Origin of the sequence: Bombella mellum, from assembly GCF_014048465.1 — a bacterium.
In the GTDB taxonomy this organism is placed as follows: Bacteria; Pseudomonadota; Alphaproteobacteria; order Acetobacterales; family Acetobacteraceae; genus Bombella; species Bombella mellum.
This window is the reverse complement of record NZ_PDLY01000002.1, coordinates 173,015-228,722: the sequence shown is the minus strand read 5'-3', so window position 1 is coordinate 228,722 and position 55,708 is coordinate 173,015. Positions and strand designations below refer to the sequence as shown.

Here is a 55,708-nt window from a genome sequence, read left to right as displayed (position 1 = left end):
GCTGGCCCTGTCCCTGCTGGCCACGCTGTATCCCTCATGGCGTGCGGCGAAGACCGACCCGGTGGAGGCCCTTCGTCATGAGTGACACGAAACAGACCACGGTTCTGACGCTTGAGAAGCTTGGGCGGTCCTTCCGTTCCGGGGATGAAGAACTGCACATTCTTCGGGAGGCTGATCTTTCCCTGAAAAGTGGTGAGCTGGTTGCCCTCGTGGCCCCGAGCGGCACGGGCAAGTCCACGCTGCTGCATCTGGCTGGCCTTCTGGAACGCCCCGACAGGGGAGAGGTTCTCATCGGGGGCAGGGCCACGTCCAGACTGGGCGAGGCGGGGCGGACGGCTTTGCGGCGGGATGAAATTGGTTTCGTGTATCAGTTTCATCATCTGCTGCGGGAATTCACGGCTGTGGAGAATGTCATGCTGCCCCAGCTTGCGGCAGGCGTGAAACCTGCCGAGGCCCGGAAGCGGGCGGAAGACTTGCTGGTCCGTTTTGGACTGTCCCATCGGCTGGAGGCCCTGCCGGGACGCATGTCCGGTGGGGAGCAGCAGCGGACGGCCATCGCCCGTGCGCTGGCGAACCGGCCCAGCCTGCTTCTGGCCGATGAGCCGACGGGCAATCTGGATACGAAAACCGCCGATCTCGTCTTCGCCGAGCTGATGCGTGTGGTGCGGGAAGAGGGCGTGGCAGCCTTGATCGCCACCCATAATGAGGCTCTGGCGGCGGCGATGGACCGTACCGTCACACTGGATGAAGGGCGGATCGTTCCTTTTCAGGGGTAGGGCGTTTTCTGTTCCGCCCCGGTGCGGGAGCGTGGTAAATGGGCGGCATGTCCTATGCCAGCTTTGTCCATCTCCGTAATCATTCCGCCTATTCCCTCAGCCAGGGGGCGATTCGCGTTTCCGAACTTGTAGAGCTGGCCAAAAAGAACGTCATGCCCGCCGTCGCCCTGACGGACAGCGGCAACATGTTTGGCGGGCTGGAATTTTCCCAGAGCTGCCGCAAGGCCGGTGTGCAGCCCATCATCGGGTGTCAGCTGGCCCTGCCGTCGGCTTCGGGCAGGCCCGGTGTCCCGGCGGAACCGCTGGTCGTTCTGGCCCGGACGGAAGAAGGACTGGAAAATCTTCAGTATCTTTCCACGCAGGGCTTTCTGAACGGGGATTCGGCAGACCCGTCCATGCCGCTGGATGTGCTGTGCAGCCGTGCCGGTGGGCTGTTCCTGCTGACGGGTGGCAACCGGGGGCCGATCAACCGGCTTCTGCTGGGGGAGCAGAGGGCTGCGGCGAAGCAGATGCTCGAGCGTCTCAGGGAGGCCTTTGGGGGGTATGTGGCCGTCGAGATCAACCGGCTGGATGAAGCCGGTGAGGAGATCACGGAGCCGCAGCTGATCGCTCTGGCTGATGAGATGGACCTCCCGCTTGTGGCGACCAATGAATGTTTCTTCCCCCGACCGGAACTGCATGAGGCGCACGATGCGCTGCTCTGCATTGCCCAGGGGCGTACCATGGCGGAGGAAGACCGCTGGCGTGTTTCCCGTCAGGCCTGGTTCAAGACGCCGGACGAGATGCGGAAGCTGTTCCATGATCTGCCGGAGGCCTGCGACAACACGCTGGTGATCGCCCGTCACTGTGCCGTGGCCGTGAATACCCGCAGGCCGCTTCTGCCTGTCTGCCCGAAAGTCCGTGAAGGCAGCACGGAAGAGGAGACCCTGCGGGCCATGGCGCAGGAGGGGCTGGAGAAACGCCTGGCCGTCATGAAGGACGGGGAGGCCTGCCGGGCCGAGTATGAAGAGCGGCTCGCCACGGAGCTCAACATCATCGCCGACATGGGCTTCCCCGGTTACTTCCTCATCGTGGCGGACTTCATCCAGTGGGCCAAGGCGCATGACATTCCGGTGGGTCCGGGGCGTGGGTCCGGTGCTGGATCACTGGTAGCCTATGCGCTGACCATCACGGATATTGATCCCATTCCGTTCGGGCTGCTTTTCGAGCGGTTCTTGAATCCCGAACGTGTATCCATGCCGGACTTTGATATCGATTTCTGTCAGGACCGGCGGGATGAGGTCATCCGCTATGTGCGGAATGAATATGGCCACGAACGTGTGGCGCAGATCATCACCTTCGGGAAGCTCCAGGCCAAGGCGGCCGTGCGGGATGTGGGGCGTGTGCTGGGTCTGCCTTACGGCATGGTCAACCGTGTGGCGGAGCTGATTCCCAACAATCCGGCCAAGCCGACACCACTGGCGCAGGCCATCGAGGAAGAACCCCGGCTCCAGGAGATGCGGGACACGGATGAGATGATCCGCCGCCTGCTGGAGATCGCCCTTCAGCTGGAGGGGCTGTACCGTCATGCCTCGACCCATGCGGCCGGTGTGGTGATCGGTGACCGTGATCTCGTGGAGCTTGTGCCTCTCTACCGCGATCCACGAAGCGAGATGCTGGTCACCCAGTACAACATGAAGTTTGTGGAGCAGGCCGGGCTGGTCAAGTTCGACTTTCTGGGGCTGACGACCCTGACCATCCTCAAGAGGGGGGTGGATTTCCTGCGGGAGCAGGGGGTGGAGGTGGACCTTTCCCACATTCCGTTGGATGACAAGAAAACCTTCGAGATGATGGCCCGGGGAGACACGGCGGGCGTGTTCCAGTTCGAAGGGGCGGGCATGAGGGACATGCTCAAGCAGATGGCCGCCAGCCGTCTGGAAGACCTGATTGCCGGCGTGTCGCTCTACCGGCCTGGCCCGATGGAAAACATTCCGGAATATTGCCGTCGCAAGCATGGGGCCCCGTGGGAGCCGCCTCATGAGGAAATCCGTCCGATCCTGGAAGAGACCTATGGCATCATGGTCTATCAGGAACAGGTGATGCAGATCGCCCAGAAGATGGCCGGTTACAGCCTTGGCGGTGCCGACCTGCTGCGCCGGGCCATGGGCAAGAAGATCGCCTCGGAGATGGAGAAACAGCGGGCCATCTTCTGCGAAGGGGCCACGAAACGGGGCATTACGGCGGAGAAGGCAGAAGAGGTGTTCGACCTCATGGCAAAATTCGCCAATTACGGTTTCAACAAGTCCCATGCTGCTGCCTATGCCTTCGTGTCCTACCAGACGGCCTGGATGAAGGCGAACCACCCGGTGGCCTTTCTGGCGGGCTGCATGTCTCTGGCACGGGAAAAGACGGAAAAACTGGCCGCCCTCTGTCAGGAAGCCAGACGGATGGAGATTCCTGTCCTGCCGGTGGATATCAATAAATCCCAGGCCGATTTTTCCATCGAGAAAATGGAGGATGGACGGCTGGGCATCCGCTACGCTCTGGCAGCGGTCAAGCGGGTCGGCTTCGTGGCGATGGAAGGGCTGGTGCGGTACCGTGGCACGAAGCCGTTCTGTGACCTCACCGATTTTGCCGAACGGTGCGATTCCCGGCACATCAACAAGATACAGATGGAGAGTCTGGCCAAGGCCGGGGCGTTTGACAGTCTGGAGCCAGACCGTCACACCGTGTTTGCCAGTGCGGAGATCATCCTGCGTCGGGCGCAGTCCCGGGCGCAGGAGAAGGAGGTGGGTCAGGCCGGTCTGTTCGGTGGGGGTGTCGACAGCAGCCTGCGGGAGGTCCTGCGGCTGAAGAAGGTCCGTCCCTGGCCGGATTTTGAGCGTCTGTCCCATGAGGCCGGGGTGATCGGTTTCCACATGAGTGCCCATCCGCTGGATGCCTACAGGCATGTCCTGCGGCGGCTGGGCGTGACGCCTGCCATCCAGCTGGAAAGCAGGGCGCATCAGGGCCTGATGCGTGTCTCCATTGCTGGCTGCGTGGTGGACAGGAAGGAACGCCCCACCAGAACGGGCAAGAAGATGGCCTGGGTTACCCTGACGGACGCCAGCGGGGGCTGTGAGGTCACGCTGTTTGCCGAGACGTTGCAGGCCTGCCGGGACCTTCTGGTGGCCGGGCAGGCGGTTCTGGTGCAGGCGGAGCTGAAGCTGGATGGCGATGCCCTGCGCATCACGGCCAACAGCGTGCAGGACCTTGAGACTGCCGCCGCCCATGAAAAAAGTGAGCTGCGGATATGGATTGACCAGGAAGCCGCCCTGGACCCGCTGCATGAGATGCTGGAAGGCGTCCGGGGTGGGCGGGGCCGTGTCGTGCTGCTGCCCACGCTTGAGGAAACGCAGGATATTGAAATAAGGCTGCCCGGCCAGTATCGGGTCACGCCTCGTCTGGCAGAGCAGATGAACACGCTGGAAGGCATCAGGAAACTGGAGCAGGCATGAAAAAACCCCGCCAGAGGCGGGGTTTCTCCAGAAAGATGTCTGTGGTGTGGGTCAGAACGGGGCAGGAACCTTGACGCCGTTCACCTTGATTGTGCCGTTGTCCACGACGATACGCCAGCCCGTGTGGTGGTCAGGTTCCCGCTCTCCCATGAAGCGGGCGATGAGCAGGGCTGCGGTGATCTTGGCCGGGGCCACCTTGCTGACCTGATCGATCATCTCGCCGATCTGTCCGATGGACAGATGTACGTCCGCTTTCAGGTTCTTGGTGCCTTCGCCTGCCGTGACGGTCCCCTTGCCGTCAACATCGCTGCCATTGATGACGGTATGGAACCTGTTGATGGTCAGGTGGTAGGGCGGTCTGGCTGCCGGCGTGAAGCTGACATCGCCGGAAAGGGCAGGCGGCAGCAGGATGGCCCCGTCGGAATGGAGACCAGAGGCATCAAACAGGACGTGGATGGTGGGTGTCGTGGTGAGTACGTTCACATGGGCTGCGCTGGCCGTGGAGACCCGGTCCGGCCGGGTCATGGTGATTCCCTTCCAGTTCAGTTCTGGCAGGGCGTTTTTCACTTCCTCCACCTCGGGCAGGGGCTGGGTGGAACACACGTCAGTCATGCCACGGTGATAGGCTGTCAGGGCCGCATAGGCGACGGCCGCATTGAGGCGGGTCAGGGCTGCTTCATCCAGCTTCCGGCCATGATCCGTGACGGTGCTGCTCGCCACGGTGATGCGGTGCTGCGTGCCTGTCAGCTCCGCATGCATTCCTTTGATGAGCACGCCTTGTTTCGACCTTGAGACCTCACCCGGTGAATAGGTGAAGCAGTCCGCCGAGAGATGGGGCAGCGTATCGGCAGAAGCGGAGGGCAGGACCCTGCCGTGGCCCAGGGCCAGCAGGGCAAGGCCGCCGACAGCGGCCAGAGTGCGGAAAAGACGGGCAGAATGATGTGACATAGTGTTCCGGAGAGTGGCGGAGTCTGGGGCGTCTGGCAATGGGGGAGGGGAAATTATCCCCTCCGTCCTCTTCTGGCGGAGCGTGGCGCAAACAGGGCCGTCAGCTGGGCCACCATCGTGTCGCCGAGGTCCTCGGCGGAGCTGATGGTCACGCTGTTGGCGTAATAGCGGGTGACATCATGCCCGATGCCGATGGCGAGCAGTTCCCCGGACGGATCATTTTCCAGCTGATGGATGACACGGTGCAGGTGCAGGTCCAGATATTCCGGGCCGTTGGCGGAAGAGGTACTGTCATCCACCGGTGCCCCGTCGGAAATCACCATGAGGATGCGGCGATGTTCCGGGCGGTGTTTCAGACGTTTCCAGGCCCAGAGAAGGGCCTCGCCGTCGATGTTCTCCTTCAGCAGGCCCTCCCGCAGCATGAGGCCGACGTTGCGGCGTGCCCGTCGCCACGGCGTGTCGGCCGACTTGTAGATGATGTGGCGCAGGTCATTCAGCCGTCCAGGCTCCTTGGGGCGGCCTGCCTCGCTCCATTTCACCCGGCTCTGCCCGCCTTTCCAGGCTCTCGTGGTGAAGCCGAGAACCTCGACCTTGATGCCGCAGCGTTCCAGCGTGCGGGCGAGGATATCGCCACAGATGGCCGCCGTGGTGATGGGGCGGCCCCGCATGGACCCTGAGTTGTCGATCAGCAGGGTGACGGTCGTGTCCCGGAAGTCGATCTTGCCTTCCTGCTTGTAGGAGAGTGGCAGGGAGGGGTTGCTGATGATGCGGGGCAGGCGTGCGGCATCGAGGATGCCGTCCTCCTGATCGAAGTGCCAGCGACGCTGCTGCTGGGCCAGAAGTTTCCGTTGCAGCCGGTGCGCCAGACGGGAGACGAAGCCCTGGGTCTGCTGGAGCTGCTCATCCAGCTTCTCACGCAGCAGGTCCAGTTCCGTCGGGTCGCAGAGGTCGCTGGCGTGGACCTCCTCGTCAAATTCCTGCGTGTAGGCCTGATAACCGTCGAGCTTCCTCATGGAGCATTCCCGCTCCTCCTCAGGCTGGGCGGAAGGCCCGGCGGGCTGCTCGTAGCCGTTCTCGCCTTCGGTCAAGATGGCCTCCATCTCGTCGGAGGAGAGACCTTCCGCACTGGCGGAATCGTCCGAATCATCATCGCTCAGGGCGGCTTCGGTATCATCTGTCGTGCCGTCCTCTTCTTCCTGACCCTGCGGGTCGGGTGCGGAGGATTCGCCATCCGTACGGTCTTCCTGGTTCTGGCCACGGGATTTTGAAGGGTCCGGCTCATCCGTTCTCTCGTCGGTCTCCTTCATTGTGAAGACCTTCACGAAATTCCGGGAGGCCTGGCTGAACAGTGTCTGGTCATCCTGCACGTCAACCAGTCTGGCCAGGGCCTCACGGGCTTTGGGGCTGAGGGACTGCCGCCACTGTTCCAGGGCCGGGCCCGTCATGCTTTCCGGCAGCTTCCGGCCGGAGAGGGCCTCCCGTGTCAGGAGTTCCAGTGCGAGGGGCGTGGGCATGTCGTCCCGCTCGATCATTTTCGCACTGTTGAGGGCATGGAGCCGCCGCCCCAGATAGTCTTCCAGATTGGCCTGCACCCCGGCCATGTGGCGGGCACCATAGACCTCGCAGCGGGCCTGCTCCATGCCATCGGTGATGGTCTGGGTCTGTGCATCGGGAATGGTGATACGCTTTGCCGGGTCATGGTGCCGCTGGTGCAGGGCCACGGCATCGGTGGCCCCCCGGATGTAGGTCTTGTCCTCGGGAGTGAGAGCCGCACGCTCCAGAGAGGCCAGAGCGGGTGTCATGGGAACATCCTGATGACCACTCAGAGCGCGCTGCGTGGCGAAGATCGCCTTGCGGAAGAGTTCGTGCGGATCGGACATGAGATTCAACCCAGCGGCGAGGCGTTGAAGCAACGCTGATAATATTCGGCCACGATGCTCCGCTCCGCTTCATCACACTTGTTGAGGAAGCTCAGGCGGAAGGCGAAGGGAACATCCTTGAAGATCGTGATGTTCTCGGCCCAGGAGAGGACCGTGCGGGGGGAGATGACGGTGGAGATGTCCCCGTTCATGAAGCCCGCACGGCTCAGGTCGGCAAGCTCCACCATCTGGCCGATGAGGGTTTCATCCAGCGCATCACCCATCTTGGCCCTGATGATGCGGATTTCCTGCTCCTTGGGCAGGTAGTTCAGGGAGGTGACGATGTTCCAGCGGTCCATCTGTCCCTGGTTGATCTGCTGGGTGCCGTGATACAGCCCCGTCGTGTCCCCCAGCCCGACCGTGTTGGCCGTGGCGAACAGGCGGAAGGACGGATGCGGATGGATGACACGGTTCTGGTCCAGCAGGGTCAGGGCTCCGTTGGCCTCCAGCACGCGCTGGATGACGAACATGACATCAGGACGTCCGGCATCATATTCGTCAAAGATCAGGCTGCATGGATTCTGGAGACACCAGGGCAGCAGACCCTCACGGAATTCCGTGACCTGCTTGCCGTCTTCCAGCGTGATGGCGTCCTTGCCGATGAGGTCGATGCGGGAGATGTGACTGTCGAGATTGATGCGGACGCAGGGCCAGTTCAGCCGTGCGGCGATCTGGTCGATATGGGAGGATTTCCCGGTACCGTGGAAACCCTGCACCAGCACGCGGCGGTTATGCATGAAACCGGCCAGGATGGCCCGGGTCGTGTCCCGGTCGAACTGGTAGGCGGGGTCGATCTCGGGGACATGGTCCGTCTTCTGCGACCAGACGGGGACCTCGAGGTCTAGGTCCAGCCCGAACAGGTCCCGGGCGGGTTTCAGGCTGTCAGGAGTCTGGGGCAGTGTCTCGGAGAGGGACTGTGCGGAAGGAAGAGCCATGACATGATTCCTGTCACTAGAAGGGTGGTATGGATGACCAGAGAAATGTCCATCTTATTAAGGACTCTGTGGGTACGATTACACAATCCGGTGAAGATGGAAAGATGCAGGAGAGGGAGGGCAGCTATCCAGCCTCGGCCGTTTCCTGCTCCGTGCTGTTGGCGAAATGGTTCCGCAGTGTGGCATAGGCTGTTCCAATCACCTTGAAACGTTCTTCCGCCCGTGGATCATCCTGGTTGGCGTCCGGATGGTAACGCCGGGCCAGGACCCGGTAACGGGTCTTGATGACCTCGATGGTGGTCGGCCATTCAAGGTCAAGCTGTGCCAGCGGTTCACGCAGGGCGGCGGGGGCGTGCCGACGTGTCTCGGCCTCCCGGGAAGGGCGTGTCCTGTGTCCTTTCAGGATGTCCAGCGGATCATGCAGGTCATCCAGCGTGAAGGAGGCCCTGGCGGAATCGTGCCCCGGCGTGCCCATCTTCCATGAGGGACGCTGCCATGACGTGTCTTCCCGCAGGTGCTGTTCGATCTGCCCCGGCGTCATGCCCCGGTAATAGTCCCAGCTGGCATTGTACTGGCGGACATGTTCCAGACAGAACCAGTAGTAGCTGCGCAGGTTGTCCCGTCCCCGGGGGGCACGGTATCCTGCTGGCTGGTCGCAGTCCGGGTGATCGCAGCATTGTGCGGGAGCATCCGGGTCTGGTGCGAAGGCTTTATGTCTGGATGGTTTGCGTTGCATAATGGACGATATGGGAGGAGGTCTGGCATGGATGCAAGCGTCCTTTCTCCCGAAGAAGAAAGATTCCTGTTATGGAAATGACAGACAGGACCTGTCACTCCGTGGCGAGCATGAAAGAGAGCCGATGAAGAGAGCTGACCGTATGAAAGCAGTGCTGGAAGAGGCTCTGGCCCCGTCCGTGCTGGAAATTCGGGATGACAGTGCACGTCATCGCCACCATGCGGCGATGCGCACCGCATCGCAGGAGAGCCGGGGGCCGGATCAGGCGGGCGAGACTCATTATCACCTGCATGTGATCAGTCGCCGGTTCGACGGAATGAAGACCCTGGAGCGGCACCGGCTTGTCCATGAGCTTCTGGCGGAAGAATTCAGGACGGGGCTTCATGCCCTTTCCCTTTCCCTGAAGGGGGAGGCGCAGGCATGAGACACGGTTCCCTGCGGTTCTCTTTCAGGCGGCTGGCTGGTGGGCTCATGCTTCTGGCTGGCGTGGCCTGTGGCCCGGCAGGCCTGCTCGGTCTGTCAGGGTGTGCCACCTCCGGATATGATCATCTCGTCACGGCTGACCGTCATGACATCCATCGGGTGGAAAGCTACCTCAACGGGCTGACGTCCCTCCAGGCTTCCTTCGTGCAGGATGGTCCGGCCCAGCAGCAGGGTGACGGACGGTTCACCTATGTACCGGGGCGTTTCGAGATGGTGTATGAGGTTCCTCATGCCATGCGGGCCGTCGCCAGGGACGGCCGTCTCGTCCTGCGCAGTGCCGACAGTGGAGCCGTGACGCATCTCTCCCTCCGACGGAACCCGCTGGGCCTTCTGCTCCGTCATCCCATCGGTTTTGACAGGGACGTGCAGGTCACGAAAGTCTCACGAGGTGCCGAATCGCTCCAGATATCGGTGGCCGAGGCGGACAATCCGTCCCAGGGCCTGCTCACGCTCCAGTTTTCTGACGTGCATGGCAGGCTGACCCTCGTGGGCATACAGGGTGTGGATGCCCGTCATCATCATTTCGGTCTTTCCCTGTTTGACGTGCAGGAGAACCAGCCCGTTTCCGAGAGCAGTTTCATTCTGCCAGAGTGAGCCTCAGGGGCCGGTCATGCCATGTCAGGAAGACTGGCTGACCGGCCCGAAGAGGGATGTCCAGCTTCCGAGCAGGGCGGCATCGGCCTCCTGCATCCCCAGGGACGGGTTGAAGCGTTGCAGGCTGGTCACGCCGTAGTCACGGATTCCACAGGGAATGATTCCCTCAAAATCGCTGAGGTCTGGGGACACGTTCAGCGAGATGCCGTGCCAGCTGACCCAGCGTGTGACACGGATGCCCAGGGCGGCGATCTTGGCTTCCAGACCGCTCTGTCCATCGAAGCACCAGACGCCGATGCGGCCTTCCCGGGTGAAGGCGTCTATGTTCATCTCCTGGAGGCTCATGATGAGCCAGCGTTCGAGCATCTGCACGAAGGCCCTGACGTCCCGTGCCGGGAGAGGACCATGTGGCCGTGTGAGGTCCAGCATGACGTAGGCGATGCGCTGGCCGGGGCCGTGGTAGGTCCACTGTCCGCCCCGTCCTGCCTCGAAGGTCGGATAGCCGTGCGGGTTGATGAGGTCTTCCGGTCTGGCGGAGGTGCCGGCCGTATAGAGGGGGGGATGTTCCGTCAGCCAGATGCGCTGGGGGGCCTTCTGCTGATGGATGGCGTCCACCTGCTGGCGCATGAAGTCCAGGGCATCGGGATAGGGGCAGGGGATACCGTCAGCCTGCCAGATAATTTCTTCATAAAACTGTGTCATGACCATTGCCCTCTCTGTTTCGATGGGCTATAGGCCATTTCACCGAAGCGGTCACGCCTCAGCGATGGGGAAATGGAGACTGCTTTTGTCACGGAGCGGCCGTGGCGGAATGGTAGACGCGCAAGCTTGAGGTGCTTGTGGGGGATAACCCCGTGGAAGTTCGAGTCTTCTCGGCCGCACCATACTCCCTTCAGAGCAGTATGGCAGAGACATGGTAGGTGCCATGTTACATTGATTTCATGAAAAATTCAGCTGCTGGGTGTGTGCTCCCCGGGATCAGGGTGGTATTTATATTACATCTTCCTTTATATAAGGTCCTGCTTAATGAGGTGGTCGAACAGAGCTGGTCGGCCCATCTGGATTGAGAAGAACTCTGTCAGTAATGCAGGGCAGGGTACGGACTTAGAGAGAGTTGAGATGATCAAGCCATTGAAGAAAGCCGTTTTGCCTGTTGCTGGTCTGGGGACACGCTTCCTGCCGGCGACGAAGGCCATGCCGAAAGAAATGCTGCCGGTGGTGGACAAGCCGCTGATCCAGTATGCCATTGATGAGGCTCGTGCGGCAGGGATTGAAGAATTCTGTCTTGTCACCGCCCGTGGCAAGGACAATCTCATTGACTATTTCGACATCGCCTATGAGCTTGAAAGCACCCTGAAGGAACGTCAGAAGACGTCCGCCATCAAGGCACTGGAGAGCAGCAGTGTGGAGGCGGGGTCTCTCGTGGCCGTCCGTCAGCAGACGCCACTTGGTCTTGGCCATGCCATCTGGTGTGCTCGCAATTTCATAGGTGATGATCCTTTCGCCATTCTTCTCCCGGATGACATTGTTCATGGTGGGCGCAGCTGCGTGGCCCAGCTGGCAGATGTGTACCACCAGACAGGGGGGAACGTGGTGGCCGTTGATGAGATCCCTCATGAATGGACGGACCGTTACGGTGTTCTGGACATCGGCGAAGATGATGGGCGCAGGGTTGAGGTCAAGGGACTGGTGGAAAAGCCCGCTCCGGCTGATGCTCCTTCCAATCTGGCCATCATTGGGCGTTACGTGCTGACGGCCGATGTTCTCAAGCCTCTTTCTGCCTTGAAGACCGGCGTGGGTGGCGAGGTCCAGCTGACGGATGCCATGGCCGAGATGATCGGCAAGGTGCCGTTCCATGGGCTGCGTTATGAGGGCACACGCTTCGACTGCGGAAGCAAGCTGGGCTTCCTGGAGGCGCAGGTTGCTCTGGCTCTGGAACGTGAAGACTTGGCCGACGACGTGCGTGCCTTCCTGAAGAAATACGCCTGAGACGGAGAAACATCATGACGGGATTCAGACATCGTTTTGAACCGACGAGCCTGCGTGAGTATGACATCCGTGGTATAGTGGGAAAAACCCTCCACCCCGAGGATGCCTATGCGCTGGGCCGGGTTTTTGCCAGCATGATCCGTCGTGACGGGGGCAGTGTGGTGACGGTCGGTTATGATGGCCGTCTTTCCTCACCGGAGCTGGAAGAGGCCCTCGTCCGTGGTGCCGTCGATTCTGGCGTGACGGTGCGCCGTGTCGGGCGTGGTCCGACGCCCATGCTGTATTATGCGGCTGTCACGGGTCAGTCCGACGGAGCCATCATGGTGACGGGCAGTCACAACCCGCCCGACCATAATGGCTTCAAGATGATGCTGAAGGGCAAGCCCTTCTTCGGCGAACAGATCCGTGAGATCGGGCGTCTGGCGGAAGCCGGTGATGTCGTTCCCAAGGCGGAAGGGAAGGTCGAGACGCTCGATCCTTCAGAGGCCTATATTGAACGCCTGCTCCAGGATTACGACGGCGAGCGGCCGCTCCGGGTCGTGTGGGACAACGGGAACTCCGCTGCGGGTGAGGTTCTGGCCCGTCTGGTGAAGAAGCTGCCGGGGGAACATACCGTACTGTATCCCGACATTGACGGCCGTTTCCCCAACCATCATCCCGACCCGACCGTCGAGGCGAACCTTCAGGACCTGATCAGGACGGTCAGGGAAAAGAAGGCGGATATCGGTGTGGCTTTTGATGGCGATGCCGACCGTGTCGGTGTCGTGGACGGCAAGGGTGAAATTCTCTGGGGTGACCAGATTCTGGTCCTGCTGGCCCGTGACGTGCTGAAAACACATCCTGGAGCAACCATCATCGCGGACGTGAAAGCCAGTCAGGTCTTGTTTGACGAGGTGGGCAAGGCCGGTGGCAAGCCCCTGATGTGGCGGACGGGGCATTCCCTGATCAAGAGCAAGATGGCAGAGACCTCGTCCCCGCTGGCCGGTGAGATGTCAGGCCATATTTTCTTTGCCGACAGGTGGTATGGCTTCGACGATGCGCTTTACGGTGCCATCCGCATTCTGGGGATCGTGGCCCGTCTGCCGGGCAGTCTAGCGGAGATGAGGGAGGCCCTGCCCCGGACAGTCAACACGCCGGAACTGCGCTTCCCCTGTGATGATGTACGCAAGTTTGACGTCATCAGGGAGGTGGCCGAACGTCTGGAGACGGAGGGGGCCGATGTCTCCTCCGTCGACGGGGTGCGGGTGAACACGGCTGATGGTTGGTGGCTCCTGCGGGCCTCCAACACACAGGCCGTTCTGGTCGGACGTATCGAGGCGCAGTCTCCTGAAGGGCTGGCTCGCCTGAAGGAGGCGTTCGTGTCCCAGCTGGAGGCCTCCGGCCTTCAGGCTCCCGATTTTGAGGCCGCAGCGGCCGGGCACTGATCCCACCCCAAGGGGTGACATGGTATGCGACACTCGGGCGGAATGTGCTGGACTGGCTCATTCCGCCCAGCTGTCTCTCCTGTGGTGAGGAAGTGGCTCCTGATGGCGGTCACGTCTGTGCGGCCTGCTTTGCGGGTTTCCGTTTCATCCATGTCCCTTTCTGTGATGCCTGTGCCCTGCCCATAACGCAGGATGAGATGGCTGAGCGTGGTGCGCTCTGTGCCGACTGTGAGAGGCGTCCTCCCCTGTGGCGCAGGGGGCGGGCGGCTTTTCTATATGGAGGGTCAGCCCGCCGGCTCATCATGGGGCTGAAATATGGTGACCGGACCGAACATGCCTCGGCACTCGCCCGGTTCATGGCCCAGGCGGGAGATGACCTTCTGGATCAGGAAGCTCTTCTGGTGCCGGTGCCCGTCCATCGCTGGCGGTTGTGGAACCGGGGCTACAATCAGGCGGCTTTGATGGCGAAGGCCCTGTCCCGCCAGAGGGGGCTTGCCTGCCAGCCTGATCTTTTGCGGCGGCGGTTCAGGACGGCCTCCCTTGCGGGGCTCTCCCGTCAGGGGCGGCAGAAGCAGATGGCAGAGGCCATCATGGTCCGGGACAGGTATCGTGATGGTCTCAGGGGACGTCACGTCATTCTGGTGGATGATATTCTGACGACGGGTGCCACGGCAGAGGCCTGTGCAAAAGCATTGCTTGAGCATGGATGCGTTTCGGTGGATATTCTTGTGGCGGCCCGGGTGACACTGTCCTGACATCCGGCCATCAGAGAGGAGGATTTATGCCGAAGGTCGAAATCTACACACAGCCGGGATGCCCATACTGCGTCCGGGCCATCACGCTGCTTCAGTCCAAGGATGTGCCTTTTGAGGAAATCAATGCTCCCCGTGGCTCGGCGGAACGGGCAGCCGCACAGGAGCGTTCAGGCGGTGGCACGACCGTGCCTCAGATTTTCATTGATGGTAAGGCCGTGGGAGGGTGCAGTGAACTCATGCAGCTGGAAAAAAACGGGCAGCTTGATGAGCTTCTGGGCCGCCGGTAAAGGGCTGTCCGTCGCTGTTCTGACCGGCCTGTGGGTGGTGCTGGCTGCGCCACAGGCCCATGCCTCGGTGACGGCCTCTCCCGAAGGGATGTGGCTCGTGCAGGAGAAGGACGGCATTTTCAGCATTGCACCATGTCCTTCGGACTCAGGCCGTCTCTGTGGCAGGCTGGTTGGCATGGACTATACTGATGCCGAGCCGGAGAAGGATGTCTGGGGCCGTTCTGAATGCGGGCTGGAAATCATCAGCGACATGAAACGCCGTCGGAACGGGCGTTGGCATGGCAGGATTCTGGATCCTCGGGGAGGACGCACCTATCAGGCCTCCATGTGGCTGGCTGATGCCGATACCCTGAAACTGCGGGGCTATCTCGGCCTGACGATCTTCGGGGAAACGCAGACATGGAAGCGTGTCACAAGCCCCGCCATCGGCGAGCGATGCCGCATGAAGAAAAGTGGCTAGTGTTCTTGTCATTTCGTTTGTAATGGTGAATTGCTCTTATGGGCGGCGGCATTCTTTGTTAACGTCGGTCCGATTTTCCCGTCGTGGGTAAAGCTGAAGGAGAGTAGTACATCATGTCACAGAGTCTTTCCCGGCGTCAGTTTGCGCTGGGGCTTGCCGGTCTGGGAGCAGCTACGGCCCTGTCGCCATTGCGGTCTGCCCGGGCACAGAAAGAGCCGCTGCCACGCATTCTGTGCTTTGTCGGCGGGTACACGGAGCACGGCCCTCCGGGTGTGACTGGTTACGGGAAGGGAATTGCCGTTTTCGAGATGGACCGTGACACTGGGTTCCTGACGCCCGTCACGACGTTCATGGACATTCCCAGCCCGTCCTTCATCACGCTGAGCCGTAACCGGAAGTTCCTTTACGCCCTGAGCGAGATCAACGACTATGACAAGGCGGGCAGCGGGTCCGTCACGGCGTTCTCGGTCGATACCCGCAACGGAACGCTGGCCAAGCTGAACACCGTCAGTTCCGGCGGGGCGGTTCCGGCCCATCTGAGCGTTCATCCGTCAGGGAAATATCTGCTCGTCGCCAACTACATGGGGGGCAGCGTTGCCGTCCTGCCCATCCATGCGGATGGTTCGCTTGGCAAGGCCACGGATGTCGTCCGCAATTCGGGGCCGAAGCAGCCTGAGCGTGCTGCCGACAATCCGGAAGGCAACTTTGCCGTCTCCGACCATTCCGGTGCCCACCCGCACATGATCGCCACGGACCCCAGCGGGACGTTCGTTCTGGCTGATGATGCCGGTCTGGATCGTGTCTATGTCTGGAAGCTGGATCTGAGCACGGGCAAGCTCATCCCGGCGCAGAAGCCGTTCTACGAGATGGAGCCCGGGTCTGCTCCCCGTCATTTCGTGTTCGATCATACGGGGCGTGTCCTGTACAATCTCTGTGAGCAGAACTCCAAGGTCGTGGTGTCCAAGTTTGATCCGCAGACCGGAGCCATCACGCAGATCCAGTCGGTCAGCACCGTGACGTCGCATTTCCGTGGCTCCACGCTGGCGGCGGAAATCCTGATCGCTGAGAGCGGACGGTTCGTCTATGTCTCCAACCGTCTGGGTGATTCCCTTGCCGTCTTCTCCGTCGGGATTGATGGCACGCTGACGCTGGAAGATGAGGTCTGGATGCATGCCGACTATGGTCGTGCCATGATGTTCGACCCGACCGGGAGCTTCCTGTTCTGTGCGAACCAGAGGTCCGATTCTGTCACGGCCTTCCGTGTGGACCGTGAGACGGGCAAGCCCGTCTTCACGAACCACTTCACGGCGGTTGGCAGCCCGACGACATTTGCCTTCATGGTGGCGGACAGCTGATATGGCCGGGCATCTCCCTTCATGAGATGAAAGAGAGGCGTCCTTTCGGGGACGCCTTTTCTTTTGGTGAGATCACGGCTTCTGGAAGAGGGCGATGTAGTTGATGCTGGTATCGTGGCTTTCCCGCCAGTGTGGCGGATGGTAGGAGAGACCTTTCAGGTCCAGCAGTCTCAGGCCTGCCTGCCGGGCCATGTCGTCAAGTTCCGTCGGACGGATGAATTTCTTCCAGTCATGGGTGCCGACGGGCAGAAGCCGCATCACATATTCCGCCCCCAGCTTGGCCACGAGGAAGGACCGCAGGCTGCGGTCCATGGTGGAGACGGTCACATGTCCGCCCGGTTTTGCCAGTCCTGCAAGAAGCGACATGAACATGTGCGGGTCCCGCACATGTTCGATCACTTCCAGTGCGGAAACGACATCAAACTGCCGTCCTTCCTCAAGAAGGCTTTCGGCCGTTCCGCACAGATAGGAGAGTGGAGCGGCCTGGGGAGGGAGGGGATGCAGGTTCATGTGGTCCCGGGCAGCCTGTATGCCGTCTCTGCTGGCATCGACCCCGAGGGTGCTGAAGCCGAGGGTGGCGAAACGCTCGCTGGCCAGTCCCGCACCACAACCGATGTCCAGCAGGGTTGGCCGGTCGGTACCCTGAAACAGCGAGGCGGGCAGGCGTCTGACGATCCATGAGGTCCGGAGCGGATTCATGGCATGGAGGGGGGCCATCGGTCCTTTGGGGTCCCACCAGTTCCTGGCAAGATTTCCGAACTGGCTGATCTCGTCATCCACGACGGAGGATGCCGGTCCGCCCGGTCCGCTGGATGATGGTGATGAAATGGACATTCTGACATTCCTCCCGGCTTTCATGGTGCTTTTCTGCCATGTTGCGGCTAGACGTGAAAGGGCAGGAGAGTTATGTGGGACGGATATTTATGTAACGCTACCCTAGTTGTTGGAGCTTTCTCCCAGATGCCCATGTTAGACCGTTCGGATGATACAGCACGATCTGCTGATGATGTTTTTTCAGATCGGGCGGTCTCCCGTACGGTTGTGATGAAATTTGGGGGGACATCCGTCAAGGATCTGGACCGTATCCGCATCGTGGCCGAAAAGGTCCGGAAGGAGCGGGCCAGAGGGCAGCGTGTGGCCGTGGTCGTGTCGGCCATGTCCGGCGTCACGAACCAGATGGTGGATTACTGCCGCAATCTGGACGCCCAGGCTGATCCTGCCGAATATGATGCGGTCGTGGCATCCGGCGAGCAGGTGACGAGCGGTCTGCTGGCCATTGCGCTGGGTGCTCTGGGAGTGCCTGCCCGGTCTTTCCAGGGGTGGCAGATCCCGCTGCGGACGGATGAGTCGCATGGCTGTGCCGCCATCGAGAGTGTCGACGGTCAGGCCCTGCTGGCGTGCATGGACCGGGGCATCGTCCCCGTGATCGCCGGCTTCCAGGGTGTGGACGCACGGGGGCGGATCGCCACGCTGGGGCGTGGTGGGTCTGATACGTCCGCCGTGGCACTGGCTGCCGCCATCAGGGCGGACCAGTGTGACATCTATACGGACGTGGACGGCATCTATACGACCGATCCCCGCATCGTGAAGCAGGCCCGCCGCCTTGAGCGTATTACATATGAAGAAATGCTGGAGCTGGCATCCGTCGGTGCCAAGGTTCTCCAGACCCGCAGCGTGGGACTTGCCATGAGGGAGAAGGTGCATGTGCGTGTCCTGTCCTCCTTCGTGGAAACGGATGACAGCAGCGGGACTATCGTAGTTGATGAGGACGAAAGTGTGGAAAAGAAGCTGGTGACAGGGATTGCATACTCCATGGATGATGCGAAGATCACCATCCGGCAGGTCCCTGACGAGCCGGGGATTGCTGCGAGAATATTTGAACCGCTTTCCGCTGCCGGACTGAATGTGGACATGATCGTCCAGAGCATCGGCGCAGACCGCAGCACGAACATGACCTTCACCGTGGGTAAGGGCGATGAAGGCCGGGCCTGCCAGATTCTGGAGGGCATGCGTTCCGAGGTCGGGTATGGCGATCTGAACACCTCTCAAAATGTTGCCAAGATCAGCGTGGTGGGCGTTGGCATGCGTTCCAATACGGGCGTGGCGACGACCATGTTCCGTACGCTGGCTGAGAAGGGAATCAACATTCAGGTCATTTCAACCAGTGAGATCAAGATTTCCGTTTTGATTGATGCAGAATATATGGAGCTGGCCATGCGTGCCCTGCACACGGCTTATGGGCTGGATGCATCTGAAGGGGCACAGGCATGAGTGAAGCAATGAACGCACGTAAGGTACTTGACCAGCTCTGGAAACCGGGCTGTGATTTTCTGGGCAGCCGTTACGCCATCCTTGGCGGGGCGATGTCCTGGGTGAGTGAGCGCAATCTGGTTTCGGCCATTTCCAATGCAGGTGGCTTTGGTGTGATCGCCTGCGGGGCGATGGAGCCGGAACGTCTCGAGGAGGAAATCGTTGCCACGCAGGCCCTGACGGACAGGCCTTTCGGTGTCAATCTCATCACCATGCACCCCAAGCTGGATGCGCTGGTGGATGTGTGTCTGGCCCACGATGTCACGCATGTCGTGCTGGCCGGTGGCGTACCGACTGGAGCCACGATCCGTCGGGTCCGTGATGGCGGTGCCCGAGTCATGGGGTTTGCGCCCGCCCTTGCACTGGGCAGGCGGCTCGTGAAGCTGGGCATCGAGGCTCTGGTGATCGAGGGATCCGAGGCTGGCGGGCATGTTGGTCCGGTCTCCCTGAACGTGCTGGCACAGGAAATCCTGCCCAACATCGCGGAAGTGCCCGTCTTCGTGGCCGGTGGGCTGGGACGTGGCGATGCCGTCCTGTCCTATCTGGAGCAGGGGGCTGCGGGTGGCCAGCTCGGGACGATGTTTGCCGCCTCCAAGGAGAGCATAGCCCACGAGCGTTTCAAGGAAGCCTTCCGTCGTGGCAATGCCCGTGATGCCGTGATGTCCGTGCAGCTTGACGAGCGTTTCCCCGTCATTCCGGTGCGTGGCCTTTCCAATGCTGCCACACGTCACTTCATGACCCATCAGGCGGACGTGATCGAGCGGTTCCGTAAGGGGCAGATCGAGCGTGAGGCTGCCCAGCTTGAGATCGAACACTTCTGGGCCGGTGCCCTGCGGCGTGCCGTCATCGAGGGGGATGTGGAGAACGGCTCCATGATGGCGGGGCAGTCCGTCGGCATGGTGAAGGAGATCCGCTCCGTGGAGGAAATCATTACCACTCTGGTGGATCAGGCGGTCGAGGCTCTGCAGAAGCGTGAGCGGCGCATCTGGTCCGAGCGTGCGTAAAACTGGCAGGGTCTGAACTGACGGCCTGCGTGCAGACCGGGGGTCTGGGCTATGAGTGAGAGGGGTGTCGTGATGGAAGATAAAACAGGGCAAGGTATGGCCGGTCAGCCATCTGCCACTCTTGGTGCCCGCCTGATGGCCCGGCGTAAGGAGCTGGGCTGGAATCTGGCTGATGTCGAGGCGCATCTCAAGGTGCGTCTCGCCATCCTCCAGGCCATTGAGGAAGGCGACTATTCCAGACTGCCTGACAAGGTCTACGTTCTCGGGTTCGTCAAGAACTATGCCCGTCTCCTGGGCTTCGAGGGCGAGGAGATCATGCGGCAGGCTGACCGGGAGCTGTCCTCCTTCATGCCGAAGCGACAGACGGTCCAGCTTGACCTTCCCGGTCCGCAGGAGGGCCGCTCGGCGGGACTCTGGATTCTGCTTGGTGTCGGGCTGGTTGTCATCATTGGGGCCTATGTAGGGTGGTATCATTTCTCCTCGCATGGTCAGCTTGCGTCTTCCATCCTGCCGTCCCATCTGGCAGGAAATGCCGAGACCTCTTCGGATGGGTCCACGTCCTCTGATGCCCGTCAGGCCGGAACGTCCGAGGGGCAGGGGGCTGAGACTCAGAAGACGGCGTCTGCCCAGCCTTCCGGTGGGCAGGACATGTCTGTCCGACAGGATGACGGACAGAAGGACACGCCTGATCTTCAGCCTGCACCCGAGGTCGTTTCCCCTTCCGCCACGGCCGTGCCGTCCGGTACTGATGTGACGGGGAGTGATGGACATCCTGTCGAGCCTCCGGCTGCTGACATGACCCAGCCTGTCCAGATGACGGCTCCCATGCATCCTGCTGAAACAGCAAAAGCTCCTGAGACCCAGACGGCTCCGGCCACCGTCACGAATCAGAAGGCCGAGGACAGCGTGAGCATTCTGGCTCGTGAGGACAGCTGGCTGCAGGTGACGGACGCCGCCGGAAAAGTCCAGCTTGTCCGGGTTCTCAAAAAGGGTGAGGTATGGCAGGGGACGCCTGGCGAGACATACCGTGTCACCAGCGGTAATGCCGGGGGTGTTGTTTTTCAGGCGGGTAATGTTGTAAGCGCACCATTAGGGCTGCGTGGCCGGGTCGTACGCAATGTGACGGTTGATGCAGCATCCGTGGAGCAGGGCCATTATGGGTATGGTGCCCTGACCACCGAGGCGGCACCCGCATCGGGACCGACCGGCAGGAACAGCCAGTAAAAAAATCCTGTGACCGTCCGGTCGGGTGACGGTCACGTCTATCATGGGTCAGAACAGTCAGGACCCGGAGAGGTTATTGATGAGCAGTTTACGTCCCTATCAGCATATTGAACGCCGTAAATCACGGAAGATCTATGTTGGTAATGTTGCCGTTGGTGGCGATGCGCCGGTCTCGGTGCAGACCATGACCAACACGCTGACAACGGATATTGAAGGTACGATTGCTCAGATCCGTAAGGCCGAGATGGCTGGCGTGGATATCGTCCGCGTATCCTGCCCCGACGAGGCCAGCACGAAGGCCCTGAAGACCATTGTGGAGGAAGTCAATGCGCCGATCGTGGCGGACATTCACTTCCACTACAAACGGGCCATCGAGGCGGCTGCGGCTGGTGCGGCCTGCCTGCGCATCAATCCGGGCAATATCGGCAGTGCCGACCGTGTGCGTGAGGTCGTCAAGGCTGCCCGGGATCATGGCTGTTCCATCCGTATCGGTGTGAATGCCGGGTCTCTTGAGCGGCACCTGCTGGAGAAATATGGCGAGCCCAAGCCAGAAGCTCTGGTAGAGAGTGCGCTGGAACATGCAAAGATTCTGGAAGATCATGACTTCCATGAATTCAAGATCAGCGTGAAAGCCTCCGACGTTTTCATGGCCGTGACGGCCTACAAGCAGCTGGCGGAATGCTGTGACCACCCGCTGCATATCGGCATCACGGAAGCCGGGTCAAAGCGGGCCGGGACGGTGAAGTCCGCCCTCGGGCTGGGCAATCTTCTCTGGGCCGGGGTGGGTGACACGATGCGCGTGTCCCTTTCTGCTCCTCCCGAGGAGGAGGTTCTGGTGGGCTGGGACATTCTCAAGTCCCTGGGGCTGCGCCACCGTGGGGTGAAGATCATTTCCTGTCCGTCCTGTGCCCGTCAGGGATTCAACGTGGTGGACACGGTCCAGACGCTGGAAGACCGCCTCCAGCATATCAAGACGCCGCTGACACTTTCCATCATAGGCTGCGTGGTCAATGGTCCTGGCGAAGCCTTGATGACGGATATTGGCGTGACGGGTGGTGGTTCCGGCCGTCACATGGTCTATGCGGCTGGCAAGCAGGATCACACCATGCCGGCTGAGAACATGATCGAGCATATCGTGGAGCTGGTGGAAGCACGGGTGGCCGCCATTGAGGCCGGGACAGCCGAGAAGGCTGCACACTGATGGCCCGTTTCCAGCCCCCCCGGGGAACGAAGGACCTTCTGGGTGAGGACATGCGCCGCCACCAGAAGGTTGTCGGTACGGGCCGGACCGTCTTCCGCCGTTACGGGTTCAGCCAGTGGGCGACGCCCATCTTTGAGGACACGCATGTTTTTGCCCGGTCTCTGGGTGAAAGTTCGGATGTCGTTTCCAAGGAGATGTACACGTTCGAGGACCGGGGGGGAGAAAGTCTGACCCTCAGGCCGGAGGGGACGGCCGGTGTTGCCCGTGCGCTGGTTTCCAACGCCCTGACGCAGGCCCTGCCGCAGAAGATTTTCTATACCGGACCGATGTTCCGTTACGAGCGGCCACAGAAGGGACGCTTCCGTCAGTTCCATCAGATCGGTGCGGAGCTGATCGGTGCGGAAAGTGCCTTCCGTGATGCCGAGATCATCGCCATGGCCCGGGATTTTCTTGTGTCCCTCGGGCTGGGTGAGGATCTGACGCTTGAGCTGAACACGCTGGGGGACAAGGACAGTCGCATGGCCTGGCGTGAGGCTCTCGTGGCCTATTTCCGTCAGCATGAGGATCGTCTTTCGGAAGACAGCCGGTCACGCCTTGAGATCAACCCGCTGCGGATTCTGGACAGCAAGTCCGAGCAGGACAGGGCACTGCTGGCTGATGCGCCCGCCTTTGATGACTATCTCAATGAAGAGTCCCGTACCTTCTGGGAAGAACTGAAGGCGGCCCTGCAAGCTTTTGGCGTTTCCTTCGTGGAGAATCCCCGTATCGTCCGAGGGCTGGATTATTACAGCCATACCGTGTTCGAGTTTGTCACGGACAAGCTGGGGGCGCAGGGGACCGTCCTGGCCGGGGGCCGTTATGAGGGTCTCGTGGAAGAAATGGGTGGCCCTGCCGTTCCGTGCATCGGCTGGGCTGCCGGGATCGAGCGTCTTGCGGCCCTGATCGAGGCACCTGCCGTCGAGGTCAGTGATGTGGCCATCCTGCCGATGGGAGAGGCGGCCCTGCTAAAGGTGGCCTCGCTGTCCCGGACGCTGCGGGATGGTGGCCTGTCCGTTTCCATCGAGATACGGGGCAACATGAAGAAGCGCATGGACCGTGTCGTGCAGTCTGGTGCGTCTCATGTGCTGTTCCTCGGAGACGACGATCTGGCACGGGACGTCGTGCAGCTGCGCTGTCTGGCCTCCCGGGAGCAGGAAGAGGTGCCTGTGGCGGATGTCATGTCTGCGCTGGAGCGTGCCCGGACCTCATGAGTGCTGCGATCGAGCATAAGCTGGAGCAGATCATTGCCCGCTTTGAGGAGATGCAGGCCCTGATGGCTACCGGAGAGATGGCGGGGGAGGAGTTCGCCCGCCTTTCACGGGATTATGCCGCCATGGAGAAACCCGTGGAGGCCATCCGGGCGTGGCAGGAAGCACAGAAGCGACAGAAAGACGCCCGGACCCTGTTGCAGGACCCGGAAATGAAGGAACTGGCCCGGCTGGAGCTGGAAGAGGTCGAAGCCGAGATGCCAGCACTGGAGCAGGCCATGCAGCTGGCCCTCCTGCCACGGGATGACGCTGATGAGCGCAGTGCCATCCTGGAGGTCCGTCCTGCGGCAGGTGGCGACGAGGCGGCCCTTTTCGCCGCCGAACTGTTTGAGGCCTACCGTCGTTTTGCAGAGGCGAATGGCTGGCGGTTCGAGGTCATGTCCCTGACGGAGAGCGAGCTTTCCGGTATCCGGGAGGGGATGGCGACCATCACCGGGCGGGGCGTGTTTGCCCGTTTCAAATATGAATCTGGAGTGCATCGTGTCCAGCGTGTTCCTGCCACGGAGAGCCAGGGGCGCATCCATACGTCCACGGTGACGGTGGCGGTGCTGCCCGAGGCGGAGGAGGTTGATGTTCAGGTCAATGAAGAGGACCTGAGGATTGACGTGTTCCGGGCTTCCGGTGCCGGTGGGCAGCATGTCAACAAGACGGAAAGTGCCGTCCGCATCACCCATCTGCCGACCGGTGTTGTCGTTGCCATGCAGGAGGAGAAAAGCCAGCATCGCAACAAGGCCAAGGCCATGCAGATCCTGCGTGCCCGTCTCTATGAGGCGGAACGTCAGAAGGCCCATGAAAGTCGGGCGGCGGACCGAAAGTCACAGGTCGGGACGGGAGACCGTTCCGAACGGATACGGACCTACAATTTCCCTCAGGGCCGTGTGACGGATCATCGCATCAATCTGACCCTGTACAAGATCGCCCAGGTGATGGGAGGCGATTTTGACGAGATCGTCAGTGCGCTGACGCATCACGAACAGATGGCCCTGCTGGCGGAGGAAATGGGCCGCCCCTGATGGGCGTCCCTGTCAGGGAGGGGGAGGCCGTCAGCTGTTGGAGGCGAGGCAGCGGGACGAGGCTCCGTTGTGATGATCGCTGGCGGCAGGATCATTTTCGTCCATCAGAAAGAAATCCTTGAAGTCGTCACTGCCAATGGCTTCGTAATAACGGCCGTCCGGGTTGTGGAGGACACCTTCTCCACTCACGCTGCGGGTCTCGGCCTGTCCGTCCTTCATGACGGTGATGGTCCCGCATATGGTGTAGGGGAGGTCGGTCCGTCCCAGCGGTATGGGGATGATGGCGGTATCATCCGCATGAGCTAGATCAAGATGGAATGTTGCGGCCAGCTGGCCATTGATATAGAGGCGGGAGGATTCTGACACCTCACTGGAGGCACGGCCATCATGGATGGTGAAACTTCCGCCTGTCGGACCATCCGGCATGGGCCTCGCAGTTTCACTTTTCGCAGCAGGGACGAGCAGGAAGCTGAGACTGAGTGGAACGAAGAGAGAGCGCATGAAACGGGATGTGGTCATGTCTGGGTTTTCCCGGAAGGATGAAAAGCGGCAGATCAGGAATAGCGTCTATGCGTAAAATAAACCTTTTGAAACAGGCAGGGGAGAGGCTTTTTCAGGCCGGTATAGAGGAAGCCGCCTCTGAAGCCCTTCTTCTGCTCTGTTGGGCCAGCAACTGTACCCGGATCGAACTGATGCAGCGTGATGAAATTCCAGATGATGTTGTGGAAAAATTCCAGCAGGCCATCCAGCGGCGCAGTGCAAGGGAACCAGTGGCTTTCATCACCGGGGAGCAGGGTTTCTGGACGCTGGACCTTCATGTTTCCCCGGAAACGCTGATTCCAAGGAGTGACAGCGAGACACTGCTGGAGGCCCTGCTGCATCATCGGCCTGACCGTCAGCAGGTCAAGTCCATGCTGGACCTCGGGACGGGGACAGGCTGTCTTCTGCTGGCGGCTCTCACGGAATATCCTGAGGCATGGGGACTGGGCGTGGACGTGGCTCCAGGTGCGGCGGCTCTGGCCCGCCGCAATGCCCGCCGCAACGGGCTGAGTGAACGGGCGGCCTTCATTGCCGGAGACTGGGCGGCGGCGGTCAAGGGACGTTTTGATGTCGTCCTTTCCAACCCGCCTTATATCGAACATGCGGAGATGGCTTCCCTGATGCCGGATGTCGTGAAGTATGAACCGCACAGGGCTCTGGATGGCGGCGATGACGGGCTGATGGCCTATCGGATTCTGTGCCGGAGCCTGCCGCACCTGCTGTCGGAACAGGGCTGCGCCGTGCTGGAGCTGGGAATGGGACAGGCTCAGGCTGTCATGGCTCTGGCTGAAGCTGAGGGTCTGAAGGTGCTGGAGTGCCGGAAAGACCTGGGTGGGGTGGAGCGTGCGCTGGTTCTGGCCTTTTCTTAGGAAAGCGGTTGGCTTATGGAATGAGGCCTGATAGATTGCCGGAAAGACAGTACAGGGGATGGGCAGCGTACGGTGATATGCTGCCGGTCGGGCACGGTTTCCTCTGGGAGTGATGTTTCTTCGGACAATACGGGAAGAAACGGCAGGTTGGCTGCCGGAAGTGCCATTATGACAAGATTGCGGGTTTGAAAATATGAAACGAATGAGGAACCGTCATCATCGTTCAGGCGGCGGCGGTGGAGGAGCATCCCGTGGCAATAATGGCCAGATTCCTCTGAACCGGAACCATGTTTTTGAGAGCAACGGGCCGGATCTGCGTATCCGTGGCACGGCCCAGCAGCTGTTTGAGAAATATCTCCAGCTGGGCCGTGATGCGACCGGAACGGGAGACCGGGTGCAGGCGGAGGCCTATTTCCAGCATGCCGAGCATTATTTCCGTATGCTCAATGCCATGAATCAGGCGGCGCAGGCTGCCCAGCAGGAGCGGGCCGAACGGCAGCGCAACTACGAGCAGGCCCGCCAGGAACGCCGTGATGCACGGGACCGTGCGGAACAGGATGAAGACGAGACGCCGCCGCCTGCACCGGCCAGCGAACGTCGCCCTTCGGAGCGTCGGAAGCGGGTTGAAAAGCGTGACGAGGAAGCCGATCAGGACGACGAGGACTGAGACCGCTTCCCCCGTAGGGCGGACAGGAGACAGGCTGATGGCTCTCGGGCCCAGCCTGTTTTTTTGTATCTACGGTTTTCTGGAGACAGGCGGAAAACATCCACATAGGACAGAAGGGGGGGACTTCATTCCATCTGAGCAGAAGAAACGGATTTCTGGGAAGATATCGTGGAGGAAGATGGTAGCGGCGGACGGATTTGAACCGCCGACCAAGGGATTATGATTCCCCTGCTCTACCGCTGAGCTACGCCGCCATCATGTCCTCTGAAGGCTCATGCCTTCCGATGGGTGTGCTTTTATGGCAGCCGGGTGAGGAAGTCAACAGGCATCGGGTCCATCTTCATGTTTTTTTGTTATTTTCTATTCCATTCCTGCAAGGAGGCTGTCATTTTTCGCTGACACATTTTCAAACTTCCAGTCGGGAGCTGTCCTTTTTGTCTCAGCATTTCACCAACATCCTGTTTGCTTTCAGCAGTGCGCTGTCCTGGCTGCCTCCTGCGGTCGTGTCAGTCCTCATGCTTGTCATTGTCGGGCTGGCCGCCTTCTACGCAGGTCATGGGGCAAGTGCGCTCATCCTACGTATTCCCGGGACACGCAGCGGGGCGATGATCCGGAACACGGTCAGTGCGATGCGGCGGCCCATGCAGGTGATGGTCACCCTGCTGGCCCTGCTGGCCGCCCTGCCAGCGGCCACCGGCTTTTCCTACGAGCAGGAACAGGACCTGAGGCTGTTCTTCGTCTTTCTGCTGATCCTGATTCTCGGCTTTTCGATCATCACCATGTTCCGCCTGATGTCCGAGGCCTATCTGAACCGTCTGGCACGGCTGGATTATGCGGATGACATCATGGCCCGTGCCCATCAGACGCAGATCAAGGTGCTGCGGCGGCTGGGGGAAATCCTGATCGGGCTGGTGACGGTAGCCTCGGCCCTGATGCTGTTCCCGTCGGTCAAGCAGTATGGGGTGTCACTGTTTGCGTCGGCTGGTGCGGCCTCGCTTATCGTCGGTCTGTCCGCCCGGGGCCTTCTGACGAATCTTATTGCCGGTGTGCAGATTGCGATTACACAGCCCATCCGCATGGAGGACCTTGTCGTCATCAATGGTGACTGGTGCTGGGTGGAGGAAATAACGGCCACCTATGTCGTGCTGCGTGTCTGGGACTGGCGGCGTCACATCGTGCCCATTTCCTATTTTCTGGAAAACCGTTTCGAGAACTGGACGCACAATTCGGCGGCCATCACGGGGGTCGTCTTTCTCTGGCTGGATTATGACGCCCCCATGACCGAGATACGGGACATGCTGCGGGAGATCGTGCGGAGCTGCCCGTTATGGGATGGCAAGGTGTTTGATGCCCAGGTGGCGGACTGTACGGACCAGGCCATTTCCGTCCGTGTCATTGCCAGTGCCCGTAATGCCATGCAGAGCTGGGACCTGCGCTGCGACATCCGGGAGAGGGCGATCGCTGGCATCCGGGAGCATTTTCCGCAGGCACTGCCACGGCGACGTGTGGCGTTCGTTTCGCCGGAAACGGGTGAAAGGCTGGATGTCACGGACCCTGATACCATGCTGTCGCCGCCAGTGCACCGGCCCCCGCCGGGGAGCTATCTGGGACCGGGCAGCGCAGGTGACAGGAAAAAGAGGTGAGTTCCTCTTGGAGGAAGGTCCGTTCCCTGAGGAACGGACCAGACCGGCACCTGTCAGCGGCGGGCTGATGAACCGTCGGCCATGAGGGAATTGTGATAGCCGTAGAAGCGGTATGTCAGGGCACCTATGGCGAAATAGGTGACAAGCAGGATGACGGGCACCGGGTTACCGCCCAGCAGGGCGTGCAGCATGTTGAAGAGCAGCGGCAGAATCATGATCAGACAGAAGATGATGCCCAGCACCGGGGTAATCCCGATCCAGACACCCCGGATACGGAAGCCGCCCAGAGGTACGCTGAAGGGACGCCGGATGTCGGCCGCATGATTGCGCTGCCAGATGACGGTGAAGCAGACCATGGCGAAGGCCAGGGCTGTTCCCAGTGAGACCAGATCACTGATGATGTCGATGGGCAGGGTTGCCGTCATCAGGGCGATGATGGCCCCCATGATGAAGGTTCCCTGGGCAGGGGTCCGATAGCGGGCGTGAATCCGGCTGAACACGGCAGGAATCAGCCCGTCACGTCCGGTCGTCAGGAGGATGCGGGACTGTCCATACATCAGCCCCAGCAGCACGGAGGAAAGGCCGATGGTCGCCCCACCGTTCACGAGCAGGGCCAGCCACGGTTTGCCCATGGCCTGCGTGGCCACCGCCAGCGGGTCTGCCACGTTCAGCTTGCCATAAGGTACGATGCCCAGCAGGACGGCGGCCACGGCAACATAGATCAGCGTACAGATCAGCAGGCTGCCGATGATCCCGATAGGGATGTCACGGGTCGGGTTGCGGGCTTCTGAGGAGGCGGTCGAGACGGCCTCGAACCCGCCATAGGCGAAGAAGATGATGGAGGCGGCCCGGAAGATGCCCGCCACGCCAAAGTGGAAATGGGCCTGCGCCGGTGGAATGAAGGGAAACCAGTTGGCAGGCGTGATGTAGCTGACACCGATGATCAGGAAGAGGAGCAGGACACCGATCTTCAGGGCGACCACGAGCGAGTTGAAGCGGGCCGACTCTTCCACGCCTCGGGCCAGCAGGGCCGTGACCAGCAGGACGGAGATGAAGCCGATCAGGTCCAGTCGCCATCCGGCCGTCAGGGCCGTGCCTTCGGAGCCGGGGACGGGCTGGAGGCTCGTCTGGGTCAGCCACACCGGGAGGTGGATGTTGAAGATGCCCAGCAGGGAGTTCATGTATCCCGAGAGACCGGCTGCGACGGCCGTGCAGGAAATGCCATACTCGAGCAGCATCAGCCAGCTGACATTCCAAGCGGCCCGTTCTCCCATGGAGATGTAGGCATAGGAATAGGAGGAGCCGGATACGGGAAAGGTGGAAGCCAGTTCTCCATAGCAGAAGGCGGTGAACAGGCAGGCGGCAGCGGCCACGAGAAAGGAGAGCAGGACAGCCGGACCGGCATATTCTGCCGCTGCCGTGCCGGTCATGACGTAGACCCCCGCCCCAACGGTCGTGCCGACCCCCATGAGCAGCAGCTGCGTGGCCGTCAGGCTTCTTTTGAGCGTGACGGAGTCATTCTCTGCCGTGATCTGGCTCATGGTCTTGCGTCGCGGGTCACGGCGTCTGGGAGAGGAAGAAGGTTTACGCATAGGGGCGGTGGATCATCCAGAAAAAAACGGCAGATTGGTGAAGGGTGGCGGCACCATGGCACATCCGGAGGCCCGGAAGGCAGGGAGCCGACCGTTCAGGAGGAGGGGGGCTTCATGGTCGAATTGTGACGCCCGTAGAGCAGGTAGGTTGCAAAACCCAGCCCCGTATAAAGGGCGAAGAAGATCAGGGGAATGGTATTTCCGTGCAGGGTGACGTTCACGATGTTCAGTCCCAGCGGCACGATCATGCAGAGGCAGAAGAAAATGCCGAGCAGGGGGGTGATGCCCAGCCACAGGCCCCGGATGCGGATGCCACCCAGCGGCACCTGAAAGGGGCGTGGCGTGTCCGGTGCCCGGTTGCGCTGCCAGATGACGGTGAAGCAGACGATGGCGAAGGCGAGCGTGGTGCCGATGCAGAGCAGGTCCCCCAGCAGAGCGATGGGCATGGTGGCACTCATGATCCCCATGATGAGGCCAAGCAGCAGAGTGGCCAGCCAGGGGGTCCTGAAGCGTGCATGGACGGTGCCGAAGACACGTGGCAGAAGGCCGTCATGGCTGATGGCATGTACCATGCGGGAAATGGCATAGAGCAGGCCGATCAGTACGGAGAACAGCCCGACGGTGGCCCCGGTGTTGATGAGAAAGGCCAGCCAGGGCTTGTGCATCAGGTTCGTGGCTATGGAGAGAGGATCAGCCGCATCCAGCATCTGGTAGGGGGCGACCCCCAGCAGGACGGCGGCCACGGTGACATAGACCAGCGTGCAGATGATGAGGCTGCCGATGATGCCTATGGGTACGTCCCGTGTCGGGTTGCGGGCTTCCGCCGCAGCGGTCGAGACGGCCTCGAACCCGCCATAGGCGAAGAAGATGATGGAGGCGGCCCGGAAGATGCCAGCCACGCCAAAGTGGAAATTTCCCTGTGAGGGAGGGATGAAGGGATGCCAGTAGGCGGGGTGGAGATAGAACAGCCCGACCCCGACAAAAAGAACGAGAACGCCGATCTTGATGGCGACGAAAACCGTGTTGAACCGTGCTGCCGTCTCGATGCCACGGACCAGCACCAGACTTATGAACAGCATGACGGCGAGGCCGATCAGGTTTACGCTGTGATGGAAGGTGAGAAGGCCGCTGCTGGAATGAGGGATGGACTGGAAGGTCGTCTGCGAGATGGCAGCTGGCAGATGCAGGCCAAGGCCGTTGAGCAGGGACGTCAGGTAACCGGCAAAACCGGCAGCCACGGCCGTTCCGGCGATGCCATATTCCAGCAGGAGCAGCCAGCCGGTCACCCAGGCCATTTTCTCCCCCATGGAGAGATAGGCATAGGCATAGGCCGACCCGGATACGGGAAAGGTGGAGGCCAGCTCCCCATAGCACAGGGCCGTGAACAGGCAGGCCGCTGCGGCGACGAGGAAGGACAGGAGGACTGATGGTCCGGCATATTCCGCCGCCGCCGTGCCGGTGATGACATAGACGCCCGCCCCGATGGCGGTACCGACACCCATGAGCAGGAGCTGCGTGGCACCGAGGCTGCGTTTCAGGTCATGCCGGTCTCCGGCAGACTGTATCTGGGCGAGGGTCTTGCGGCGGGCCCTGTTCATGGTGTTTCGAGATGGGGCATGAGGATGTCACGATTCCTGTAGAAACGGCCTGGAACGGTATGATACCGGAATGTTTTCTTTCTGGCGTTTCAGGGCGCATTTGTAAATTCCGCCCCGCATGTTTTTCTGCCTTTAGAGGTGAAAATGCAGCAGGAAGGCACTGCCGATGCCAGCCAGAAGGCAGTAGACGCCAAAACCTGTCAGGGTGTGTCCGTTTTCCTCGTGGAAGAAGCGCAGAAGCAGGCGGGAGCAGATCAGTGCCGTGATGCCGGCCACCACGGCCCCGAGGAGCGACTGCGTGATCATGGTGTGGGACAGAGGAACATGGCGGAGCTGCCATGCCTCTTTCGCAGTGGCGGCCAGGATGATCGGCTGGGCCATGAGCAGGGAAAAGCGTGTCGCCGTCAGATGGTCGAGACCACGCATCAGCCCGCCATTGATGGTCGCCCCGGAGCGTGAGAGGCCAGGAAAGAGGGCGAGACACTGCCACAGGCCGATGATGAAGGCGTCCTTCCAGTCCAGTTCCTGAGTCTGGTAGGTGGTGCTGAGCGTGTCCTGAAGGGAACGGCGGCGCATGATTTCCGTCATGATGAGCAGCAGCCCGTTGAGTGTCAGGAAACCTGCCACCATGAGGGGATTGGCAAAGACCTGTCTCAGACGGTGCTCGAACAGCCCGCCCATGATGACGGCAGGAATGGTGGCCAGCACGAGCAGGCTGCACAGCCGGACGGCCTTGTTGCGGTTTCTGGCTGACTGGCGGGGAGAGAACAGGCCGAGCAGGATGGCCCGCCAGTCGTGCCAGAAGACGTGGGCCAGGGCGAGCAGGGTTCCCACATGCAGCATGGTCAGGAATGGCAGGAATGTCGGGCTGTGCTCATCCAGTGACCAGTGCAGCAGGCCGGGCAGGAGGACGGCGTGGCCAAGACTGCTGACGGGAAACGGTTCCGTGATGCCCTGAACGATGGCGAGGATGAGGGCCTGGAGAGTTGTCATACGGAACCGTGATTCATGCTGTGGAGGAGGAAAGGAAGGAAAAGCTCCGCCTGATGCTGGTGAGAAATGCTTACATATGGTAGCGGTGACGGACTGTTACTTTTCATGAAATCAGCTTCTCCTGCGTTCAGGCTAGCAGAACGGGGCGTGAATTTCGAGGTGTCTATGTGGGCGATCTTCAAGGGACGTGGCGGAGCATTTGTTGCCAGCGGCTGTGTTCTGTTGGCCGCTGGTGGGTTCGTGGCTTATGGGCTGGGCCTTCTTGCCGGGCCGGATCGTCATATGACCCGCTATCATGCCGTGTTCAGCTCCACGAACGGGCTGGATGACGGTGCCGATGTCGATCTCGGCGGCGTGACGGTCGGGCGGGTGCGGTCCATCACGCTGAATCCGGAAACGGCCGTCGTGGATGTCCTGTTTGCCGTGCAGGATGACCTGAAGCTGCCTGTCGACACGGCCGTGGCCATTGCGGCCCCCACCATCGGCGGGGATAATGCCCTTCAGATTCTGCCGGGGAAATCCACCAAGACCCTGACGGCTGGAGCCACCATTCTGGACGCACGTCCCCTGCTCTCGCTGGAACAGCAGATCAGCAACTATATTTTCGGAGCGGGAAAGCTTTAGTCCGGGTCATCGGGTCCGCCGGATGGTTTCATCCGGCGGGAGGCGGTGGTCAGTCGTTGGTGGGATAGGAAGCGAGCAGACGACGCTGCTTGAGCCAGGAACGGAGCGTTCCGAACACGCCGGAGCTTTTCCAGCCCTGCTTCTTCTTGGCGGCCCCGATGAGGAAGGTCTGCCGGTAATGGTAGAACTGGGTCCGGTACGCCTCGACAAGGGTCGTGCGGCGGTCCCAGATATGGATGGCCTCCGACCCGACACCGTTGATCTCGATGATCTGGAAATCCTCGCCCCGCTTCATGGCTTCGGGAGAGGCGACCTTCAGGTCGATCCGTCCGAAATGGAAGTCGGGAATGTCCAGCATGATGGCGTTGATGCGGTCCGTGAGGGCCGGGGTGATGTCCGGTCTGCCATCCCGGAAGATGGACCCCTTGCAGTGGTTGCCGGCGAAGAGGAGGGAGAGCGTCTCACCCGCAGGGAGGATGTCGTTTTCCCGGCCTTTGATGCGTGGCAGGTAAAGCTGTGGCACCTGCCGCATCCGCGGGTCGGCCATAATGAGTTCCTGGAGGGTGGAGCGGCCATCTCCCTTGAGGACCGGGGATTCCTTGTAGGTCAGCGAGGTGATGCGTCCGACGGGTTCATCAGGATGACGGATGAAGAAAATGCCGACTTCCAGCGGCTGGCTGATGAGCTTCTGGACCATCAGGGCCGTACCGGCAGGGAAGAGGGGCAGGACCTCACGGAGCATCTCCAGGGAGGTGATGAGCTTGACCCCCGTACCGTTGCAGCCGATGTCCGGCTTCAGGACGACGGGGAAATCCACGTCGATGGCCTTCATGGCATCCAGCACGTCCTGAACGGCATTTGCCCCGTTGTGGATGACACGGTAGGGGGCGATGGCCTTCTGGGCGGTCGGGCCGGCCATGTCCAGAATCGAGCTTTTGCTTTCTCCGCAGAGGCCGCCGGTTTCAATTCTCGGATTGGCCGCCGTGGAAATGGTGAGGTCCCTGTAGCGCAGCCCCATCAGGAACCAGTAGATGACGATGGGGGTGTAAAAAATGCTGTCTGGCCAGAATTCGAAGAGAGACAGCGTCTTATGATCGGCAGCGGGTGCTGTCATGAATTTATGTATTCCTACGTTGCAGATGACTGATGAAGCGTCCCATCAGCAGAATGCACAGGACGAAGCCGACAATTCCCGCCCATCGCCAGCCACCCTGGTGAGCCAGCAGCCAACCGCCGACATGCAGGGCGAGGAGGAAGAGCAGGCTCGTCCAGACCAGCGTGGCACCGACTGCCGTAAGGGAGAAGGCAAGGAAGGGCGCACGGAAAAAGCCGCATGCCGTATAGAGCGGCAGGCGGCTGCCCGGAACGAAGCGGGAAATGGCAACGACACCTATGATATTGCGGGAGAACCAGCGTCTGGCCTGTTCCTCACTGGGAAGGGTGAGAAAACGGCGCAGAAACACCCAGCGGCTTCCCGCTAGGCCGAGACCATAAAGCCCCATGTCCCCTACGGCAACTCCAGCGTAAAGGCTGATCAGGGCCACGGGAATGGAAATCTGATCCCCCTTGGCGGCGATGGCCGCCAGAACGGTTGCAACATCTTCCAGGATGAATGTACCAAGAATGATGGAGGAGGCTTTCAGCCATACGGGCTGGGACGCCATGATAGCGGTGATACGGATCACAGAAAAACGGTCCTGGCTATGGTTGGCGGGACTGTGCCACGAAATGGTTCCGTCCGCAATTGTCAGGGTGACGGCAATGTTCCTGATTTTCATGGAAGGTGGATGAAGCGTGACAGAAAACGGAATGATGAGAAGACGCAATTTTCTGGCCGCTGCTGCTGGTGGTCTGGTGGTGGCCGGTGGCGGTCTGCCTGCTTGGGCCATGACGGGCCGGGAGGCGGCAGGGGGCAGTTATGCCGCTTTTCTGGATGGTCTGCGCCAGCAGGCTCTGGCGGCGGGTGTGCCTGCTTCGGTCGTCGACCAGTCGCTGGCCCTGGCTCCGGCCCCGAATCAGGATGTCCTGAAGCTGGACCGTCACCAGCCGGAGTTCACTCTTACGTGGGCGCAGTATCGTGACCGTGTGATCTCGTCCGCCCGGCAGGACAAGGGACGGCAGACCTATCAGCAGGTGCGGGGGACGCTCTCGCCTCTGGCCCGGCAGTTCGGCTGTGATGATAACGCCGTGATGGGCATATGGGGGCTTGAGTCGGGTTTTGGTGAGCGTCAGGGCCGTTTCAACGTCATCGAGGCCCTGGCCACCCTGGCTTTTGATGGTCGCCGTGCCACCTTTTTCCGCAGCGAACTGATCAAGGCCATGCAGATTCTGGCAAGGGGCGTGATCAGCCCGTCCGACATGCTGGGCAGCTATGCCGGAGCGATGGGGCAGCCCCAGTTCATGCCGAGTGCCTATCTGCGTTTTGCGGCTGATGGTGACGGTGATGGCCTGTGCAACATCTGGAGTTCGGAGGCGGACGTTTTTGCCTCCATCGCCAACTATCTCGGCCGTTCGGGCTGGCAGAGGGGTGAACCCTGGGGCGAGGAGGTGACGGTTCCGCTGGGCAGCAACGGGCAGTTCACGTCATTTGCGGCCACGAAATCCCGTCATGCGTCCGTGCATCCTGTCAGCACATGGCAGGCGATGGGGGTGAGGCCGGCCCAGTCTTCCGGTTTTCTGGCCCCGCAGGCCACGGGCAGCCTGCTCCAGCCGGACGGCCCCGGTGGACAGGCCTTCCTTGTTTATCGTAATTTCCGTGCCATACGGGCCTATAATCCTTCCGACTATTACGCATTGGCGGTTGGGATTCTGGGCGATAGGATAATCCGGTAAATCACGATATCTGGAGTTGCCCGGGGTAACTTGCCATGGGGTGTCGTAAGTAACGGTTTTTCAGGAAAGGTTCCGCCCTCGTGGCGGGGCGTGCAGTGCGGGGATTGACGTGCAGACAAGACGTTCTCTCATGGGGGGGGCTGCCGGTTTTTCGGCGTGTGCCCTGCTGGCATCATCACGGGTCGGACAGGCAGCCGGGCTGCGACGGCAGGGGCGTGCCCATCAGTCCGGGCAGGACAGGGCGGCCGATGGTGCGGTAGCCGATTCGGCCACGGGTGATGCCATGACCCCGATGGGCCCCATGCCGACCTCCGCCCGCTGGGCCTACATTCTGGACAGCACGACCAGCACGGTGCTGCTCAGCCGCAATGCGCAGGAGCGCATGCCGCCATCCTCCCTGACGAAGATGATGACGGCCTATGTCGTCTTTGCCTTTCTGGCCTCGGGACGTATCCGGCTGGAGCAGGAGTTTCCTGTCAGCTCCAAGGCCTGGAAGATGGAAGGCTCCCGCATGTTCGTGCCGCTGGGCAGTTCCGTCAGCGTGGAGAATCTGATCCGGGGCATGCTCATCCAGTCCGGTAACGATGCCTGCGTCGTGCTGGCGGAGGGCATTGCGGGTTCGGAGGAACGGTTCGTCGTCCTGATGAACGAGGCGTCCCGCCGCATCGGCCTGAGCAACTCCCATTTCATGAACGTGACGGGTCTGCCTGCCGAGGACCATTACATGTGCGCCCAGGATGTGGCGGTGCTGGCCCAGCATCTCATCCGTGATTTCCCGCATTATTATGGCTTCTTCGGAGAGAAGGAGTTCACGTTCAACCATATCCGTCAGGGCAACCGGAACGTGCTGGTCGACAAGGGGCTGGCCGACGGCCTGAAGACCGGTCACACCGATGCGGGTGGGTTCGGCCTGTGTGCCAGCTCCGAGAGGAACGGGAACCGGGTCATCGTCGTCATCAACGGGACGGCCTCCACCAACGAGCGTGCCCACGAGGGTGAGCGGCTGATGAGCTGGGCGTTCTCCAGTTTCGAGACGGTCCAGCTCCTTCGCAAGGGGCAGGTGGTCGAGCCGAATGCCGCCGTGTGGAACGGGGAGCACAAGAGCGTCGGTCTGGCCGTGGCGGATGATGTCAGCCTGACCATTCCCGTGGGCTGGTCTTCCCGGGTGCAGATCAGCGTGGATTATCCATCTCCCATTCCGGCACCGGTGGCGGAGGGCCAGAAATCAGGCCACGTTTCGGTGGGCCTGCCGGGGCAGCCACGGGTCTACTCATCGCTTTATACGGTGGAAGCCGTGGCTGAGCTTGGCTTTGTCGGGCGGCTCATGGCACGGTTCGGTCATGCACCGCAGTAAGAAGACGGGACTGTTCATCACACTGGAGGGAGGGGAAGGAGCTGGCAAGACCACGCAGCTTTCCCGTCTGGTCGAGCGGCTGGAGCATGATGGGCTGCCAGTCTATCGGACACGGGAGCCGGGGGGGACGCCTGCTGCCGAGGCCCTGAGGAACCTTCTGCTCTTCGGTGATGAACGTTTCTGCTGGCAGGCGGAAATCATGGCCCACATGGCGGCTCGGGCCGACCATCTGGCACAGGCCATCCAGCCAGCCCTGGCCGAGGGCAGGATCGTCGTCTGCGACCGTTTCCATGATTCCACATGGGCCTATCAGGGCTATGGTGTCGGTGAGGCCAGACCGGAGGTGCTGGATTTTATCCGGTCCCTGCGGCGGCTCGTCGGTGGTGAGCCGGATGTGACCCTGTGGCTGGACCTGCCCTGTGAGCTGGCCCTTCAGCGGGTGGTGCAGCGTGGGGGTCGGCTGGACCGTTATGAGGGACAGGAGATGCGGTTTCATCAGCGGGTGCGGGAGGGATTCCAGGCCGTGGCCCGGCATGATCCGTCCCGCATCATGAAGATTGATGCCAGCCAGCCGGTGGATGTCGTTCAGGACCATCTGTATGCGGTCGTGAGAGACCGTCTTGCGGGCCTAGCCGCATGAGCGGGAGTCTTCCGGAGCCACGTCTGTCAGCCCGCCTGTATGGGCATCAGGCGGCGGTGAGGCAGTTTGAGGAGTCCCTGTCTTCCGGGCGGCTGCATCATGCGTGGCTGATTTCCGGGCCATCCGGTGTGGGCAAGGCGACGCTGGCCTTTCATCTGGCCCGCAGGCTGCTGGGAGGCAGTGATCTGGAAAGTCCCGCCGGGCGGCGCATTTCGGCCGGAACGCATGGGGATCTTCTGACGATTGCCCGGAAGATGGATCCCCGCAAGGGACAGCTGAAGGGGGAGATCACGGTCTCCGATGTCCAGCCCATCCAGAGCTTCCTGCATCATACGGCCACGGAGGGCGGCTGGCGGGTCGTGATCGTGGACGGGCTGGAAAGCCTGAACCGTTTTGCCGCCAATGCCCTGCTGAAAATTCTTGAGGAGCCGCCTCCGAAGACCGCCCTGTTCCTGACGACTTCGTCTCCAGGCACGCTGCTGCCGACATTGAGGAGCCGCTGCCGTCCGCTTGTCCTGTCCGGGCTGGACGAGGCTGACATGAGCGCACTTCTGCCGACTCTGCCGGAGGGCGTCCTGCATCGTGCTGATGGATCACCGGGACGTGCCCTGTTTCTGGCGCAGGACCGGGATTGTCTCTGTGCCGGACTGGTGGAGCGGGCACTGGCTGGTGAAGAGCTGGATCATGAAAATTGGGTGATTGTCAGTCAGATCGCTCGTGAACCGGATGGTTTCGGGTTATTGTGCGACCTGCTGGGCGAGACTCTGGCCAAGCGTGCCAGAGAGGCGGCCTTTGCGGGGAATCTTCATCTGGCGGCAGGGCTGGCGGAGCGTGTCAGTCAGCTGGGACGGATACGGATGCAGGGTGAGCGTTTCAACCTTGACAAGGCCGAAGCTATCCGGGAAGCCCTTGCCTTGGCCCATCAGGGGCGGCAGGACTGAGTGCGTATTTTGGAAGAACTTGGACGATAGGACAGATTATGATACGGCGTTTCACCATCACGACCCCCATTTTCTATGTGAATGGTGCGCCGCATATCGGCCATGCCTACACCTCCATCGCCTGCGACGTGATCGCCCGTTTCCATCGTCTGGATGGCAATGACGTCCTGTTCGTCAGCGGGACGGACGAGCATGGCCAGAAGGTGGAGCAGAGCGCAAAGGCGCAGAATGTTCCTCCGCAGGATTTTGCGGACCGCATCTCCCAGAGCTTCCGTCAGATGCAGAAGGACATGGCGGTCCAGACGGATGAGTTCATCCGCACGACGGAAGCCCGACACAAGAAGGCGGCCCAGACCCTTTGGGAGAAGGTTGCTGAAAACGGTCATATCTATCTCGATGCCTATGAAGGCTGGTACTCCACCCGGGATGAGATGTTCGTCGGTGAGGATGAGATCACCCGGCATCCCGATGGCAGCCGGACGGCACCCTCCGGGGCACCGCTGGAGTGGGTGCGGGAACCATCCTACTTCTTCCGCCTTTCCGATTTTCAGGACAGGCTGCTGAAGCTGTATGAAGAAAATCCTGATTTCATCGGCCCGCATGGTCCGAAACGGGAGGTGGTCAGCTTCGTGAAGCAGGGGCTGCGGGACCTCTCCATCAGCCGGACCAGCTTCCGCTGGGGCGTGGAGGTGCCGGGTGACCCGGACCATGTCATGTATGTCTGGTTCGATGCGCTGGCGAATTATCTGACAGCCGTCGGCTACCCGGACATGAAGGATCCCCGGCATGTTCACTGGCCTGCTGACGTGCATGTGGTGGGCAAGGAGATCATCCGCTTTCACTGCATCTACTGGCCGGCCTTCCTGATGGCGGCCGGTCTGCCTCTGCCGAAACGGGTTTTCGCTCATGGCTGGTGGACGGTCGAGGGTGAGAAGATGAGCAAGTCCCTCGGCAATGTGCTGGACCCCAAGGCTCTGGCCGACGAGTTCGGACTGGATCAGCTGCGCTTCTTCCTGATGCGGGAGGTGCCCTTTGGTGGGGATTCCAATTTCAGCCGCCGCTCCCTCATCACCCGGATGAATGTCGAGCTGGCCAATGACCTCGGTAATCTTGCCCAGCGGACGCTCAGTCAGGTGGCCCGCAATCTTCAGGGTGTCCTGCCGGAACGTGGCGTCCTGACAGAGGATGACGGGAAAATTCTGGCCCAGGCCGCTCTGCTTCCGTCCCTCACACGCACGCATATCGAGCGTCTGGCCATCAGTGATGCGCTGGAAGACATCTGGAAGCTCATCCGGGAGGCCAATGCCTATATCGACCGGCAGGCCCCCTGGGTGCTGAAGAAGGAAAATCCGGCCCGCATGGCGGATGTGCTGCGGGTTCTGGTGGACGTAATCCGCACCGTGGCGACGCTCCTCCAGCCCTATATGCCAGATACGATGGAGAAGATGCTGGATCAGCTGGGTGTGGAGAAGGGCGAGCGTCATATCGCTGCGCTGGAAACGCCATTGCCCGGTGGCCGTACACTGCCCAAGCCGCAGGGGCTGTTCCCCCGTTTCGTGGAGGAAGAAAAGGACGCATGAAGGGGCTGATTGACACGCACTGCCATCTGGACCGTCTGGAAGATCTTCCCTTCAGTCTGGATTTCGCCCGGCAGGCCGGTCTGGCGGGCATGATCACGATCGGGACACGCTGGTCGGAACGGGCCAGACAGAAGGCTCTGACGGAGCATGACAGTCCGGACCTGCGTATCTGGTGTGCGCTGGGCACGCATCCCGATCATGCCCATGAGGAGGTTCTTCTCAGTCTTGATGACATGCTGGCAGAGCTTGAGGCTCCGCAGGTGGCGGCCATCGGGGAGTCCGGGCTTGATTATTTTCATGGCACGGAGGAGGTGAAACCCGCCCAGCAGGAATCCTTCCGCCGGCACATCGAGGCGGCCCGTGTGACGGGTCTGCCGCTGGTCATCCATACGAGGCAGGCGGATGATGACACCATAGCCATCCTGCGGGACGAGCATGAGAAGGGGGCTTTCCCCTTTCTGATCCACTGTTTTGCCTCAGGTCCGAAGCTGGCCGGGGCCGCTCTGGAGCTGGGGGGGTACCTGAGCTTTTCCGGGCTTCTGACCTTCAAGAAGTGTGAGGAAATCCGGGACGTGGCCCGTCATGCGCCGGAGGACCGTATTCTCGTGGAAACGGACAGTCCTTTCCTGGCTCCCGTGCCCAAGCGGGGCAAGCCGAACACGCCGGGCTATGTCGTGCATACGGCAGCCCGGCTGGCTGAAGAGCGTGGTCTGACGGGTGAACGGCTGGTGGAGGTCACTCAGGCCAACACAAGGCGTCTCTTCACACGGCTGGCCGTATGAAGATCACGATTCTCGGTTGTGGTGGCTCTGCTGGCGTTCCCATGATCGGGGGTGAGGAAGGGACCGGAACGGGCCTCTGGGGCGTGTGTGATCCGACGGACAGGCGGAATCACCGTCTGCGGTCATCCATCGTGATCGAGCATGAGGGCTTCCGCCTTCTGGTCGACAGTGGGCCGGACCTGCGGCAGCAGATGCTGGCGAATGGACTGACCCATGTCGATGCCGTGTTCTACACGCACGCTCATAGCGATCATATCGGTGGACTGGATGAGCTTCGGGCTGTCAACCGTGTGATCGGTCGGCCGATCCAGCTTCTGGCCACGGCAGAGGTTCTTGCCGAGCTGCGGCAGCGCTTTGACTATGCCTTTCGCCCGTGGGAAGGAGGGACTTTCTATCGTCCTGCCTTTGACGTGCAGGAAATTCCCACCTATGGCCCGCTGAAGGTCGGTCCGCTGGAGGGCTGCATTTTCCCGCAGAAGCATGGCTGGACGACAAGTCTCGGTCTGCGTCTCGGGGCGTTTGCCTACTGCACGGATGTTGAGAGTTTCCCCGCAGAATCACAGGCTGTTCTGCATGACCTGTCCTGTTGGGTTGTTGGGTGCTTCCAGCGGGAGGCGCATCCATCCCATGGCTGGCTGGGGCGTGTGATGGAATGGCGGCAGCAGTTCCAGCCCAGACACACGGTCCTGACCCATATGGGGCCGGATATGGATTATGGCTCGCTGTGTGAAAGTCTGCCTGAAGATGTCCGTCCCGCCCGGGACGGTCTGGTCCTGACCGTATGAGGAGGATGTTTTCTCAGGCCGCCTGTTCGGCCTGAGCCTGTTCGGCACGTTCCAGACGGACGCAGAGAAGCCCCTGGACCCAGTAGGGAATGGCGGGGAGATCAATGCTGACATCCCGGGTCGCTCGATCCTGTTTTGCTTTGGGGATTGGCAGGGACCATTCCTGGGCACCGACGAACAGGGTGATCTCCACCAGAGTGAACTCCGCAAGGTCAGGTGCGGTCATGTCGAGACAGATGCGGGCCGTCTCGACGGGCAGGATGAAATTGTACCAGCCCCTGTTATGACGCTGACAGGGAATGACATCGCCGGTCGGCAGGGTCAGACGCAGTCCGGTCTCGATGGCAGGAGCAGTCTGGAAATGGGCGATGTTTCCGGTCTGCATGTAGCCATAGCGGGACGGGTTTTTCAGAATGATTTCCGTCAGCGTTGCCATCATGATCACCTTTCTCAGGTACGTTTCATCATGGCAGGGTAGGGGAACTTCTTAGATAAAAGATGAATGAATAGGGAATTTTTTTAGGTATTATTACTTTATCCTATTTACACATTACTTAACAGTCAGGAAAAAATTTCATAAAAAACAGGAAATGGCAGACAGGGGTAAATATGGAAGCCTGCCTGCCTCGTAAAAAAGCGGTTTTATTCGGGTGGATATATCTGGGGGTAGGTGACTTTGTCAGACGGGCCGGGAGGCTGTGGATTGCCCTGCCGACCGCACGCACTCAGACCCAGCAGGAAGACGCCAGCGACAAGGGCCAGAACGGCCCTCGTCATGAGGGGGGAATGAAGCAGACGCATGATCATCTCTCCGCTCAGGCCTGTCCAAGCCGTTCCAGCCATCCCTTGGCCTGTGCCTGCACATTGGCCGGTGCCGTGCCGCCGTGGCTGGTGCGGGAGGCAAGGGAGGAGTCCACGGTCAGGACGTCATAGATGGACCTGTTGATGCCTGATTCCACGGCCTGCATGTCTTCGAGTGAAAGATCGGCCAAGTCGCAGCCTTTCTGTTCGGCCAAGCTGACAAGACGCCCCGTGACATGATGGGCCGTGCGGAAGGGCAGACGCAGTTCCCGCACCAGCCAGTCGGCAAGGTCCGTGGCGGTGGAGAAGCCGGCACCCGCCAGCTCCCGCATCCGTTCCTTGTTTGGTTTGAGGTCCCGGATCATCCCTTCCATGGCGGCCAAGGACAGGGTGATGGCCGTCGTGGCGTCAAAGACGGGTTCCTTGTCTTCCTGCGTGTCCTTCGCATAGGCCAGCGGGAGACCTTTCATAACCGTCAGCAGCCCGATCAGGTCACCGGTGATGCGGCCTACCTTGGCACGGACCAGCTCGGCAGCATCCGGGTTGCGCTTTTGCGGCATGATGGAGGAGCCGGTGGTGAAGGCATCGGACAGATGGACGAAATTGAAGGCCGCAGAGGCCCACTGCACGATCTCTTCCGAAAGGCGGGAGAGATGCATGGCCTCCATGGAGAGGACAGACAGATATTCCAGCGCAAAGTCGCGGTCGGACACGGCATCCAGCGAGTTTGACGTCGGGCGGTCGAAACCGAGGGCCTGCGCCGTCATGTCCCGGTCGATGGGGAAGGATGTGCCTGCCAGGGCGGCGGACCCCAACGGGCATTCATTCATCCGGCGGCGGGCATCACGCAGGCGGGAGGCATCACGGGCCAGCATTTCCACATAAGCCAGCAGGTGATGGCCGAAAGTGACGGGCTGGGCGACCTGAAGATGGGTGAAACCCGGCATGGGGGTGTCATGATATTCCAGCGCACGGCGGGCAAGGGTACGCATAAGGGCTTCCGTCTGTTCCACGATGCCGTCGATGGAATCCCGGACCCAGAGACGGAAGTCCGTGGCGATCTGGTCATTGCGGGAACGGGCGGTGTGCAGCCGTTTCCCGGCTTCCCCGATCCGCTCGGACAGGCGGGACTCGATATTCATGTGAATATCTTCCAGTGCCGGGGAGAAAGCGAAGCGGCCTTCTTCGATTTCCGTGGCAATATCGGCCAGACCCTGCCGGATTTCGGCTTCTTCCTGTTCCGTCAGCAGGCCAACCTTGCGGAGCATGGCAGCATGGGCGAGGGAGCCACGGATATCCTGCCGCCAGAGAATTCTGTCGAACCCGATGGAGGCGTTGATCTCCTCCATGATGGCTGCCGGACCGCTGGCGAAACGGCCACCCCACTGGGGGTTGGCGGCGTCCGTGCTGGCGGGTCTGTTTGCAGGGGAGGCGTTGCTGGTATTATTGTGCGTCATGAGGACCGATATGATCAGAAACTGGAAAAAGATTCGTACATGCGCCGTTCTGGCGGGCTGGCTGAGTGTAGCGGCTGCGGGCCTGTGGCACAATTGCGTGCAGGCCGAGGCGTTGCAGAGTTTGCAGGAGCTTGAGCCGGAACCGGCCCTGTCGGCCCCGGTCACGCTGGGCATCACGGGGATGGGCGGCACGAAGGCCAGCCTGCCCCTGAAGTCGGGGAAGCCGTACATGCTGCATCTCTGGGCCACATGGTGCACACCCTGCCGGGAAGAGCTGCCCCAGCTGGCAGCCTTTCTGGACAGGAATCCTGATCTGCCCGTGATCCCCGTTGCTCTGGACAGTGGTTCACCTGAACGGGTTCAGGCAGCCCTGCCCCGTCTTCATGCCGAAGGCCTGCCCGTCTGGACGGCGGAGCGTCAGGCCGTGGACCCGTTCCTGAAGAGCCTTCAGGAACCCGGACTGCCCATGACGCTGCTGGTCGATGCCCAGGGGCAGGTGCGGGCCATTTCTGATGGCGGCGTGGAGTGGAAGGACGCCGCTGCGGCCAGCACGGTCCGCTCCCTTCTTCGTCAGGTTGAGTGAGGTCGGGCGTGATGAACAGGCAGACTGAGGCCATGCCCCTTCTGGGGGAGGGTGAGGCCCGCCCTTATCATGTCCATGCAGCAGTGACGGACAGTCCTTTCGTCATGATCAGCGACCATGCGGGCCGTGCCGTGCCAGAAAGGCTGGGTGATCTGGGCCTGCCTGTGGATGAATGGGACCGGCACATCGCCTATGATATTGGCATCCGGGAAGTGGGGAGACACCTCCAGCAGGCTCTTGGTTGCTTGCTTGTGGAGCAGGTCTATTCCCGCCTCGTGATTGACTGCAACCGGGCCGCCGGGCATCCGACTTCCATTCCCCCCGTCAGTGACGGTGCGCCCGTGCCGGGGAATCAGGGCCTGTCAGCTGTGGAGAGAGGGCAGCGGGAAGAGGCCATTCTCCATGCCTATCACGATGAGATAGAACGCCATCTGGCCCGACGGAAGCCGGAAGCGACGCTGTTCGTATCCCTGCACAGTTTCACTCCTGCCATGCAGGATGGGCGGAGACGCCCGTGGGACATCGGGCTGCTGCACGATCATGACCCTCATTCAGCCCGCCTGATGCGGATATTGCTGGAGGAGGAAGGCGACCTCCATGTGGGGGACAACCAGCCTTATGTGCTGAACAGCCAGAATGAATACAGCGTGCCCTATCACGCCGGACGGCGGAATCTGCCAGCCCTTGAGATCGAGATAAGGCAGGACCTCATCAGTGATGAAGCGGGGCAGCGTCTCTGGGCGGAGCGTTTGGCCCGGCTGCTGCCTCTTTTTTGGGAAAAACGAAAGGACATGATGTGACAATGGATGGAAAAACCAGACTGGCCGGGATAATTGGCTGGCCAGTGGAACATTCCCGGTCTCCCATGCTGCATAACCACTGGTGCCGGGTGCATCAGATCAATGGGGCCTATGTTCCTTTGCCAGTCGAGCTAGGACAGCTGGAAACGGCCCTGAGAGGATTGGCCGCAGCGGGCTTCCGTGGGGTGAATGTCACGATTCCGCACAAGGAGGAAGCCTTTCGTCTTTGTGATGAACTGACAGAAACGGCTCGCCGGGCTGGGGCGGCTAATATACTGCGCTTTGCAGAGGGGCGGATCATGGGGGACTGCACAGATGGGACTGGCTTCTGCGACAATCTTCTGGCGCATGGCGTGGCGTTGGAAGGGCGTGTCCTGATTCTGGGTGCCGGTGGAGCTGCCCGGGCTGTGGCTGCTGCCTTGCAGGATCGGGGCTGTGAGGTCTTCATCTCCAACCGTACGGCAGCTCGGGCCGAGGCTCTTGTACAGGCTCTGGGAGCCGGAACGGTTCTGGGCTGGGCAGAATGGCCTGACCGACTGGGAGAGATGAGTCTTCTCGTTAATGCGACATCGCTCGGTATGGGCGGCCGTGAGGATATGGCATGGTCCAGCCTGCTGCAGAAAGGGCAGGAGGGGCTGAGCGTGGCGGACATCGTCTATACGCCTCGGCAGACACCTCTGCTGAAGGCAGCGCAGGAGCGTGGCTTCCGCACCGTGGACGGGCTGGGCATGCTGATCTGTCAGGCACGGGCCGGGTTTCAGGAATGGTTCGGTGTGCTGCCGGAAGCTGATGAAGCCAGTTTTGACCTTCTGGCGCAGGACCTCGCCCGGCATGGCCTTTCCTGACATGGTGATGGTCGGGGCCTGTTCGTGAAGGTTCTGGGGCTGACGGGTGGCATGGCCGCCGGGAAGAGCACGGTGGCATCCATGTTCCGCAGGGCTGGTGTGCCTGTCTTCGATGCGGATGCCTGCGTCCGTCAGCTTCAGGCCCCTCATGGGCGGGCGGTTCCTGCCCTACAGAAGGCGTTTCCCGGTGTCGTGTATGATGGCGTGCTGGACAGGGCGGCCCTGCGCCGTCTCATAGCGGCCGATCCAACTGTCCTGCCACGGCTGGAGGCCATCATCCATCCGATGGTCCGGCAGGAGAGACAGGCTTTTCTGAGGCGTTGCCGGTCCCGTCAGGTGCCGTTCTGTGTTCTGGACATTCCCCTTCTGTGGGAAACGGGGGCGGATCGGGACTGTACGCTCGTCATGGTGGTGTCGGCTCCGCTGTCTGTCCGTCTGTCCCGCATCCGGCAGCGTTACAGGAGGGGCGGGCAGATGAGCGAGGCGGATGCGAAAGCCCTGCTGGCCCGGCAGATGCCGGACAGGGAGCGGCGACGCCGGGCCGATATCGTGATAAGGACGGGCCTCTCCCGTGCCTGTGCGGCCCGTCAGGTCCGTGCCATTCTGGCCTCCCTGTGGCAGATGCGTGAAAGACGATGACATGACCCGTTCCATTCTTTTTGATACCGAGACGACAGGGCTGGACCCGGATACTGGGGACAGGGTGATCGAGATTGCCGCCCTGGAGCTGGTGAATGACCTGCGGACGGGGAATTGTTTCCATGTGCTGGTGAATCCCGAACGGGACATCCCCCCCGAGGCCACAAAGGTGCATGGTTTCACGCTGGCGGACCTGGAAGGGAAACCTCTTTTCGCTGACATTGCCGATGAGTTTCTGGAGTTCATCGGTGACGGGAAGATGATCGCCCATAATGCACCGTTCGATTTCAAGTTCATCAATGCAGAGCTGAAGCGGGCCGGACGTTCCGTTCTGGATTATGACAGTCGGGCCATCGATACCGTCATCATGGCCCGAAAGAAATTCCCCGGGATGCCTGCCAATCTGGACGCCCTCTGCCGACGTTTCGGGATCGACCTTTCCGAACGTGGCACCCACAATGCCCTGCTGGACTGCCGTCTGCTGGCCGACGTGTATGTGGAGCTGATCGGGGGGCGGCAGCGTGGCCTTGGTTTGGGCAGTGACCGGCAGCAGGCTGCCGGCCCGGGTGGGGCGGGGAAGCGCAGGGTCGTGACGGGTCGCAAGGCCCGCCCCATGCCACCACCGGATGAGGCCACCCAGGCCCGTCATGCCGAATTTCTCGCAACCCTGTCAGACCCGATCTGGTTGCAGGAGTGAATCGTATCCTCTTCATCACGGCGCATCGTCTTGGTGATGCCGTGATTGCCATGGGGGCGCTGGCCGGGATGATGGAGCGTCATCCTCAGGCCCGATTCACCATCGCCTGCGGTCCGGCCGTGCAGGACCTGTTCCGGTACATGCCCCGTTGCGAGCGGATCATCGTGGTGGAGAAGAAGCCTCATAACAGGCACTGGCTGGCCCTGTGGTGGCAGGTTGTGCGCCATCGCTGGGAAGTGGTGGTCGATCTTCGTTCATCGCCTCTGGCCTATGGAGTATGGAGCCGTTCCCGTCATGTCGTCAGGGGGGGCAGGCGGACAGGGCTGAAGCTGGAGCAGCAGGCCCGGTCACTGGGCTTCAGGCAGCCCTTTCGTCCGCATGTCTGGCTGGGACCGGAGGAGCAGGGCATGGCCGCCCGTCTCCTGCCCGCTGACGTCCGCTGGGTGGCTCTGGCTCCGACGGCGGGAACGGAGACGAAACTCTGGCCCGCTGCATCTTTTGCGGCTCTCGCAGACCGGCTGAGGGCAGAGGGGATGCGTCCTGCCCTGTTCTATGGGCCGGGAGAACGGGAGGAGAGGCTGGCCGCTCCGGCCCGGGCTGCCATGCCGGAGGCTCTGGACCTTGGCGGGAGGCATTCACTGGCGCAGGTCGCAGCCCTGCTGGCCCGCTGCTGCCTGTTTGTCGGGAGTGATTCAGGGCTGATGCACCTGTCAGCGGCTCTGGATGTGCCAACGCTGGGCCTGTTTGGCCCCAGCCGTGCCGCAGAATATGCGCCTTCTGGCCGCTGGACGGCCGTGCTTGAGGCTCCCGGCCCGCCGGGTACCGGAAACATGGAGGGTCTGAAGGCTGAAGATGTCTGTCAGGCCGCCCTCTCTCTTTATGAATGGTCCAGAGGGGGGTAAGAACCGGTCATCACTGTGATGAAACGATGACAGATTTTTCAGGGAGACATCATGCATTTTGATCTCATAATCCGTAATGGACGGTGCGTATTTCCATGGGGTGAGGCGCAGGCCGACATCGGCATCCGTGACCAGCGGATCGCTTCCCTGTCTGTTTCCGCCAGTGATGAGGCTGACCGTGTCATTGATGCCACGGGCCTACATGTCCTGCCCGGGCTGATCGACTCTCACGTGCATCTGCGTGATCCCGGCAAGCCGGAGGCTGAAACGCTGGAGACAGGTACCCGGGCGGCGGCTCTGGGTGGCATTACGGCCGTGTTTGACATGCCGAACACCAACCCGACCATCACGGACAGGAAGATGCTGGACTGGAAGCGTCAGCATATCGTGGAGACGGCTAATATTGACGTCGCCATGTATATTGGTGCGACCCGGGAGAACACCCCCCTTCTGGCCGAGTTCGAGCAGGAAGAGGGTGTCTGTGGCGTCAAGGTTTTTGCGGGGTCTTCGACCGGCGATCTCATGATCGAGGATGATGAGGGGATCGAGGCGGTCCTGCGCTCCGGCCATCGCCGTGTGTCCTTCCATTCGGAGGATGAATACCGCCTGCGGGAGCGGCGGAAGCTCTTCGAGCCGGGGCAGCCCTACCACTGTCATGCCGAGTGGCGGGATGCGGAATGCGCCATTCGGGGCACGCAGCGTATCTTGGCCCTGTCCCGCAGGACGGGGCGGCCCATCAACATCTTGCATGTCTCAACGGAAGAGGAGTTCATCCTTCTGGGTGAGAACCGCCGTCATGCCACGGTGGAGGTTCTGGTCAATCATCTGACCAATGAAGGACCGGAATGTTATGAGCGTCTGGGTGGCAAGGCCGTGATGAACCCTCCGCTGCGGAATGAGCGGCGTCATTTTGAGGCAGGCTGGGCCGCCCTGCGGGATGGACGGGTGGATGTGGTGTCTTCCGACCATGCGCCGCATCCCAGAGAAGCCAAGGAACTGCCGTGGCTGGAATGTCCGTCCGGCCTGACGGGTGTGCAGACGATCGTTCCGCTGATGCTGGGTCACGTCAATGCAGGGCGTCTGAGCCTGACCCGGCTCGTGGACGTGATGGCCGCCGGTCCGGCCCGGGTCTATGGGCTGCCGAACAAGGGGCGTCTGGCCGTCGGGTTTGATGGTGACATCACCCTTGTGGACATGAAGAAGCAGCGGACCATCACCAATGACTGGATCGCCTCTCCCGCAGGCTGGACACCTTATGACGGAAAGACCGTCACGGGCTGGCCCGTGGGAACCATCGTCCGGGGGCAGGTCGTGATGCAGGATGATGAGCTCGTCACCAGCAACGTGGGCCGTCCCATCAGCTTCCAGCCCTGAAGGGCCGAATGGAGACGGGCAGGGTGTGAATTTTTGTGAAGGAGGATGTTTGTTACTGGACCGTCATGCTATAGGGGGTCCAGAATTTTCATGACTGGTCCAGCTAAGGATATGGCGTGGCAGACGATTTGATCAGGGAAGTGGAAGAGGAGCAGCGTCTGCTGCGGCTCAGGTCCATGGCTCTTCGCGTGGGTGTTGTTCTTGCGGTTGTGCTGGTGGTGGCTGGCATTGCCGGGGGCGTGTGGGGCTGGCAGCAGCACCGGCTCCATGTGGCGCAGGCGGAGGCTTCGGACCGGTATTTTGAGGCCATGCATCTTCTGGTCGGGCCGGATGGCACGACCCCGGCCACGGCTGAGGACCGCCAGAAGGCGGAAGGTCTGTTTGCAGAACTCGCCCGGTCTGCACCGCAGGGCATCCGCAGTTATGCGGCCATGTATCTTGCCGAGCTGAAGGCGCAGGATCATGACGGTCAGGCTGCCCTGAAACTGTGGCAGCAGGTGGCTGAAGACGCTGCTTCTGACAGCTCGCTGCGGATGATGGCGCAGTATTGTCTCCTGAATGCCCGCATGGGAGCGGCTCCGAAGGACGAGCTGCGCCGTGGCTATCAGGCCCTTGTGCAGCAGGGTGGAAGCTGGACACCTCTGGCAAAGGAGGGGCTGGCCGTACTTGACCTGACTGCGGACTCGACGCAGGCGGACCATGTGGAGGCACGTCGTCTTCTGCTCGAGGTACAGGCTTCGCCCGACAGTACGGATGAGCTGCGGCAGCGGGCCGGAATGTTGTTACAGACTTTGGGAGAGGCCGGATGAACCATCGTTTTTCTTCAGTCGTGGAGGACAGATCCATGGGAGCATCCCGCCGTGCCCTGCTCAAGGGAGCCTGTTCCTTTGCTGCCCTGACCGGCCTTGCCGGCTGCGGGGCTTTTTCAGATGATCCGAAAAAGACGGTGCTGCCGGGGCGCAGGATTGACGTGCTGTCCACGGGGGCTGGCCTGACGGTGGACCCACGGGATACGGCTCCAGTCACCCTGCCTCCCGTTCAGCCCGTGACGGAATGGACCCAGGAAGGACGTCTGGCCTCCCATGAGGCTGTCAATGCGGCCTGGAGCGGGACCAGGGAACTCTGGAGTGAGTCTGTCGGGTCCGGCGTGAACCGTGTGGGCTGGCTGTCCTTCGTGGCATTCGTGCCCAACCGCAAGGGTGCCCTCCAGTCCACGCCAGTGATCGGCAATGGCCGCATGTTCACGGTGGATGCCGAAGGTGTCATCCGGGCCTGGAGCTGGCCACGACGTGAAAGGCTCTGGCGTCTCCAGCCTGCCCGCAAGACACGCTCCACCAATCTTGGAGGGGGCATCGCTCTGGTGGGTGATACCCTGTATGTCGTCGATGGGGTGGCACAGGCCCTTGCTCTGGATGCGGCCACGGGTCATCAGAAATGGGCAATTGACATCGGGACGCCAGGTCGCTCGGCCCCGACGGTCGTGGACGGGCTGATGGTGTTCACGACCATTGATGCCCGTCTTTATGCCGTGGATGCCGCCACGGGGCAGCAGCGTTGGACCTATCAGGCAACGGACGTCAATACGACCATGTTCGGGGCCGGTGCGCCAGCCATCGTCAATGGCATTGTGGTGGCCGGTTTTGGCAGTGGTGATCTTGTGGCCCTGCGTGCCGCTTCCGGTGAGGTCGTCTGGAGTGACAGCCTTGGCGGGGGCAACGGGCTGGGTGCCATGCTGGATTTTGCCTGCGTGCGTGGTGGTCCCGTGGTCGTGGGGGGAACGGCTTACGCCGTTTCCCTTTCTCGCGTGCTGGTGGCCATTGACATGCGGTCGGGCCGTCGCCTGTGGGAGCGTGAGGTCAGCGGTCAGTCACCGCTCTGTGTCTGCGGCGAATGGCTGTATCTCATCTCCCTGGACCAGCAGCTGGCCTGTCTTGACCGTGTGACGGGGCAGGTGCGCTGGGTCAGACAGCTGGCACGGTACAGGAAGCCAGAGCAGGAGAAGGGGCCGATCCAGTGGATGGGGCCGATCCTGCTGAACAACAGGCTTGTCTGCCTCTCCAGCATGGAGCGTGGCGGCATGGTGATCGTGAATGCCCAGACGGGGCAGGAAGAAGGGAAGATAGACACGCCGTCCTCCTGTCAGGTGCAGCCGATCGTCTGTGACGGGCAGCTGCTTGTCCTGAGTGAAGATGGTGTTCTCCGCGCTTATGGTTGATGATTCTGGGACAGGCAGGCTGCCTGTCGTCGTCATTGCGGGTCGTCCCAATGTAGGGAAGTCCACCATCTTCAACCGGCTGGTCGGGCGACGTCAGGCGATCGTCTCGGACGAGCCGGGAGTGACGAGAGACCGCAAGGACGGCGTGGCCATGCTGCGGGGCCGTCGTGTACGGCTGGTGGACACGGCCGGTCTTGAGGAGGCGGCCCCGGAAACGCTGTTCGGGCGGATGCGGGCCTCTTCCGAGCAGGGCATCGCCCAGGCCGATCTGGTCGTCTTCTGTGTTGATGCACGGTCTGGCATCACTCCTGCTGATGCGCATTTTGCCAACTGGCTGCGACGTCAGAACCGGCCTGTCCTGCTGGTGGCCAACAAGGCCGAGGGACGGGCAGGGGCTGAGGCGGCGATGGAAGCCTATTCCCTCGGTCTGGGGACACCGCTGGCCATGTCTGCCGAGCATGGTGAAGGGCTGGCCGATCTGATGGGCGAGATCGTCAGCCTGTTGCCGGATGAGGAGACACTGGCCGAGCAGGATGGTGAGAAACCGCTGCGTATCGCCATCATCGGCCGTCCGAATGCTGGAAAATCCACCCTCCTGAACAGTCTTCTGGGCGAAGAGCGGATGATTACCGGCCCGGAGGCCGGTCTGACCCGGGATGCCGTCAGTGTCATGCTGGAGGATGAGGCCGGGCCGATCGAGATTGTCGACACGGCCGGGATGAGAAAGCGTGCCCGTGTCCAGGAAGGGCTGGAACGTGTTTCCGTTTCTGCGTCCATCGAGGCTATGAAGATGGCCGAGGTGGTCGTGCTGGTTCTTGATGCGGACCGGGGCGTGGATGAACAGGACCTGCAGATCGCCCGTCTGATTGAGCGGGAAGGGCGAGCCTGTGTCCTGGCCCTCAACAAGTGGGATGCGGTGCGGGAGCGTCAGGCAACCCGCAAGGCCATTTCCGACAGGATTGAAATTTCCCTAGCCCAGATGCGCGGGATCGAGGTCGTGACGTTCTCGGCCCTGACCGGGGAAGGGTTGCACCGTCTTCTGCCTGCGGTCCGCAGGGCCAGCGAGGTCTGGAACGCCCGTGTGGGGACCAGTGACCTCAACCGCTGGTTCGAGGAAGCCGTGGAGCGTCACCAGCCACCACTGGTGGATGGGCGCAGGCTGAAACTGCGTTACATGACGCAGGCGAAGAGCCGTCCGCCAACCTTCGTTCTGTTCGGCACGAGAGCGGAGCAGCTGCCGGACAGTTACAAGCGTTATCTCATCAACGGGCTGCGGGAGACCTTCCATCTTCCCGGCACGCCGATCCGGCTGCTGCTGCGGGGGAGCCGTAATCCATTCGTGAAGCAGGATGAGCGATAATTTATTGAATTTGGAGCAATAACGTCCATAATCGCTGCACGCCCTGATGCCGGAGGGGCGTATGACCTTTATGAATGAGGAGTTATCATGGTAGGAGTAACGCCGGCAGCCAGGAGTGGGGGCGGTGCCTCTTCGTCTCAGAAGACGACAGGGCGTGCTACGTTTCTTGGCATTCTTGCGGCCCTTTCCGGGTTGATGTTTGGGTTGGATACAGGCGTTGTCGCCGGTGCTCTGCCGTTCATTGCGACTGATTTCCATGCTGGTGCCGCCATGCAGGGGTGGATCGTGTCGTCCATGATGGCTGGTGCTGCTGTTGGTGCTACATTTGCTGGTCGCATTTCCGTTTCTTTTGGTCGCCCGGGTGCCATGTTGGGTGCCGGGATCCTTTTTCTGGTTGGTACGCTTTTCTGTGCGTTTGCTCCCGGGGTGGCCCTGCTCATTACAGGGCGTGTCCTGTTGGGGCTGGCTGTTGGCGTGGCAGCATTTGCAGCTCCGCTCTACATTTCTGAGATCACGGTCGAATCGGCCCGTGGTGCCATGATTTCCTTCTACCAGCTGATGGTTACGCTCGGGATTTTTCTGGCATTCGTGTCCGATAGCATCCTGTCCGAGGGGGGGCACTGGCGTTGGATGCTCGGGATCATGGGAGTTCCGGCAGCCCTGTTCCTCGGTGTGGTGCTGATTCTGCCGCACAGCCCTCGCTGGCTGATGATGCGTGGTGATACGGAGCGTGCCCGCAAGGTGCTGCGTATGCTGCGTTCTGATGAGGAAGTGGCGGAAGCGGAGCTGGCCGATATCGACGACCGTCTCTCCAAGAGCAGTGATGCCGGATATGGGCTGTTTCGTAGCAACCCCAACTTCCGTCGTTCCGTGTTTCTGGGGATCACCCTCCAGATCATGCAGCAGCTGAGCGGGATCAACGCCCTGCTTTACTATGCGCCGCGCGTATTCGAAGCTGCCCATTTCGGGACCAATGCTGCCGTGTGGGCCACGACACTGGTCGGGCTGACCAACATGGTTTTCACGGGTGTGGCCATCCGGTACGCCGACAGGTGGGGCCGTCGTCCGCTGCTGTTGACGAGCTGTGTCATCGTTGGTGCTTCGCTGGTTGGTGTCGGTGCAGTGCTGGCTTTTGGTGGTGGCAGCCTGGCCGCTTCCATCCTGCTCTGCGCTCTGATCCTTGTCTTTGTGGCCGGTTTTGCCATTGGTGAGGGACCGCTTGTCTGGGCCCTGTGCTCCGAGGTTCAGCCGACACGTGGCCGTGACTTTGGTATCGGCTGTTCCACGGTGACAAACTGGGTGGCCAACTGGGTTGTTTCCAGCATTTTCCCGCTGATGATGCTGGCGATGGGTGCGTCTTGGACCTTCATCCTGTTTGCAGCGTTCAATGGCCTGTTCGTGCTGATTACTCTGGGTTTTGTCCCGGAGACGAAGGGTGCTTCGCTGGAGCGGATCGAAGCGAATCTTTTTGCAGGGGTGCCCCTGCGTAAATTGGGAGAACCAGAGGGTAATGGGCAGTAAGATGGCAGATCCTAGCCTTGAGGGAGAATACGACCCGGAGAGGCACGCAGGCCTTTACGGGATGCAACGCTTCAAGGCGATGTCATCTGTCATTCTGGCATTGATGCTTTCGATCCTGGATTATTCCGTTGCGAATGTGGCCCTGCCCACCATCGCAACGGATCTCCACTCTTCTGCTTCGCAGGCGATCTGGGTCATCAATGCCTACCAGCTGGCCAATCTGGCCTGTCTCCTGCCATTGGCCGCCATTGGGGCCAGGGTTGGTTTTGGGCGGATGAGCCAGCTGGGAATTGTCCTGTTTCTCATTGCGTCTGTGGCCTGTGCCATGTCGCAGAACATGCTGGAGCTGACGCTTGCCCGGGCTCTTCAGGGTGTTGGCAGCTCCTGCATCATGAGTGTGAATATTGCGCTTGTGCGCTTCATTTATCCGCACAAGCTCATAGGCAAGGGGATTGCGCTCAACGGTCTGTTCATCGGGCTGGGCGTGGCCCTGGGGCCGACCATCGGGTCGTTCATCCTGTCCATTTCCTCGTGGCCGTGGATTTTCTGGATCAACCTTCCACTGGGGGGCGTGGCCATCCTGCTGGCCAGCAAAGCCCTGCCTAAAACTCCCCGCAGTGAGGTGAAAACCGACATTCTTGGTTCCCTGCTGACGGTTGCCTCCTTTGCCCTGTTGGGGATAGGGCTGGACAGCCTCATGCACGGTGATCTGGGATGGGGGGCCGGTCTGACGGGCTGGAGCCTCGTGAGCTGGTGGCTGCTTCTGCGCTGGCAGAAAAAACGGCAGGAACCCATCGTCCCGCTGGACCTGCTGAAGCGGGTTCCGTTTCTCGTTGCCTGTCTGGTGAGCTTTTGCGGGTTCGTGGCTTCCAATCTGT

General features: G+C 61.1%; 55 protein-coding genes and 2 tRNA genes (2 of these 57 cut by a window edge). 41 read left to right on the top strand and 16 right to left on the bottom strand.

From position 1 onward, the window contains the following. The 3 genes in view from CPA56_RS04125 to dnaE are tightly spaced (at most 47 nt apart) and all read left to right on the top strand, a layout consistent with a single transcriptional unit that may run on beyond the window. Nucleotides 1–85: the end of a lipoprotein-releasing ABC transporter permease subunit gene (locus CPA56_RS04125; RefSeq protein WP_182040775.1), read on the top strand. Its footprint begins 1,163 nt before the window's first position; the window shows 85 of its 1,248 coding nt (coding positions 1,164–1,248); its start codon lies off the left edge, out of view; it ends in the stop codon at nt 83–85. Then, nucleotides 78–776, top strand: coding sequence for an ABC transporter ATP-binding protein (locus tag CPA56_RS04120; RefSeq protein WP_182040774.1), 699 nt, complete (start codon nt 78–80; stop codon nt 774–776). Before CPA56_RS04125 ends, CPA56_RS04120 begins: the two co-directional genes overlap by 8 nt. Before the next feature lie 47 nt (nt 777–823). After that, complete coding sequence (dnaE, locus tag CPA56_RS04115) at nt 824–4,252, top strand: DNA polymerase III subunit alpha (protein WP_182040920.1); 3,429 nt, start codon at nt 824–826, stop codon at nt 4,250–4,252. A 51-nt stretch (nt 4,253–4,303) separates the two neighbouring features. Here dnaE and CPA56_RS04110 read toward each other — a convergent pair whose 3' ends face one another. The 4 genes from CPA56_RS04110 to CPA56_RS04095 form a co-directional block, all read right to left on the bottom strand. Next, nucleotides 4,304–5,200, bottom strand: a complete 897-nt coding sequence (locus CPA56_RS04110) for a hypothetical protein (protein ID WP_182040773.1) — start codon at nt 5,198–5,200, stop codon at nt 4,304–4,306. 53 nt (nt 5,201–5,253) lie between these two features. Continuing rightward, the gene (locus CPA56_RS04105) at nt 5,254–7,080 is read right to left on the bottom strand and encodes a cobaltochelatase CobT-related protein (protein WP_182040772.1); all 1,827 of its coding nucleotides are present in this window, start codon (nt 7,078–7,080) and stop codon (nt 5,254–5,256) included. A 5-nt stretch (nt 7,081–7,085) separates the two neighbouring features. Then, nucleotides 7,086–8,054, bottom strand: coding sequence for an AAA family ATPase (locus tag CPA56_RS04100; protein WP_182040771.1), 969 nt, complete (start codon nt 8,052–8,054; stop codon nt 7,086–7,088). Between the two features lie 124 nt (nt 8,055–8,178). Beyond that, complete coding sequence (locus CPA56_RS04095) at nt 8,179–8,790, bottom strand: J domain-containing protein (RefSeq protein ID WP_182040770.1); 612 nt, start codon at nt 8,788–8,790, stop codon at nt 8,179–8,181. A gap of 124 nt (nt 8,791–8,914) precedes the next feature. Between CPA56_RS04095 and CPA56_RS04090 the strand changes: the two genes are divergently transcribed. Together CPA56_RS04090 and CPA56_RS04085 are read left to right on the top strand one after the other, a co-directional pair. Further along, nucleotides 8,915–9,214, top strand: coding sequence for a BolA family protein (locus CPA56_RS04090; RefSeq protein WP_182040769.1), 300 nt, complete (start codon nt 8,915–8,917; stop codon nt 9,212–9,214). Further along, complete coding sequence (locus CPA56_RS04085) at nt 9,211–9,867, top strand: LolA family protein (RefSeq protein WP_229707400.1); 657 nt, start codon at nt 9,211–9,213, stop codon at nt 9,865–9,867. Before CPA56_RS04090 ends, CPA56_RS04085 begins: the two co-directional genes overlap by 4 nt. 24 nt (nt 9,868–9,891) lie before the next feature. On the opposite strand, the gene lipB is transcribed toward CPA56_RS04085, so the two are convergent. Continuing rightward, nucleotides 9,892–10,575, bottom strand: a complete 684-nt coding sequence (gene lipB / locus CPA56_RS04080) for a lipoyl(octanoyl) transferase LipB (protein WP_407645638.1) — start codon at nt 10,573–10,575, stop codon at nt 9,892–9,894. A gap of 89 nt (nt 10,576–10,664) precedes the next feature. Between lipB and CPA56_RS04075 the strand changes: the two genes are divergently transcribed. The 7 genes from CPA56_RS04075 to CPA56_RS04045 all read left to right on the top strand — a co-directional run bounded on the left by CPA56_RS04075 (nt 10,665) and on the right by CPA56_RS04045 (nt 16,137). After that, nucleotides 10,665–10,751 (top strand) — tRNA-Leu (locus CPA56_RS04075). A gap of 235 nt (nt 10,752–10,986) precedes the next feature. After that, the gene (gene galU, locus CPA56_RS04070; RefSeq protein WP_182040767.1) at nt 10,987–11,856 is read left to right on the top strand and encodes a UTP--glucose-1-phosphate uridylyltransferase GalU; all 870 of its coding nucleotides are present in this window, start codon (nt 10,987–10,989) and stop codon (nt 11,854–11,856) included. Nucleotides 11,857–11,870: 14 nt separating this feature from the next. Beyond that, a complete protein-coding gene (gene pgmG / locus CPA56_RS04065; protein WP_182040766.1) occupies nt 11,871–13,280 on the top strand; it encodes a phosphoglucomutase/phosphomannomutase PgmG in 1,410 nt (469 codons plus the stop codon). Nucleotides 13,281–13,294: 14 nt separating this feature from the next. Then, nucleotides 13,295–14,035 carry a double zinc ribbon domain-containing protein gene (locus tag CPA56_RS04060; RefSeq protein WP_182040765.1) on the top strand — a complete coding sequence of 247 codons (741 nt, stop codon included), beginning with the start codon at nt 13,295–13,297 and terminating at the stop codon, nt 14,033–14,035. A 26-nt stretch (nt 14,036–14,061) separates the two neighbouring features. Then, entirely contained in the window at nt 14,062–14,322 is a 261-nt protein-coding gene (gene grxC, locus CPA56_RS04055) for a glutaredoxin 3 (RefSeq protein ID WP_182040764.1), read from the top strand. Further along, nucleotides 14,300–14,782, top strand: a complete 483-nt coding sequence (locus CPA56_RS04050) for a DUF2147 domain-containing protein (RefSeq protein ID WP_229707414.1) — start codon at nt 14,300–14,302, stop codon at nt 14,780–14,782. Before grxC ends, CPA56_RS04050 begins: the two co-directional genes overlap by 23 nt. 113 nt (nt 14,783–14,895) lie before the next feature. Next, nucleotides 14,896–16,137 carry a lactonase family protein gene (locus CPA56_RS04045; RefSeq protein WP_182040762.1) on the top strand — a complete coding sequence of 414 codons (1,242 nt, stop codon included), beginning with the start codon at nt 14,896–14,898 and terminating at the stop codon, nt 16,135–16,137. Nucleotides 16,138–16,209: 72 nt separating this feature from the next. Here the strand turns inward: CPA56_RS04045 and ubiG are convergent, their stop codons facing one another. Further along, complete coding sequence (gene ubiG, locus CPA56_RS04040) at nt 16,210–16,971, bottom strand: bifunctional 2-polyprenyl-6-hydroxyphenol methylase/3-demethylubiquinol 3-O-methyltransferase UbiG (RefSeq protein ID WP_182040761.1); 762 nt, start codon at nt 16,969–16,971, stop codon at nt 16,210–16,212. Nucleotides 16,972–17,181: 210 nt separating this feature from the next. Here ubiG and CPA56_RS04035 point away from each other — a divergent pair, with 210 nt between their 5' ends. The 6 genes from CPA56_RS04035 to prfA all read left to right on the top strand — a co-directional run bounded on the left by CPA56_RS04035 (nt 17,182) and on the right by prfA (nt 24,196). Next, nucleotides 17,182–18,408, top strand: coding sequence for an aspartate kinase (locus tag CPA56_RS04035; protein ID WP_229707413.1), 1,227 nt, complete (start codon nt 17,182–17,184; stop codon nt 18,406–18,408). Beyond that, a complete protein-coding gene (locus tag CPA56_RS04030) occupies nt 18,405–19,451 on the top strand; it encodes an NAD(P)H-dependent flavin oxidoreductase (protein ID WP_182040759.1) in 1,047 nt (348 codons plus the stop codon). The genes CPA56_RS04035 and CPA56_RS04030 overlap by 4 nt, the downstream gene beginning before the upstream one ends. 96 nt (nt 19,452–19,547) lie before the next feature. Beyond that, nucleotides 19,548–20,675, top strand: coding sequence for a helix-turn-helix domain-containing protein (locus CPA56_RS04025; protein ID WP_182040758.1), 1,128 nt, complete (start codon nt 19,548–19,550; stop codon nt 20,673–20,675). Between the two features lie 79 nt (nt 20,676–20,754). Next, nucleotides 20,755–21,876, top strand: a complete 1,122-nt coding sequence (gene ispG / locus CPA56_RS04020) for a flavodoxin-dependent (E)-4-hydroxy-3-methylbut-2-enyl-diphosphate synthase (protein ID WP_182040757.1) — start codon at nt 20,755–20,757, stop codon at nt 21,874–21,876. After that, a complete protein-coding gene (hisS, locus tag CPA56_RS04015; RefSeq protein ID WP_182040756.1) occupies nt 21,876–23,126 on the top strand; it encodes a histidine--tRNA ligase in 1,251 nt (416 codons plus the stop codon). Before ispG ends, hisS begins: the two co-directional genes overlap by 1 nt. Beyond that, nucleotides 23,123–24,196, top strand: coding sequence for a peptide chain release factor 1 (gene prfA, locus CPA56_RS04010; RefSeq protein WP_182040755.1), 1,074 nt, complete (start codon nt 23,123–23,125; stop codon nt 24,194–24,196). Before hisS ends, prfA begins: the two co-directional genes overlap by 4 nt. Nucleotides 24,197–24,226: 30 nt before the next feature. Here prfA and CPA56_RS04005 read toward each other — a convergent pair whose 3' ends face one another. Beyond that, nucleotides 24,227–24,715 carry a hypothetical protein gene (locus CPA56_RS04005; RefSeq protein WP_229707399.1) on the bottom strand — a complete coding sequence of 163 codons (489 nt, stop codon included), beginning with the start codon at nt 24,713–24,715 and terminating at the stop codon, nt 24,227–24,229. Between the two features lie 50 nt (nt 24,716–24,765). Between CPA56_RS04005 and prmC the strand changes: the two genes are divergently transcribed. Next, a complete protein-coding gene (prmC, locus tag CPA56_RS04000; protein ID WP_182040754.1) occupies nt 24,766–25,605 on the top strand; it encodes a peptide chain release factor N(5)-glutamine methyltransferase in 840 nt (279 codons plus the stop codon). 193 nt (nt 25,606–25,798) lie between these two features. After that, complete coding sequence (locus tag CPA56_RS03995; protein WP_182040753.1) at nt 25,799–26,272, top strand: DUF4167 domain-containing protein; 474 nt, start codon at nt 25,799–25,801, stop codon at nt 26,270–26,272. Between the two features lie 179 nt (nt 26,273–26,451). On the opposite strand, the gene CPA56_RS03990 is transcribed toward CPA56_RS03995, so the two are convergent. After that, a tRNA-Met gene (locus CPA56_RS03990) sits at nt 26,452–26,526 on the bottom strand. Nucleotides 26,527–26,706: 180 nt separating this feature from the next. On the opposite strand from CPA56_RS03990, the gene CPA56_RS03985 reads away from it, so the two are divergent. Next, on the top strand, nt 26,707–27,915 hold the full coding sequence (locus CPA56_RS03985) for a mechanosensitive ion channel family protein (protein ID WP_182040752.1): 1,209 nt from the start codon (nt 26,707–26,709) through the stop codon (nt 27,913–27,915). 53 nt (nt 27,916–27,968) lie between these two features. Here CPA56_RS03985 and CPA56_RS03980 read toward each other — a convergent pair whose 3' ends face one another. The 3 genes from CPA56_RS03980 to CPA56_RS03970 all read right to left on the bottom strand — a co-directional run bounded on the left by CPA56_RS03980 (nt 27,969) and on the right by CPA56_RS03970 (nt 32,098). Beyond that, the gene (locus CPA56_RS03980) at nt 27,969–29,507 is read right to left on the bottom strand and encodes an APC family permease (protein WP_182040751.1); all 1,539 of its coding nucleotides are present in this window, start codon (nt 29,505–29,507) and stop codon (nt 27,969–27,971) included. Between the two features lie 95 nt (nt 29,508–29,602). Further along, the gene (locus CPA56_RS03975) at nt 29,603–31,105 is read right to left on the bottom strand and encodes an APC family permease (protein ID WP_182040750.1); all 1,503 of its coding nucleotides are present in this window, start codon (nt 31,103–31,105) and stop codon (nt 29,603–29,605) included. A gap of 132 nt (nt 31,106–31,237) precedes the next feature. After that, the gene (locus CPA56_RS03970; RefSeq protein WP_182040749.1) at nt 31,238–32,098 is read right to left on the bottom strand and encodes an undecaprenyl-diphosphate phosphatase; all 861 of its coding nucleotides are present in this window, start codon (nt 32,096–32,098) and stop codon (nt 31,238–31,240) included. Between the two features lie 105 nt (nt 32,099–32,203). Between CPA56_RS03970 and CPA56_RS03965 the strand changes: the two genes are divergently transcribed. Beyond that, nucleotides 32,204–32,722: an MlaD family protein gene (locus CPA56_RS03965; RefSeq protein ID WP_229707398.1), complete on the top strand. Its 519-nt coding sequence runs from the start codon at nt 32,204–32,206 to the stop codon at nt 32,720–32,722. A gap of 49 nt (nt 32,723–32,771) precedes the next feature. On the opposite strand, the gene CPA56_RS03960 is transcribed toward CPA56_RS03965, so the two are convergent. Together CPA56_RS03960 and CPA56_RS03955 are read right to left on the bottom strand one after the other, a co-directional pair. Further along, complete coding sequence (locus tag CPA56_RS03960; protein WP_182040748.1) at nt 32,772–33,836, bottom strand: ATP-grasp domain-containing protein; 1,065 nt, start codon at nt 33,834–33,836, stop codon at nt 32,772–32,774. A gap of 4 nt (nt 33,837–33,840) precedes the next feature. Next, nucleotides 33,841–34,407, bottom strand: a complete 567-nt coding sequence (locus CPA56_RS03955; protein WP_407645636.1) for a DedA family protein — start codon at nt 34,405–34,407, stop codon at nt 33,841–33,843. A 127-nt stretch (nt 34,408–34,534) separates the two neighbouring features. Between CPA56_RS03955 and CPA56_RS03950 the strand changes: the two genes are divergently transcribed. From CPA56_RS03950 to CPA56_RS03920, 7 genes are all read left to right on the top strand, one after another. Then, nucleotides 34,535–35,554 carry a lytic murein transglycosylase gene (locus tag CPA56_RS03950; protein WP_407645648.1) on the top strand — a complete coding sequence of 340 codons (1,020 nt, stop codon included), beginning with the start codon at nt 34,535–34,537 and terminating at the stop codon, nt 35,552–35,554. Nucleotides 35,555–35,684: 130 nt separating this feature from the next. After that, a complete protein-coding gene (locus tag CPA56_RS03945) occupies nt 35,685–36,908 on the top strand; it encodes a D-alanyl-D-alanine carboxypeptidase family protein (protein ID WP_182040915.1) in 1,224 nt (407 codons plus the stop codon). Further along, entirely contained in the window at nt 36,895–37,548 is a 654-nt protein-coding gene (tmk, locus tag CPA56_RS03940; protein ID WP_182040746.1) for a dTMP kinase, read from the top strand. The genes CPA56_RS03945 and tmk overlap by 14 nt, the downstream gene beginning before the upstream one ends. Continuing rightward, nucleotides 37,545–38,489 carry an AAA family ATPase gene (locus CPA56_RS03935; protein ID WP_182040745.1) on the top strand — a complete coding sequence of 315 codons (945 nt, stop codon included), beginning with the start codon at nt 37,545–37,547 and terminating at the stop codon, nt 38,487–38,489. Before tmk ends, CPA56_RS03935 begins: the two co-directional genes overlap by 4 nt. 38 nt (nt 38,490–38,527) lie before the next feature. Continuing rightward, the gene (gene metG / locus CPA56_RS03930; RefSeq protein WP_182040744.1) at nt 38,528–40,069 is read left to right on the top strand and encodes a methionine--tRNA ligase; all 1,542 of its coding nucleotides are present in this window, start codon (nt 38,528–38,530) and stop codon (nt 40,067–40,069) included. Beyond that, nucleotides 40,066–40,851: a TatD family hydrolase gene (locus CPA56_RS03925; protein ID WP_182040743.1), complete on the top strand. Its 786-nt coding sequence runs from the start codon at nt 40,066–40,068 to the stop codon at nt 40,849–40,851. Before metG ends, CPA56_RS03925 begins: the two co-directional genes overlap by 4 nt. Then, complete coding sequence (locus CPA56_RS03920) at nt 40,848–41,636, top strand: MBL fold metallo-hydrolase (RefSeq protein ID WP_182040742.1); 789 nt, start codon at nt 40,848–40,850, stop codon at nt 41,634–41,636. Before CPA56_RS03925 ends, CPA56_RS03920 begins: the two co-directional genes overlap by 4 nt. A gap of 13 nt (nt 41,637–41,649) precedes the next feature. Here CPA56_RS03920 and CPA56_RS03915 read toward each other — a convergent pair whose 3' ends face one another. From CPA56_RS03915 to argH, 3 genes are all read right to left on the bottom strand, one after another. Further along, complete coding sequence (locus CPA56_RS03915; RefSeq protein ID WP_182040741.1) at nt 41,650–42,075, bottom strand: hypothetical protein; 426 nt, start codon at nt 42,073–42,075, stop codon at nt 41,650–41,652. Nucleotides 42,076–42,278: 203 nt separating this feature from the next. Beyond that, nucleotides 42,279–42,437 (bottom strand): hypothetical protein, encoded by a 159-nt coding sequence (locus CPA56_RS03910; RefSeq protein ID WP_182040930.1) that lies wholly within the window; start codon nt 42,435–42,437, stop codon nt 42,279–42,281. Nucleotides 42,438–42,451: 14 nt separating this feature from the next. After that, entirely contained in the window at nt 42,452–43,894 is a 1,443-nt protein-coding gene (gene argH / locus CPA56_RS03905) for an argininosuccinate lyase (RefSeq protein WP_182040740.1), read from the bottom strand. 10 nt (nt 43,895–43,904) lie between these two features. Between argH and CPA56_RS03900 the strand changes: the two genes are divergently transcribed. The 12 genes from CPA56_RS03900 to CPA56_RS03845 all read left to right on the top strand — a co-directional run. Then, on the top strand, nt 43,905–44,477 hold the full coding sequence (locus CPA56_RS03900; protein ID WP_182040739.1) for a TlpA disulfide reductase family protein: 573 nt from the start codon (nt 43,905–43,907) through the stop codon (nt 44,475–44,477). 11 nt (nt 44,478–44,488) lie between these two features. Next, nucleotides 44,489–45,277 carry an N-formylglutamate amidohydrolase gene (locus tag CPA56_RS03895; protein ID WP_326831292.1) on the top strand — a complete coding sequence of 263 codons (789 nt, stop codon included), beginning with the start codon at nt 44,489–44,491 and terminating at the stop codon, nt 45,275–45,277. A gap of 2 nt (nt 45,278–45,279) precedes the next feature. Beyond that, the gene (locus CPA56_RS03890) at nt 45,280–46,122 is read left to right on the top strand and encodes a shikimate dehydrogenase (RefSeq protein WP_182040738.1); all 843 of its coding nucleotides are present in this window, start codon (nt 45,280–45,282) and stop codon (nt 46,120–46,122) included. A gap of 24 nt (nt 46,123–46,146) precedes the next feature. Further along, complete coding sequence (coaE, locus tag CPA56_RS03885) at nt 46,147–46,761, top strand: dephospho-CoA kinase (protein ID WP_182040737.1); 615 nt, start codon at nt 46,147–46,149, stop codon at nt 46,759–46,761. A 1-nt stretch (nt 46,762) separates the two neighbouring features. Next, nucleotides 46,763–47,458 (top strand): DNA polymerase III subunit epsilon, encoded by a 696-nt coding sequence (gene dnaQ / locus CPA56_RS03880; RefSeq protein ID WP_182040736.1) that lies wholly within the window; start codon nt 46,763–46,765, stop codon nt 47,456–47,458. Beyond that, nucleotides 47,455–48,360: a glycosyltransferase family 9 protein gene (locus tag CPA56_RS03875; protein ID WP_326831291.1), complete on the top strand. Its 906-nt coding sequence runs from the start codon at nt 47,455–47,457 to the stop codon at nt 48,358–48,360. The genes dnaQ and CPA56_RS03875 overlap by 4 nt, the downstream gene beginning before the upstream one ends. A gap of 51 nt (nt 48,361–48,411) precedes the next feature. Continuing rightward, nucleotides 48,412–49,734 (top strand): dihydroorotase, encoded by a 1,323-nt coding sequence (locus tag CPA56_RS03870; RefSeq protein ID WP_182040735.1) that lies wholly within the window; start codon nt 48,412–48,414, stop codon nt 49,732–49,734. 116 nt (nt 49,735–49,850) lie between these two features. Then, entirely contained in the window at nt 49,851–50,543 is a 693-nt protein-coding gene (locus tag CPA56_RS03865) for a tetratricopeptide repeat protein (RefSeq protein ID WP_182040734.1), read from the top strand. A 35-nt stretch (nt 50,544–50,578) separates the two neighbouring features. After that, nucleotides 50,579–51,949, top strand: a complete 1,371-nt coding sequence (locus CPA56_RS03860) for a PQQ-binding-like beta-propeller repeat protein (RefSeq protein ID WP_229707396.1) — start codon at nt 50,579–50,581, stop codon at nt 51,947–51,949. Further along, nucleotides 51,942–53,309, top strand: a complete 1,368-nt coding sequence (der, locus tag CPA56_RS03855; protein WP_182040732.1) for a ribosome biogenesis GTPase Der — start codon at nt 51,942–51,944, stop codon at nt 53,307–53,309. Before CPA56_RS03860 ends, der begins: the two co-directional genes overlap by 8 nt. Nucleotides 53,310–53,396: 87 nt before the next feature. After that, a complete protein-coding gene (locus tag CPA56_RS03850) occupies nt 53,397–54,830 on the top strand; it encodes a sugar porter family MFS transporter (protein ID WP_182040731.1) in 1,434 nt (477 codons plus the stop codon). 1 nt (nt 54,831) lies between these two features. Next, nucleotides 54,832–55,708, top strand: the 5' portion of a protein-coding gene (locus CPA56_RS03845; RefSeq protein ID WP_229707394.1) for an MFS transporter. The gene runs 521 nt beyond the window's last position; the window shows 877 of its 1,398 coding nt (coding positions 1–877); it begins with the start codon at nt 54,832–54,834; the stop codon falls past the right edge of the window.

Excerpts from the sequence above, each read along its gene's own strand:
- dnaQ (WP_182040736.1), top strand. The coding sequence starts at position 46,763 with ATGACCCGTTCCATTCTTTTTGATACCGAGACGACAGGGCTGGACCCG.
- grxC (WP_182040764.1), top strand. The coding sequence starts at position 14,062 with ATGCCGAAGGTCGAAATCTACACACAGCCGGGATGCCCATACTGCGTC.
- CPA56_RS03945 (WP_182040915.1), top strand. The coding sequence starts at position 35,685 with ATGGGGGGGGCTGCCGGTTTTTCGGCGTGTGCCCTGCTGGCATCATCA.
- CPA56_RS04030 (WP_182040759.1), top strand. The coding sequence starts at position 18,405 with ATGAGTGAAGCAATGAACGCACGTAAGGTACTTGACCAGCTCTGGAAA.
- CPA56_RS04095 (WP_182040770.1), bottom strand. The coding sequence starts at position 8,790 with ATGCAACGCAAACCATCCAGACATAAAGCCTTCGCACCAGACCCGGAT.
- CPA56_RS03860 (WP_229707396.1), top strand. The coding sequence starts at position 50,579 with ATGGGAGCATCCCGCCGTGCCCTGCTCAAGGGAGCCTGTTCCTTTGCT.
- CPA56_RS04035 (WP_229707413.1), top strand. The coding sequence starts at position 17,182 with ATGAAATTTGGGGGGACATCCGTCAAGGATCTGGACCGTATCCGCATC.
- CPA56_RS03975 (WP_182040750.1), bottom strand. The coding sequence starts at position 31,105 with ATGAACAGGGCCCGCCGCAAGACCCTCGCCCAGATACAGTCTGCCGGA.
- CPA56_RS03995 (WP_182040753.1), top strand. The coding sequence starts at position 25,799 with ATGAAACGAATGAGGAACCGTCATCATCGTTCAGGCGGCGGCGGTGGA.
- CPA56_RS03895 (WP_326831292.1), top strand. The coding sequence starts at position 44,489 with ATGAACAGGCAGACTGAGGCCATGCCCCTTCTGGGGGAGGGTGAGGCC.
- CPA56_RS04120 (WP_182040774.1), top strand. The coding sequence starts at position 78 with ATGAGTGACACGAAACAGACCACGGTTCTGACGCTTGAGAAGCTTGGG.
- CPA56_RS03910 (WP_182040930.1), bottom strand. The coding sequence starts at position 42,437 with ATGCGTCTGCTTCATTCCCCCCTCATGACGAGGGCCGTTCTGGCCCTT.
- galU (WP_182040767.1), top strand. The coding sequence starts at position 10,987 with ATGATCAAGCCATTGAAGAAAGCCGTTTTGCCTGTTGCTGGTCTGGGG.
- CPA56_RS04005 (WP_229707399.1), bottom strand. The coding sequence starts at position 24,715 with ATGACCACATCCCGTTTCATGCGCTCTCTCTTCGTTCCACTCAGTCTC.
- CPA56_RS03970 (WP_182040749.1), bottom strand. The coding sequence starts at position 32,098 with ATGACAACTCTCCAGGCCCTCATCCTCGCCATCGTTCAGGGCATCACG.
- CPA56_RS04100 (WP_182040771.1), bottom strand. The coding sequence starts at position 8,054 with ATGGCTCTTCCTTCCGCACAGTCCCTCTCCGAGACACTGCCCCAGACT.
- CPA56_RS03915 (WP_182040741.1), bottom strand. The coding sequence starts at position 42,075 with ATGATGGCAACGCTGACGGAAATCATTCTGAAAAACCCGTCCCGCTAT.
- CPA56_RS03870 (WP_182040735.1), top strand. The coding sequence starts at position 48,412 with ATGCATTTTGATCTCATAATCCGTAATGGACGGTGCGTATTTCCATGG.
- CPA56_RS04105 (WP_182040772.1), bottom strand. The coding sequence starts at position 7,080 with ATGTCCGATCCGCACGAACTCTTCCGCAAGGCGATCTTCGCCACGCAG.
- CPA56_RS03890 (WP_182040738.1), top strand. The coding sequence starts at position 45,280 with ATGGATGGAAAAACCAGACTGGCCGGGATAATTGGCTGGCCAGTGGAA.
- CPA56_RS04085 (WP_229707400.1), top strand. The coding sequence starts at position 9,211 with ATGAGACACGGTTCCCTGCGGTTCTCTTTCAGGCGGCTGGCTGGTGGG.
- CPA56_RS03850 (WP_182040731.1), top strand. The coding sequence starts at position 53,397 with ATGGTAGGAGTAACGCCGGCAGCCAGGAGTGGGGGCGGTGCCTCTTCG.
- metG (WP_182040744.1), top strand. The coding sequence starts at position 38,528 with ATGATACGGCGTTTCACCATCACGACCCCCATTTTCTATGTGAATGGT.
- der (WP_182040732.1), top strand. The coding sequence starts at position 51,942 with ATGGTTGATGATTCTGGGACAGGCAGGCTGCCTGTCGTCGTCATTGCG.
- lipB (WP_407645638.1), bottom strand. The coding sequence starts at position 10,575 with ATGGTCATGACACAGTTTTATGAAGAAATTATCTGGCAGGCTGACGGT.
- CPA56_RS04110 (WP_182040773.1), bottom strand. The coding sequence starts at position 5,200 with ATGTCACATCATTCTGCCCGTCTTTTCCGCACTCTGGCCGCTGTCGGC.
- pgmG (WP_182040766.1), top strand. The coding sequence starts at position 11,871 with ATGACGGGATTCAGACATCGTTTTGAACCGACGAGCCTGCGTGAGTAT.
- CPA56_RS04025 (WP_182040758.1), top strand. The coding sequence starts at position 19,548 with ATGGCCGGTCAGCCATCTGCCACTCTTGGTGCCCGCCTGATGGCCCGG.
- hisS (WP_182040756.1), top strand. The coding sequence starts at position 21,876 with ATGGCCCGTTTCCAGCCCCCCCGGGGAACGAAGGACCTTCTGGGTGAG.
- CPA56_RS03900 (WP_182040739.1), top strand. The coding sequence starts at position 43,905 with ATGATCAGAAACTGGAAAAAGATTCGTACATGCGCCGTTCTGGCGGGC.
- dnaE (WP_182040920.1), top strand. The coding sequence starts at position 824 with ATGTCCTATGCCAGCTTTGTCCATCTCCGTAATCATTCCGCCTATTCC.
- tmk (WP_182040746.1), top strand. The coding sequence starts at position 36,895 with ATGCACCGCAGTAAGAAGACGGGACTGTTCATCACACTGGAGGGAGGG.
- ispG (WP_182040757.1), top strand. The coding sequence starts at position 20,755 with ATGAGCAGTTTACGTCCCTATCAGCATATTGAACGCCGTAAATCACGG.
- ubiG (WP_182040761.1), bottom strand. The coding sequence starts at position 16,971 with ATGTCCATTTCATCACCATCATCCAGCGGACCGGGCGGACCGGCATCC.
- prfA (WP_182040755.1), top strand. The coding sequence starts at position 23,123 with ATGAGTGCTGCGATCGAGCATAAGCTGGAGCAGATCATTGCCCGCTTT.
- CPA56_RS03980 (WP_182040751.1), bottom strand. The coding sequence starts at position 29,507 with ATGCGTAAACCTTCTTCCTCTCCCAGACGCCGTGACCCGCGACGCAAG.
- CPA56_RS03965 (WP_229707398.1), top strand. The coding sequence starts at position 32,204 with ATGAAATCAGCTTCTCCTGCGTTCAGGCTAGCAGAACGGGGCGTGAAT.
- CPA56_RS04050 (WP_229707414.1), top strand. The coding sequence starts at position 14,300 with ATGAGCTTCTGGGCCGCCGGTAAAGGGCTGTCCGTCGCTGTTCTGACC.
- CPA56_RS03950 (WP_407645648.1), top strand. The coding sequence starts at position 34,535 with ATGAGAAGACGCAATTTTCTGGCCGCTGCTGCTGGTGGTCTGGTGGTG.
- CPA56_RS03935 (WP_182040745.1), top strand. The coding sequence starts at position 37,545 with ATGAGCGGGAGTCTTCCGGAGCCACGTCTGTCAGCCCGCCTGTATGGG.
- CPA56_RS03925 (WP_182040743.1), top strand. The coding sequence starts at position 40,066 with ATGAAGGGGCTGATTGACACGCACTGCCATCTGGACCGTCTGGAAGAT.
- CPA56_RS03920 (WP_182040742.1), top strand. The coding sequence starts at position 40,848 with ATGAAGATCACGATTCTCGGTTGTGGTGGCTCTGCTGGCGTTCCCATG.
- argH (WP_182040740.1), bottom strand. The coding sequence starts at position 43,894 with ATGACGCACAATAATACCAGCAACGCCTCCCCTGCAAACAGACCCGCC.
- CPA56_RS04045 (WP_182040762.1), top strand. The coding sequence starts at position 14,896 with ATGTCACAGAGTCTTTCCCGGCGTCAGTTTGCGCTGGGGCTTGCCGGT.
- CPA56_RS03960 (WP_182040748.1), bottom strand. The coding sequence starts at position 33,836 with ATGACAGCACCCGCTGCCGATCATAAGACGCTGTCTCTCTTCGAATTC.
- prmC (WP_182040754.1), top strand. The coding sequence starts at position 24,766 with ATGCGTAAAATAAACCTTTTGAAACAGGCAGGGGAGAGGCTTTTTCAG.
- CPA56_RS04090 (WP_182040769.1), top strand. The coding sequence starts at position 8,915 with ATGAAGAGAGCTGACCGTATGAAAGCAGTGCTGGAAGAGGCTCTGGCC.